Origin of the sequence: Pseudomonas sp. SDI (assembly GCF_003105155.1) — a bacterium.
Lineage (GTDB): Bacteria > Pseudomonadota > Gammaproteobacteria > Pseudomonadales > Pseudomonadaceae > Aquipseudomonas.
The window spans coordinates 1-54,830 of record NZ_QETK01000026.1 but is presented as its reverse complement, the minus strand read 5'-3'; the positions used below and the strand labels follow the sequence as shown (position 1 = coordinate 54,830).

General features: G+C 62.9%; 54 protein-coding genes, 3 tRNA genes and 4 pseudogenes (1 of these 61 running past the window's edge). 30 read left to right on the top strand and 31 right to left on the bottom strand.

What is annotated here, in order from left to right:
• Positions 1–19, top strand: partial view of a metalloregulator ArsR/SmtB family transcription factor gene (locus DCO48_RS17340; RefSeq protein ID WP_116551836.1) — the 3' portion only. The gene continues 638 nt to the left of window position 1, outside the view; 19 of the gene's 657 nt are visible here — the last part of the coding sequence; its start codon lies off the left edge, out of view; its stop codon occupies positions 17–19.
• Positions 20–107: 88 nt separating this feature from the next.
• On the opposite strand, the gene DCO48_RS17335 is transcribed toward DCO48_RS17340, so the two are convergent.
• From DCO48_RS17335 to DCO48_RS17315, 5 genes are all read right to left on the bottom strand, one after another.
• The gene (locus DCO48_RS17335) at positions 108–788 is read right to left on the bottom strand and encodes a streptomycin biosynthesis enzyme StrG (protein ID WP_133247618.1); all 681 of its coding nucleotides are present in this window, start codon (positions 786–788) and stop codon (positions 108–110) included.
• Between the two features lie 13 nt (positions 789–801).
• Positions 802–3,228 (bottom strand): SAM-dependent methyltransferase, encoded by a 2,427-nt coding sequence (locus tag DCO48_RS17330; protein WP_116551834.1) that lies wholly within the window; start codon positions 3,226–3,228, stop codon positions 802–804.
• 21 nt (positions 3,229–3,249) lie between these two features.
• Complete coding sequence (locus DCO48_RS17325) at positions 3,250–5,046, bottom strand: hypothetical protein (protein WP_116551833.1); 1,797 nt, start codon at positions 5,044–5,046, stop codon at positions 3,250–3,252.
• A 70-nt stretch (positions 5,047–5,116) separates the two neighbouring features.
• Positions 5,117–6,796, bottom strand: a complete 1,680-nt coding sequence (locus DCO48_RS17320) for a hypothetical protein (RefSeq protein WP_116551832.1) — start codon at positions 6,794–6,796, stop codon at positions 5,117–5,119.
• A 174-nt stretch (positions 6,797–6,970) separates the two neighbouring features.
• Positions 6,971–8,584, bottom strand: a complete 1,614-nt coding sequence (locus DCO48_RS17315) for an inorganic phosphate transporter (RefSeq protein WP_116551831.1) — start codon at positions 8,582–8,584, stop codon at positions 6,971–6,973.
• A gap of 88 nt (positions 8,585–8,672) precedes the next feature.
• Between DCO48_RS17315 and DCO48_RS22830 the strand changes: the two genes are divergently transcribed.
• The 7 genes from DCO48_RS22830 (at position 8,673) to DCO48_RS17280 (ending at position 13,262) form a co-directional block, all read left to right on the top strand.
• Positions 8,673–8,978, top strand: coding sequence for a DUF488 family protein (locus DCO48_RS22830; protein WP_177410622.1), 306 nt, complete (start codon positions 8,673–8,675; stop codon positions 8,976–8,978).
• Positions 8,979–9,022: 44 nt separating this feature from the next.
• Positions 9,023–9,457, top strand: a complete 435-nt coding sequence (locus tag DCO48_RS17305) for a GNAT family N-acetyltransferase (protein WP_116551830.1) — start codon at positions 9,023–9,025, stop codon at positions 9,455–9,457.
• A gap of 122 nt (positions 9,458–9,579) precedes the next feature.
• Positions 9,580–9,933 carry a helix-turn-helix domain-containing protein gene (locus DCO48_RS17300; RefSeq protein ID WP_116551829.1) on the top strand — a complete coding sequence of 118 codons (354 nt, stop codon included), beginning with the start codon at positions 9,580–9,582 and terminating at the stop codon, positions 9,931–9,933.
• Between the two features lie 128 nt (positions 9,934–10,061).
• The gene (gene uvrY / locus DCO48_RS17295; protein ID WP_116551828.1) at positions 10,062–10,703 is read left to right on the top strand and encodes a UvrY/SirA/GacA family response regulator transcription factor; all 642 of its coding nucleotides are present in this window, start codon (positions 10,062–10,064) and stop codon (positions 10,701–10,703) included.
• A 1-nt stretch (position 10,704) separates the two neighbouring features.
• A complete protein-coding gene (gene uvrC / locus DCO48_RS17290) occupies positions 10,705–12,528 on the top strand; it encodes an excinuclease ABC subunit UvrC (protein ID WP_116551827.1) in 1,824 nt (607 codons plus the stop codon).
• Between the two features lie 32 nt (positions 12,529–12,560).
• Positions 12,561–13,121 (top strand): CDP-diacylglycerol--glycerol-3-phosphate 3-phosphatidyltransferase, encoded by a 561-nt coding sequence (pgsA, locus tag DCO48_RS17285; protein WP_116551826.1) that lies wholly within the window; start codon positions 12,561–12,563, stop codon positions 13,119–13,121.
• A 65-nt stretch (positions 13,122–13,186) separates the two neighbouring features.
• Positions 13,187–13,262, top strand: a tRNA-Gly gene (locus DCO48_RS17280).
• Between the two features lie 110 nt (positions 13,263–13,372).
• Here DCO48_RS17280 and DCO48_RS17275 read toward each other — a convergent pair.
• Complete coding sequence (locus DCO48_RS17275) at positions 13,373–14,260, bottom strand: hypothetical protein (RefSeq protein ID WP_116551825.1); 888 nt, start codon at positions 14,258–14,260, stop codon at positions 13,373–13,375.
• Positions 14,261–14,530: 270 nt separating this feature from the next.
• On the bottom strand, positions 14,531–16,270 hold the full coding sequence (locus DCO48_RS17270) for a dipeptidase (protein WP_116551824.1): 1,740 nt from the start codon (positions 16,268–16,270) through the stop codon (positions 14,531–14,533).
• 292 nt (positions 16,271–16,562) lie between these two features.
• On the opposite strand from DCO48_RS17270, the gene DCO48_RS17265 reads away from it, so the two are divergent.
• The 4 genes from DCO48_RS17265 to DCO48_RS17250 all read left to right on the top strand — a co-directional run bounded on the left by DCO48_RS17265 (position 16,563) and on the right by DCO48_RS17250 (position 23,815).
• Positions 16,563–17,918: a D-serine ammonia-lyase gene (locus tag DCO48_RS17265; RefSeq protein WP_116551823.1), complete on the top strand. Its 1,356-nt coding sequence runs from the start codon at positions 16,563–16,565 to the stop codon at positions 17,916–17,918.
• Entirely contained in the window at positions 17,912–18,850 is a 939-nt protein-coding gene (gene dsdC / locus DCO48_RS17260; RefSeq protein WP_116551822.1) for a DNA-binding transcriptional regulator DsdC, read from the top strand. Before DCO48_RS17265 ends, dsdC begins: the two co-directional genes overlap by 7 nt.
• Before the next feature lie 60 nt (positions 18,851–18,910).
• The gene (locus DCO48_RS17255) at positions 18,911–23,599 is read left to right on the top strand and encodes an NEL-type E3 ubiquitin ligase domain-containing protein (protein ID WP_165840794.1); all 4,689 of its coding nucleotides are present in this window, start codon (positions 18,911–18,913) and stop codon (positions 23,597–23,599) included.
• Positions 23,600–23,741: 142 nt separating this feature from the next.
• A tRNA-Cys gene (locus tag DCO48_RS17250) sits at positions 23,742–23,815 on the top strand.
• Between the two features lie 99 nt (positions 23,816–23,914).
• Here DCO48_RS17250 and DCO48_RS17245 read toward each other — a convergent pair.
• The 3 genes and pseudogenes from DCO48_RS17245 to DCO48_RS17235 form a co-directional block, all read right to left on the bottom strand.
• Positions 23,915–24,121: pseudogene (locus DCO48_RS17245) on the bottom strand (integrase); the annotation flags it as partial.
• A complete protein-coding gene (gene tnpB / locus DCO48_RS17240; protein WP_116551861.1) occupies positions 24,106–24,324 on the bottom strand; it encodes an IS66 family insertion sequence element accessory protein TnpB in 219 nt (72 codons plus the stop codon). The gene tnpB and the pseudogene DCO48_RS17245, both read right to left, overlap by 16 nt.
• Positions 24,325–24,410: 86 nt before the next feature.
• A pseudogene (locus DCO48_RS17235) lies at positions 24,411–24,596 on the bottom strand (hypothetical protein); the annotation flags it as partial.
• Between the two features lie 177 nt (positions 24,597–24,773).
• On the opposite strand from DCO48_RS17235, the pseudogene DCO48_RS23310 reads away from it, so the two are divergent.
• Positions 24,774–25,502 (top strand): annotated as a pseudogene (locus tag DCO48_RS23310) (PAS domain-containing protein); the annotation flags it as partial.
• Positions 25,482–26,087 carry a methyl-accepting chemotaxis protein gene (locus tag DCO48_RS23305; RefSeq protein WP_371919522.1) on the top strand — a complete coding sequence of 202 codons (606 nt, stop codon included), beginning with the start codon at positions 25,482–25,484 and terminating at the stop codon, positions 26,085–26,087. The pseudogene DCO48_RS23310 and the gene DCO48_RS23305, both read left to right, overlap by 21 nt.
• A 286-nt stretch (positions 26,088–26,373) precedes the next feature.
• Here DCO48_RS23305 and DCO48_RS17225 read toward each other — a convergent pair whose 3' ends face one another.
• Positions 26,374–27,066, bottom strand: coding sequence for a YoaK family protein (locus DCO48_RS17225; RefSeq protein ID WP_116551818.1), 693 nt, complete (start codon positions 27,064–27,066; stop codon positions 26,374–26,376).
• A gap of 279 nt (positions 27,067–27,345) precedes the next feature.
• Here DCO48_RS17225 and DCO48_RS17220 point away from each other — a divergent pair, with 279 nt between their 5' ends.
• A complete protein-coding gene (locus DCO48_RS17220) occupies positions 27,346–27,594 on the top strand; it encodes a hypothetical protein (RefSeq protein ID WP_133247617.1) in 249 nt (82 codons plus the stop codon).
• Between the two features lie 64 nt (positions 27,595–27,658).
• On the opposite strand, the gene DCO48_RS17215 is transcribed toward DCO48_RS17220, so the two are convergent.
• Positions 27,659–28,297 (bottom strand): hypothetical protein, encoded by a 639-nt coding sequence (locus tag DCO48_RS17215; RefSeq protein ID WP_133247616.1) that lies wholly within the window; start codon positions 28,295–28,297, stop codon positions 27,659–27,661.
• A 220-nt stretch (positions 28,298–28,517) separates the two neighbouring features.
• Between DCO48_RS17215 and DCO48_RS17210 the strand changes: the two genes are divergently transcribed.
• On the top strand, positions 28,518–28,931 hold the full coding sequence (locus DCO48_RS17210) for a hypothetical protein (protein ID WP_116551815.1): 414 nt from the start codon (positions 28,518–28,520) through the stop codon (positions 28,929–28,931).
• 4 nt (positions 28,932–28,935) lie between these two features.
• Here the strand turns inward: DCO48_RS17210 and DCO48_RS17205 are convergent, their stop codons facing one another.
• A complete protein-coding gene (locus DCO48_RS17205) occupies positions 28,936–30,393 on the bottom strand; it encodes a transporter (RefSeq protein ID WP_116551814.1) in 1,458 nt (485 codons plus the stop codon).
• A gap of 134 nt (positions 30,394–30,527) precedes the next feature.
• On the opposite strand from DCO48_RS17205, the gene DCO48_RS17200 reads away from it, so the two are divergent.
• Complete coding sequence (locus tag DCO48_RS17200; protein WP_256584089.1) at positions 30,528–31,007, top strand: Lrp/AsnC family transcriptional regulator; 480 nt, start codon at positions 30,528–30,530, stop codon at positions 31,005–31,007.
• A 46-nt stretch (positions 31,008–31,053) separates the two neighbouring features.
• Positions 31,054–31,554 carry a GNAT family N-acetyltransferase gene (locus DCO48_RS17195; protein WP_116551812.1) on the top strand — a complete coding sequence of 167 codons (501 nt, stop codon included), beginning with the start codon at positions 31,054–31,056 and terminating at the stop codon, positions 31,552–31,554.
• 16 nt (positions 31,555–31,570) lie between these two features.
• Here the strand turns inward: DCO48_RS17195 and DCO48_RS17190 are convergent, their stop codons facing one another.
• Complete coding sequence (locus tag DCO48_RS17190) at positions 31,571–33,400, bottom strand: ATP-binding protein (RefSeq protein ID WP_256584088.1); 1,830 nt, start codon at positions 33,398–33,400, stop codon at positions 31,571–31,573.
• Between the two features lie 165 nt (positions 33,401–33,565).
• The gene (locus DCO48_RS17185; protein WP_116551810.1) at positions 33,566–34,045 is read right to left on the bottom strand and encodes an N-acetyltransferase; all 480 of its coding nucleotides are present in this window, start codon (positions 34,043–34,045) and stop codon (positions 33,566–33,568) included.
• A gap of 135 nt (positions 34,046–34,180) precedes the next feature.
• Between DCO48_RS17185 and DCO48_RS22765 the strand changes: the two genes are divergently transcribed.
• Together DCO48_RS22765 and DCO48_RS17180 are read left to right on the top strand one after the other, a co-directional pair.
• Positions 34,181–34,357, top strand: coding sequence for a hypothetical protein (locus DCO48_RS22765; protein WP_165840793.1), 177 nt, complete (start codon positions 34,181–34,183; stop codon positions 34,355–34,357).
• A gap of 303 nt (positions 34,358–34,660) precedes the next feature.
• Entirely contained in the window at positions 34,661–34,852 is a 192-nt protein-coding gene (locus tag DCO48_RS17180; protein WP_116551809.1) for a hypothetical protein, read from the top strand.
• Positions 34,853–34,918: 66 nt separating this feature from the next.
• Here the strand turns inward: DCO48_RS17180 and DCO48_RS17175 are convergent, their stop codons facing one another.
• The 9 genes from DCO48_RS17175 to DCO48_RS23010 form a co-directional block, all read right to left on the bottom strand.
• Positions 34,919–35,416: a DUF2878 domain-containing protein gene (locus DCO48_RS17175; RefSeq protein ID WP_116551808.1), complete on the bottom strand. Its 498-nt coding sequence runs from the start codon at positions 35,414–35,416 to the stop codon at positions 34,919–34,921.
• On the bottom strand, positions 35,416–36,690 hold the full coding sequence (locus DCO48_RS17170; RefSeq protein ID WP_116551807.1) for a cyclopropane-fatty-acyl-phospholipid synthase family protein: 1,275 nt from the start codon (positions 36,688–36,690) through the stop codon (positions 35,416–35,418). Before DCO48_RS17170 ends, DCO48_RS17175 begins: the two co-directional genes overlap by 1 nt.
• Positions 36,677–37,477: a DUF1365 domain-containing protein gene (locus DCO48_RS17165; protein WP_116551806.1), complete on the bottom strand. Its 801-nt coding sequence runs from the start codon at positions 37,475–37,477 to the stop codon at positions 36,677–36,679. Before DCO48_RS17165 ends, DCO48_RS17170 begins: the two co-directional genes overlap by 14 nt.
• Complete coding sequence (locus DCO48_RS17160) at positions 37,474–38,721, bottom strand: NAD(P)/FAD-dependent oxidoreductase (RefSeq protein WP_116551805.1); 1,248 nt, start codon at positions 38,719–38,721, stop codon at positions 37,474–37,476. Before DCO48_RS17160 ends, DCO48_RS17165 begins: the two co-directional genes overlap by 4 nt.
• On the bottom strand, positions 38,718–39,482 hold the full coding sequence (locus tag DCO48_RS17155; protein WP_116551804.1) for an SDR family oxidoreductase: 765 nt from the start codon (positions 39,480–39,482) through the stop codon (positions 38,718–38,720). The genes DCO48_RS17160 and DCO48_RS17155 overlap by 4 nt, the downstream gene beginning before the upstream one ends.
• On the bottom strand, positions 39,479–39,901 hold the full coding sequence (locus tag DCO48_RS17150; RefSeq protein ID WP_116551803.1) for a nuclear transport factor 2 family protein: 423 nt from the start codon (positions 39,899–39,901) through the stop codon (positions 39,479–39,481). The genes DCO48_RS17155 and DCO48_RS17150 overlap by 4 nt, the downstream gene beginning before the upstream one ends.
• Before the next feature lie 174 nt (positions 39,902–40,075).
• Positions 40,076–40,160, bottom strand: a tRNA-Leu gene (locus DCO48_RS17145).
• Positions 40,161–40,290: 130 nt separating this feature from the next.
• Positions 40,291–40,503, bottom strand: a complete 213-nt coding sequence (locus DCO48_RS17140) for a hypothetical protein (RefSeq protein WP_116551802.1) — start codon at positions 40,501–40,503, stop codon at positions 40,291–40,293.
• Positions 40,504–40,630: 127 nt separating this feature from the next.
• Positions 40,631–40,753, bottom strand: a complete 123-nt coding sequence (locus DCO48_RS23010) for a hypothetical protein (protein WP_256584087.1) — start codon at positions 40,751–40,753, stop codon at positions 40,631–40,633.
• A gap of 136 nt (positions 40,754–40,889) precedes the next feature.
• Between DCO48_RS23010 and DCO48_RS17135 the strand changes: the two genes are divergently transcribed.
• From DCO48_RS17135 to DCO48_RS17125, 3 genes and pseudogenes are all read left to right on the top strand, one after another.
• Positions 40,890–42,047: a nitrogen regulation protein NR(II) gene (locus DCO48_RS17135; protein WP_116551801.1), complete on the top strand. Its 1,158-nt coding sequence runs from the start codon at positions 40,890–40,892 to the stop codon at positions 42,045–42,047.
• Positions 42,048–42,093: 46 nt separating this feature from the next.
• Positions 42,094–42,252 (top strand): annotated as a pseudogene (locus DCO48_RS17130) (serine/threonine protein kinase); the annotation flags it as partial.
• A gap of 50 nt (positions 42,253–42,302) precedes the next feature.
• Positions 42,303–42,674, top strand: a complete 372-nt coding sequence (locus DCO48_RS17125) for a response regulator (RefSeq protein ID WP_116551800.1) — start codon at positions 42,303–42,305, stop codon at positions 42,672–42,674.
• Positions 42,675–42,740: 66 nt separating this feature from the next.
• Here DCO48_RS17125 and csrA read toward each other — a convergent pair whose 3' ends face one another.
• The 7 genes from csrA to DCO48_RS17095 all read right to left on the bottom strand — a co-directional run bounded on the left by csrA (position 42,741) and on the right by DCO48_RS17095 (position 47,583).
• Positions 42,741–42,938: a carbon storage regulator CsrA gene (gene csrA, locus DCO48_RS17120; RefSeq protein ID WP_116551799.1), complete on the bottom strand. Its 198-nt coding sequence runs from the start codon at positions 42,936–42,938 to the stop codon at positions 42,741–42,743.
• Between the two features lie 460 nt (positions 42,939–43,398).
• Positions 43,399–44,487, bottom strand: a complete 1,089-nt coding sequence (gene modC / locus DCO48_RS17115; RefSeq protein ID WP_116551798.1) for a molybdenum ABC transporter ATP-binding protein — start codon at positions 44,485–44,487, stop codon at positions 43,399–43,401.
• 4 nt (positions 44,488–44,491) lie between these two features.
• The gene (gene modB / locus DCO48_RS17110; RefSeq protein WP_116551797.1) at positions 44,492–45,172 is read right to left on the bottom strand and encodes a molybdate ABC transporter permease subunit; all 681 of its coding nucleotides are present in this window, start codon (positions 45,170–45,172) and stop codon (positions 44,492–44,494) included.
• Positions 45,172–45,930 carry a molybdate ABC transporter substrate-binding protein gene (gene modA / locus DCO48_RS17105; RefSeq protein ID WP_116551796.1) on the bottom strand — a complete coding sequence of 253 codons (759 nt, stop codon included), beginning with the start codon at positions 45,928–45,930 and terminating at the stop codon, positions 45,172–45,174. The genes modB and modA overlap by 1 nt, the downstream gene beginning before the upstream one ends.
• Before the next feature lie 81 nt (positions 45,931–46,011).
• On the bottom strand, positions 46,012–47,085 hold the full coding sequence (locus DCO48_RS17100; RefSeq protein WP_116551795.1) for a nitronate monooxygenase family protein: 1,074 nt from the start codon (positions 47,083–47,085) through the stop codon (positions 46,012–46,014).
• 19 nt (positions 47,086–47,104) lie between these two features.
• On the bottom strand, positions 47,105–47,275 hold the full coding sequence (locus tag DCO48_RS22760) for a hypothetical protein (RefSeq protein WP_165840792.1): 171 nt from the start codon (positions 47,273–47,275) through the stop codon (positions 47,105–47,107).
• Between the two features lie 5 nt (positions 47,276–47,280).
• Positions 47,281–47,583 (bottom strand): DUF1883 domain-containing protein, encoded by a 303-nt coding sequence (locus DCO48_RS17095; RefSeq protein ID WP_043861737.1) that lies wholly within the window; start codon positions 47,581–47,583, stop codon positions 47,281–47,283.
• A 156-nt stretch (positions 47,584–47,739) separates the two neighbouring features.
• Between DCO48_RS17095 and DCO48_RS17090 the strand changes: the two genes are divergently transcribed.
• The 7 genes from DCO48_RS17090 (at position 47,740) to ahpF (ending at position 54,777) form a co-directional block, all read left to right on the top strand.
• Positions 47,740–48,093 carry a hypothetical protein gene (locus DCO48_RS17090; RefSeq protein ID WP_116551794.1) on the top strand — a complete coding sequence of 118 codons (354 nt, stop codon included), beginning with the start codon at positions 47,740–47,742 and terminating at the stop codon, positions 48,091–48,093.
• A gap of 159 nt (positions 48,094–48,252) precedes the next feature.
• Positions 48,253–48,900, top strand: a complete 648-nt coding sequence (locus DCO48_RS17085; protein ID WP_116551793.1) for a cytochrome c — start codon at positions 48,253–48,255, stop codon at positions 48,898–48,900.
• Positions 48,900–49,814, top strand: a complete 915-nt coding sequence (locus DCO48_RS17080; RefSeq protein WP_116551792.1) for a c-type cytochrome — start codon at positions 48,900–48,902, stop codon at positions 49,812–49,814. The genes DCO48_RS17085 and DCO48_RS17080 overlap by 1 nt, the downstream gene beginning before the upstream one ends.
• A gap of 199 nt (positions 49,815–50,013) precedes the next feature.
• A complete protein-coding gene (gene galU, locus DCO48_RS17075) occupies positions 50,014–50,853 on the top strand; it encodes a UTP--glucose-1-phosphate uridylyltransferase GalU (protein ID WP_116551791.1) in 840 nt (279 codons plus the stop codon).
• A gap of 98 nt (positions 50,854–50,951) precedes the next feature.
• Positions 50,952–52,307: a glutathione-disulfide reductase gene (gorA, locus tag DCO48_RS17070; RefSeq protein ID WP_116551790.1), complete on the top strand. Its 1,356-nt coding sequence runs from the start codon at positions 50,952–50,954 to the stop codon at positions 52,305–52,307.
• A gap of 225 nt (positions 52,308–52,532) precedes the next feature.
• Complete coding sequence (gene ahpC, locus DCO48_RS17065; protein WP_116551789.1) at positions 52,533–53,096, top strand: alkyl hydroperoxide reductase subunit C; 564 nt, start codon at positions 52,533–52,535, stop codon at positions 53,094–53,096.
• Between the two features lie 118 nt (positions 53,097–53,214).
• A complete protein-coding gene (gene ahpF, locus DCO48_RS17060; protein ID WP_116551788.1) occupies positions 53,215–54,777 on the top strand; it encodes an alkyl hydroperoxide reductase subunit F in 1,563 nt (520 codons plus the stop codon).
• Positions 54,778–54,830 lie beyond the last annotated feature (53 nt).

Genomic DNA, 54,830 nt, shown 5'->3' with positions numbered 1-54,830 from the left:
GCGGGTCGAGGTTGACTGAGGGGCCCTATCGCGGGACCCGCCCGCTCCCGCAGGAAATGTGTCGACCCTGTAGGCGCGGGCTCGCCCCGCGATCGGCTCGGCGCATGCTAAGGCCAGGTTGGCAGAGGTGAAGGACGGGCTTCGCGCAGGCGCTCGAAGCTTGCCGTGGTGCCACGATGGCAGGCAAAACGCAGGTCCATGCTGACCCGGCTGATGTCGGTATGGTTGTACAGCGTGCCATGCGCCAGATAGCCGCCATCGAAGACCAGCGCTTGCCCATAGCGCAATGCAATCGGGCTGAAGTCCGCCCGGCCATACCCGGTTTCGACATGCATCGCGCTGCCCTCGTGCACATCGACGAAGGGCACCCACACCGTCAACTGGTCGCTGCGTCGGGTTACCTGGGCATCGCAGTGCCAGGCACTGACACTGCAGGTCTGCGCCAGATGAACGCGCCATTTCGGCTGGTTGGCGTAGGCGATCTTGCCGCCAAACGCGGCGGCAATCACGTTGCGGGCAAAGGCATGGTAGGCCTGGTACAGCGGGCAGTCATCGGCCAGCCCTTTCATCCGTTCGCGCAGGCGCAGGTTGGCCTGATAGCCGGCGCGCTCATCGCTGCGCCAGCGGTCACGTTCGGCCTGCGCCAGATGCAACTGGGCCAGTTCGCTTACCCCGTAGACGTCGCGTGCGACGATCTGCTGGAAGGGAAACGCCGCCGTGTCGTACTCCACCTTGGCCATCCACACCCCACACGGCCCGCCAGCACGCTGGTGACGAAAAAGCTCCATGGCCCGCTGCCCCCTAGCGCAGCACGGCGTGCAACTGGCGGTTCATCACCGCCGTGCTGAACGCGTACTTCTGCCACTTCTGCCACAGCATCAGCCCGGCAGCGTCCGTGCTGGCCGCCGCACAGAGCCCGTACAACCAGGCCCAGGCCTGCGCCGAAAGGCCCTGGTCGGCCCACGGATTGAGCGCTGGCAAGGCCCGTGGTGCCTGCCGGGCGCCGATGCAGTTGAGCTTGCCGTTGGCCGGAATGCCGAGGCTGCCGAACAGCACTGCGTCCAGGGTGATGGGGTCCCAGAGCAGCTCCAGCGTGCCGCTGGCCGCCAGCGCCGGGCCGCCGTTCCAGCTCAGGCGCTGCTCGCTAAAGCGGCTTTCCTTGACCGGCTGACCGTTGACGCTCAGGCCCTCTGCCGACCAGTCGAGCAGCACCGCCGGGCTGTCGCTGAGCTGATTGCTCAGCACATAGCGGCCCCAGTATTCGTCGCCGAACGACGCCAGGCGCTGGAAGCGCTGACCCAGTTGCAACGGAGCACCCAGCGCCTGCAAGTCGAAGCGCGTCTGCCCAACGCACAGCGACCAGCCGCTGATGCTCAGTTGTCCGGCCAATGGCTGGCCGTTGAGCTGGCATCGCACCTGCTGTTCATGTACGGCAATCTGCAGCGTGTCGCCGAGCGGGTTGCGATGTTCACCGACCAGATGCACCGGCATCAATCCGCCGGGCTGCAGCGCGTTGGCGATCAGTGCATGTTCGGCCGGTAGTTCGTCGTGCTCCGCCCAGATCGAGCCGATCAGCCGGCGCCTGCGCCCCGGGCCGAGGTCGCTGCGCAGGAAACCGTTATGCAGGTTGCCGCTGGCCGCCGCCCATTTGAGGATGCCTTTTTCATAACGGGCCTGGCGCACCGGCTGGCCGTCGACGTAGAGCAGGCACTGCTCGGGCTTGCCCATGTCGCCGACGATCACGATCAGCCGCTGCGCCGCCGGGCTGTGGTAAACCCCGGTCCACGGCAGGCTGTCGTGCCGGTTGAGCAGGACGATGTCCTGCGCCAGGCTCGCGGCATCGAACTGCCAGCCCTGGAAGCGCGCGACTTCCTCCAGATGCTGGCTGCCGCTGTGCGTGTCGCAGGCCAGGCAGGCCTTGCGCACCTCGCCGGCGAGGCGTTTGCTGCGCAGCATCTGCAGCAGGAACGCCTTGTTGTTCGAGTCCTTGGCAAACACGCCCTTGGCCGCAATCTGCATGGCGCCGGGGTCGCCGGTGGCCAGCAGGCGCTTCTCGCGGCCGCTCAGGCCGGGGAACACATCGCTGTCGACGGTGCCGGCCGGGTCGCCGGCAAAGCGCTCGCGCAGGCCGATATCGTCCTTGAGGGCGAGGATGAAGTGGCTGGCGGCAGTGGATTCCTGCCAGTGGTAGTCCTGCGGCACCTGGAAGTTGCCGAACTGGCGAATCGCCGCCAGCTCGCGCGGGCCATAGCGGTCGACCTCGCGCTGCGGGTTGGTCGGGGTCTTGAGGATTTCATGGTCCTTGAGCAGGCCCAGGCGAATCGCCATCTCGCGGTTGCTCGGCCGGCTGACCTTGGGCGCGATGTAGAAGGTCGAGATGCCGGTAAAGCGCACCTGGATCTGCGGGTCATGCAGGGCACTGAGCGGGAAGTGCTCGATCACCGGCGCCACCCCCGGATAACGCGAGGCGATGTAGTGGGTGATCGGGTAATCGTCGCCGTAGTGCTGTTGCAGGTACTGCACCAGGATTGAGAAGTTCTCGTTGATATAGCCTTCGCGGCGAAAGCCCATTTCGCCAATCAGTCCGACCTGCCACAGCACCACATGCAGGCTTGGGTCCGGCACCCGGTCGCGCACCAGCATGTCGGTGGCTTCGTGGGTTTGCAGACCGGGATGGCAGGGGTCGATACCAAGGTCGGCGCACAGGCAGTCGAGGGCACAGATGCCTGCGCGCATCACCGCGCGGTAACCCTCGCGGCGGGCGATGGCAATCGCCCGGTGTGTGGACAGCACGAAGATCCCCGGATGGCCGTAGAAAACCGCTACCACGTGCTCGCCCTGCCGCACCGGGTGCAGCATGGCTTCGCTCATCTGCATATAGGTGTGGTAGCGCACCTTGTTGTCGTCGTAGAGCACGTAGAGGTCGAAGGCGTCCGGGCGCAGGTGCTTGAGCCAGACGGTGGTGGCCGGGTCGGCGACGCAGTAGAAGACCTTGTCCGCCGCCTTGAGCAGGGCCTCGTCGCCGACGCTGAAGCCCATGGCTTCGATGCCCGAGCCGATGATCGTCAGCTGCCCGGCGCTCTGGCGGGGCGTCGGCGCGGCGGATGCCTCGGACGGCGGCGGCTGGCGGGCGATGTCACGGGCCAGGCTTTCCCAGGCTTGGGCATGTTCCTGTTTGCTGGCATAGACGGGGCCGGTCCCGGCCGAAGTCGCGGTTGAATGGATCATGCAGAACTCCTCGCCGAAGGCTTAGCCGGCTACGCGGTTGAGGTATTTGAGCGCAACGCTGCAACCGACCTTGATCGACAACACCTGGCCCTTGTAGCTGTAGCCACCGAGCAGGATGTAGGCCTGGTCGGCGCTGCTGCAGGCCGCCATCTGCGCGACCAGCGCGTTCTCCTCGTCGCTCGACCAGCGCCAGGCCTGCTGGGCCTTGTCGGCGTCGGCATTGGCGGTCATCAGCACCGTGGCGATGTTCATCTGCTGGCTGGTGTTGTCCGGCGCGGCTTCTTTGACGTACTGGGCGAAGGTGGTCCAGCGCGTCTGCACCGAGTTGGCTGTGTTGAGCATGCTGTTGACCAGCAGGCCGACGCCGGTCGACTGCTGCGGCGCGAGCGAGGCCAGGTATTGTTCGGAAGAGCCTTTCCAGGCGTTGAGCAATTGCCCGGCGGTCTGGAACGCGACCATGATCGTCAGGTTCTCGACCAGCGCCGGGAAACCCTTGGTCATGATCCAGTTGCCGACCTTGTTGACCAGGCCCTGGACCATCCCCGGCTCGACATTGACGTCGGTGTCGATGTCCACGTCGACATCGGTGTCGGTCACATCGACATTGTCCACCACGTTGTCGGTGTCGATGTCGATATCGATGTCCACGTCGATGTCGACCACCAGCACGTCGATGTCGATGTCGATATCAATGTCGACGTCGATGTCCACGTCCACATCGATGTCCACGTCAATGTCGATATCCACATCGACGTCGACATCCACGTCGACGTTGATCGGGTCGACCGGGTCGCCGACGTCGCCCAGCGGATTGGCGTTCTCGCCCACCGCTTGCAGGCGCTGCGAGACGTTGCGGTACAACTGCTGGGCATTCTGCCCGAGCCATTTCAGGCCGTTGGCCGCGCCTTGCAGCACGTGCACGGCCATGTCCACGGTCATTGCGATCTGCACGCCCTCGAAGGCGATGAAGGCCATGTCGTAGGCGGCGATCCACCAGGGAATCGTCGGCTGCTGATAGGGCTGGGCGATGAACACGTTGCCGTTATGGGTGCCCGACCAGCACATCGCCAGTTGATCGGGTTTACCTTCCCAACTGAGGTCGCGCAGGGTGCCGGTGGTGATCAGCCCCGAGGTCTTGTTGGCGCCGCTGGAACTGAGTTGCTGGTTGTACAGGGTCAGTACGGTTTTGCTGCCGAGGTTATCGGTGAAAGTCGCCGTGTTGCCCTGGATCAGCAGGCTGCCGACGGTGGTTTGCGGCAGCACCAGCTGGCCGCCGTTGGTGCTCGGCTCGTAGCAGTAGAAGGTGCCGTTCCAGGCATACAGCGAGTTGCCGGCCCAGAACGAGACGATGTTGAAGGCGTTGTAGTTGGCGCCCTTGTAGGGGCTGGTGGACAGCAGCGTGTCGACCTGCTGGTTGAGCGTGAGCAGGTTGTTCGGGTCGGTCACCAGTTCGCTGAACTGCAGGGCCAGCGGCGCATAGGGCTGGCTCACGTAGCTCTGGTAGAAGGCCCAGGCGGCCGTGGTCGAGGCCAGGTCGGCAGGGGTCACGGTGGTGCTGAAGTTTTCGTGGACCAGGTCCGGGACGAACAGCTGCACCGGGAAGTCGTCGCTCTGCCGGGTCATCACCAGCCGCGGGAGCAGTTCCGGGCTGGGAATCTGGGCCGTCTGGCCGGCGGCGACGGTGCCCAGTTGCTTGTACACCGGGTAGTAGTCGGCCGGGTTGCTGCTGGGCGGGTCGCCCACTGGTTGCGACATGGTGTCGTAGACCACCAGGGTGAAATCCAGCTGGTTGACCACCGTAATCAGTGTCGTGCTCATGTTGGCGCTTCCCTGTGCGCGGCCGACTACCCCGACGGGGTAGCCGGCCTGGAGAGTGGAGGGCGGGGGATCAGAGGTCGATCGGTTCGAGGTGCTCGTCGAATTCGCCGTCTTCGACACCTTGCTTCTCGGTCTCGGTTTCCTCGTTCAGGCGCTGCGAGTCCTCGACCGCAGTCTGCGATTCTTCAAGCTGCTGCCTGAGGTCTTCGTTGATCCGCGCCGACTCGGCCTGCATGGTTTCGGCGATGGTGCCGTGCGCCTCGTTCACCGCGTCGGTGGCGTCTTGCAGGGCCTTCTGGATTTCGTCCGGGGTGTTCGCGTCGGCCAGGTCGTCGCGTGCCTTGGCGAGTTTGGTGGCCGCATCGTTGAGCGCCGGGGTGTCGGAGATTTCCGCGAGGTCTTCGATCTGCCCGAGCTGGGTGTCGATGGAATCGTTGAGGCGCTCACGCTGGATTTCCGAGAGGCTGGACACCTGCTGCGCGCGCAGCGTCTCGATGCTTGGACCGAGGGCGGCAGGGTCTGGCACATTCACCGGGTTTTGCTGACCGAAACGCTCGGCCATCTGGTCGAAGAACGCCTTCTGGTTGGCTTCGAGGCGGTCGGTGAAGTCCTTGAGTTGCTGCTCCTGGGTTTTCGGTACTTCGCCGTTCCACTTGTCCTTGATGTACTTGCCCAGGGCGTAGACCTTGCTACCGACCCATTCGGCCGCCATCAGCACGCCAACGATGAACGCCGCCGATTGCAGGAACTGGTAGAAATTCTTCGGATGGAACAGCGCATACCACTCGTTGCTGTCGTCGTTGGCCGGCAGCTGGAAGTTCAGCCCCAGTACCGAGGCGCCATTGATCGTGCCGTGCAGGATCGGCAGTACCTCGGTGTCGTTGGTGTCGCCGCTGAACTGGCTCTTGACCGTGAACAGGCCTTTGAAGCACAGCGCCGGCACATCCTCGGTGAGGCTGGAGACGAACTGGCCGTTGGAATAGAACAACGGCGTGACCTTGTTATTGCTGTCGGTGTAGGTGAGGGTGTAAGCGCCGGAATGGTCGGTGGGGTCGGCAGGGACTGGCGGGTTGCTCTTCTTCACCATTTTCAGCGTGCCCAGCGTGTTCGGCGAGGCGCTGCTGCTACCGCTGCTGGCGGTGCCCGGGGAATACAGATAGTAGGTGTAACTGGCCTTGCTCTGCGCCCAGCCGAAGGCGAACGCGGTGAGGTAGGTCTGGGCCGTGGTCACCGTGATGATATCGAGGTCCTTGAACTGCTTGGTCGAGGCGAAGAAGGTGCTCATCGCCGAATCGATGTCCTGGTTCGAGGTGCCGCTGGCGGCGCTTTGCGCGGCGGCGGTATAGCCTTGCGCCAGGCTGGATGACGGGTAGGCGGAGATCGTCTGGATAAAGGTGAAGGCGTTGGTCATGGTGGCGGCTTGCTGTGCCGTCACCACCAGCGCAAGCGGTTTGCTGCTGAGCGACATCGCCGATTTGTTGAGCACCGGGTAGAGGTTGGCCGGGCGCGAATACAGCAGGTCGAAGATCACCTGGCCACTGGCGCCGACCAGCATTACATCGGCGGGCGTGTTGCTGGCAATGGTGCTGGCGCCGGTGCTGGTTTTCAGCAGGCTCAGGTCCTGGTTATAGACCTGCTGGGGATTGGCGTCGTCGCTGCTGTAGGCGCTGACCACGGCAAGGTCGGCGCCGCTCTGGTTGCTGACGTTGATGGTTGGGGTGGTGGTTCCGGGTTTTTCGGCAATCGTCATGGCAAATTTCCTTTCCTTGGAAATGCGTGGGAGGGGGATGCGGTGCAAGGAAAGGGAAGTGTAGTGTGGCGCTTTGCCTGTATCCGTCGCGTGTCAGATCAATGGGCGATTAGTTCGGCGATTCTTATCGCCAGGGCTGGGCGGGGCCAAACACCTGGCGTTTAAAGCGCCGGCTCAGAACAACTGTGTCAGCAACCAGTACAGGCAGCCCGACAGCAGGATCGCCACCGGCAGGGTCAGCACCCAGGCCAATGCCAGGTTGCCGACGGTCTTCCATTGCAGCCCGGAACCGTTGGCCAGCATGCTCCCGGCCACCCCGGACGACAGCACATGGGTAGTCGATACCGGCAGCCCGTACATGTCCGCGGCGCCGATGGTGCACATCGCCACCAGTTCGGCCGAGGCGCCTTGGGCGTAAGTGAGGTGGGTCTTGCCGATCTTCTCGCCAACCGTCACCACAATCCGTTTCCAGCCGACCATGGTGCCCAGCCCCAGGGCGATGGCCACCGCCACCTTGACCCACAGCGGAATGAAGCGTGTGGCGTCGTCGATCTGGCGTTTGAACAGGTGCAACTGGGCCACGGCAGCGGCGTCGAGCTCCAGCAACAGTTGCTTGTCCATCAGGCGAATCGTTTCGCTGGTCAGGTACATGTCGTTGCGCACGTTGGCCATGGCCTCGGCCGGCACGCGTGCCAACGAGCCATAGCCTTCGACTTCCCGGCCGATCATGCCAGCCAGTTCGGCCAGCGCGGGAAGCAGCTCGGGGCCGGCCTGTGGCGCGCGGATGAACGCGGTGAGGGTCTGTCGTGGGTCGCCGCCGCTCGGTGACGGGACATGCCGTTCCAGCGCTTGCTGGGTGGCTTCGGCCACGGCGGCAAACTGCAGCGACTGTTCGGCGGGCATGGTCCGGTTCAGGGCGTAGGCCATCGGCAGGGTGCCGACCAGGATCAGCATGATCAGGCCCATGCCTTTCTGGCCATCGTTGGAGCCGTGGGCAAACGATACCCCGGTACAGGTGAGAATCAGCAGCCCACGGATCCACCACGGTGGTGGTGTATCGCCGAGCGGCGCCTGGTACAGCGCCGGTCGTTTCACCAGCGCGCGCAGGGCCAGCAGCAGCCCTGCTGCGCAGACGAAGCCGAGCAGCGGCGAGAGCAGCAGCGCGTAGCCGACCTTGCTCGCCTGCGCCCAGTCGACCCCGGCGGTGCCGTCGCGCCCGTGCATCAGTGCGTTGGCCACGCCGACACCGATGATCGAGCCGATCAGGGTATGCGACGACGAGGCCGGCAGACCCAGCCACCAGGTGCCGAGGTTCCAGGCGATGGCCGACAGCAGCAGGGCGAAGACCATGGCGAAGCCGGCACTGGAGCCGACCTGCAGGATCAGCTCGACCGGCAGCAGGGCAACGATGCCGAAGGCCACCGCACCGCTGGAAAGCAGTACGCCGAGGAAATTCCAGCAGCCGGACCAGATCACGGCGAACTGCGGCGGCAGCGAGTGGGTATAGATGACCGTGGCCACTGCATTGGCGGTGTCGTGAAAGCCGTTGACGAACTCGAAACCGAGGGCGATCAGCAGGGCAACGCCGAGCAGCACGAACGGTGTCCAGGTGGTCAGCGCCGCGCCGCTGGCGTTGATGTCGCGAAACAGGCTCGCGGCGGTGTAGAGCAGGCCGCCGAGCAGCAACAGGCAGAACAGCGTGAGGGTCTTGCGCGAGGAACGCGAGTGCAGCCGCGGACGCGGGTCGCTGGGGGTAGCGGCGCGGGCAGCGAGGGTCGGGGTGGTCATGGTGACGGGTCCGGTAGCCTTCAGGCAGGTGCCTGGAGCGCTCAGCTTAGGAACGCTGCGTAAGCCGGACGTGACCCGGGTCAAGGGAATGGCGGATTCGCCGGCTACGCTGCAGGTAACCGACAGGAGGTGTGGCGATGATTGTCGGCAGGCGTACCGGCAGGCGCTGACAGCCCGCCTGGAGCATGGGTGGGCGTTGCTGGAGCTGGCACGCAATGACACCTTGACGCTGGTGTATGTGGCCAAGGACACTGCGCAGCACAATGCGCGGGTGCTGGCCGACTGGCTGGAGGGCGAGCTGGAGCGGCAGGGGCGTTCGCCGGATCGGTGGTGTCACCATCGCGGGACTAGCCCGCTCCCACAGAGGGCAGCGTTTTATGTAGGCGCGGGCTAGTCCCGCGATGGCCCGCATAGCCGGCCCATAAGAGAAGACCAGAAATGCCCGCCAGCCTGATCCCCGCCACCGACCAGCACCGCACCTTCGCCCGCGACCTGACCCGGCGGGCCATGCTGCCGTACTACCGCGAGTTCGACCTGCTCTGGCTGGAAGAGGCCTTCGACCAGGCCTGGGGCTGGCGCGAGCAGTGGTTGATCGTCGATGGCGACGAGCAATTGGGCTTCTGCAGCCTCAGCCAGGACAGCCAGGCCCTGTACATTCGCGAACTGCACCTGATTCCTGCTGCGCGCAACCGTGGCATCGGCAGCGTGGTGCTGGAGCAGTTGGCGCAATGGGCCCGTCAGCGCCGCCTGCCACGGCTGCGCCTCACCGTGTTCAACAGCAACCCGGCGCGCCACCTCTACGTTCGCCAGGGTTTCATTGCCGTCGGCGAAGACGAATGCTTTGTGCGCATGCAGCGTGATCTGGTGCCCTGAAAGCGCCTCGGCGCCTGCCCTGGCTTGTGCCCGCCAGCGCATCCCGTGCATAGTTCTGCCCTGGTGAAGACGCATCTGCATGCGTCGTGTCGGAATGGCTTAGTAAAGGATTACGAATTCATATGAATGGAATCGGTGCGCGTATCAGGGCAGAACGCGAGCGTCTGGGGCTGACCCAGCGAGCCTTTGGCGATATCGGTGGGGTCGAACCCAACGCCCAGGGTAAATACGAAAGCGGCGAACGTACGCCCAAGGCCGACTACCTGGCTGCGGTGGCGGCGCGCGGGGTGGATGCGTTGTACGTGCTGAGCGGCGTCGCCACCCCCAGCGGCGCCCAGGGCCTGAACCTGGAGGAGGACCAGTTGCTCGACTGTTATCGCCAGTTGCAGCCGGCCGACCAGCAGGCGGTACGGCATTTGCTCAGCAGTTTGTCGAGCAACAGCCTGCGCCCGGCATCGCGAATGGCCGCTGGCTAACGCAAACCTGACCGCATCGCCGCTGGGGAAATCAAGCGCATCCAGGCGACGCTTTCAGTTAGGTCTAACCCGGAATTTTTTGCTAAGGTGGCGGGATCCAATTTCAGACCGTAACGCGGGGTGTCTGCTTGATTAGGGTCCTGGTGGTCGATGATCACGATCTGGTGCGTACGGGAATTACCCGCATGCTGGCCGATATCGACGGCTTGCAAGTGGTGGGGGAAGCCGATTCCGGCGAAGCAGCATTGAAGGCGACACGCGAGCTCAAGCCCGACGTGGTCCTGATGGATGTGAAAATGCCCGGTATCGGTGGCCTCGAAGCCACCCGCAAACTGCTGCGTAGCCATCCCGACATCAAGGTCGTCGCGGTCACCGTGTGTGAAGAGGATCCGTTCCCGACCCGCCTGTTGCAGGCCGGTGCCGCCGGTTACCTGACCAAGGGCGCTGGGCTCGACGAAATGGTCCAGGCCATCCGTCTGGTGTTCGCCGGCCAGCGCTACATCAGCCCGCAGATTGCCCAGCAACTGGCGTTGAAATCCTTCGATCACAAGAGCGCCTCGCCGTTCGACTCGCTGTCGGAACGGGAAATCCAGATTGCCCTGATGATCGTCGGCTGCCAGAAGGTGCAGATCATTTCCGACAAGCTGTGCTTGTCACCGAAGACGGTCAATACGTACCGTTATCGCATCTTCGAGAAACTTTCGGTTACCAGTGACGTGGAACTCACGCTGCTGGCCGTGCGCCACGGTATGGTCGACGCCAACCTCTGACATGACCCCTGTGTTTGATTCCAGCGCCTTTCTGGCAACCTGCAGCGGACGTCCGGGTGTGTACCGGATGTTCGACGAGGGCGCGCGCCTGCTCTACGTCGGCAAGGCGAAGAACCTGAAGAAACGCCTGGCCAGCTACTTCCGCAAAACCGGTCTGGCGCCAAAGACCGCCGCGCTGGTGGCGCGTATCGCCCAGGTGGAAACCACCATCACCGCCAACGAGACTGAGGCGCTGCTGCTTGAGCAGACCCTGATCAAGGAATGGCGGCCGCCGTACAACATCCTGCTGCGTGACGATAAGTCCTACCCCTATGTGTTCCTCTCCGATGGGGATTTCCCACGGTTGGGTATTCATCGCGGGGCGAAGAAGGGCAAGGGCCGCTATTTTGGCCCGTACCCCAGCGCCGGGGCGATCCGCGAAAGCCTCAGCCTGTTGCAGAAGACCTTCTTTGTGCGCCAGTGCGAGGACAGCTACTACAACAACCGCACCCGACCGTGCCTGCAATACCAGATCAAGCGCTGCAAGGCGCCGTGTGTCGGGTTGGTCGAGCCGCAGGAATACGCCGAGGACGTGCGTCACTCGGTGATGTTCCTTGAAGGTCGCAGCCATCAGTTGACCAACGAACTGAATGCCGACATGGAGCGTGCGGCGATGGCCCTGGAGTTTGAACGGGCGGCCGAGTTGCGCGATCAGATCGCCTTGCTGCGCCGCGTGCAGGACCAGCAGAGCATGGAGGGTGGCAGCGGCGATGTGGATGTTATCGCCGCGTTCGTCAACCCCGGTGGCGCCTGTGTGCACCTGATCAGCGTGCGGGGCGGGCGTGTGCTTGGCAGCAAGAACTTCTTCCCGCAGGTGGGGATCGAGGAGGCGGTGGTCGAGGTCATGGCGGCCTTCCTCGCCCAGTATTACCTGGGCAATGTCGAGCGCGAATTGCCGGCGGAACTGATCGTCAACGTCGTCCATGAGGACTTCGACACCCTGTGCACTGCCGTGGAAACCCTGCGTGGCCGCGAGCTCACCATCAGCCACCGGGTGCGCGGCACGCGGGCGCGCTGGCAGCAGTTGGCGGTGACCAATGCCGAGCAGGCGCTGATGGCGCGTCTGGCCAACCGCCAGCACATGGCCGCACGGTTCGAGGCGCTGGCCCAGGTGCTGGAGCTGGACGAAACCCCGCAGCGTCTGGAGTGCTATGACATCAGCCACTCCAGCGGCGAAGCGACGGTGGCCTCGTGCGTGGTGTTCGGCCCGGAAGGGCCGATCAAGGCCGATTACCGCCGTTTCAACATTGAAGGCGTTACCCCCGGCGACGACTATGCGGCCATGCATCAGGCCCTGACCCGGCGCTTTGGGCGCATCAAGGACGGCGAGGGCAAGCTGCCCGATGTGTTGCTGGTGGACGGCGGCAAGGGCCAGTTGAACATGGCCCGCGACGTACTGCAGGAACTGGCGGTTCCCGACCTGATCCTGCTCGGGGTGGCCAAGGGCACCACGCGCAAGGCCGGTTTCGAAACCCTCTACCTCAACGAGGCGGCCAACGAGTTCACTCTGCGCGGCGACTCGCCGGCGCTGCACCTGATCCAGCAGATCCGTGATGAAGCGCACCGTTTTGCCATTACCGGGCACCGCGCGCGGCGCGGCAAGGCGCGGCGCACCTCCAGCCTGGAAGGCGTGGCGGGGGTCGGGCCGAAGCGGCGTCGCGATCTGTTGAAACATTTCGGCGGCCTGCAGGAATTGACCCGCGCCAGTGTCGAAGAGATCGCCAAGGCACCGGGAATCAGTAAAAAGCTTGCCGAGTCGATTTATGACAGCCTGCATAGCGAGTAGAATGCCTGCTCACCTTGCAGCCAGTTGTGCCGATGAATATTCCGAACCTGCTTACCGTTCTTCGCGTCCTGCTCATTCCGATCTTCATTTTGCTGTTCTATGTGCCGTATCACTGGAGCTACATGGCAGCCAGCAGCGTGTTCGCCATTGCCGCTGCCACCGACTGGCTTGACGGCTACCTGGCGCGGCGTCTGCAGCAGAGTACGCCATTCGGTGCCTTCCTCGATCCGGTGGCCGACAAGCTCATGGTCGCCGTGGCCCTGGTGCTGCTGGTGCAGGTGCATGCCAACTTCTGGTTGACCTTGCCAGCGGCGGTGATCATCGGCCGCGAGATCGTTGTTTCGGCGTTGCGTGAGTGGATGGCCGAACTGGGCGCGCGAGCGCACGTGGCGGTCTCGAACCTGGGCAAATGGAAAACCGCTGCGCAGATGCTGGCGCTGGTGATTCTGCTGGCCAACCCGGCGGTGCTGAGCTTCTGGGTGATTGTCGGTTACTCGCTGCTGATGATTGCCGCCGGTCTGACGCTATGGTCGATGGTGCATTACCTACGCGCCGCCTGGCCGCATCTGCGCGAAGGCTCGGAATCGAAATAAACTTTTTTGAATCAAGGGCTTGACGGCTATTCTGAAATCGCTAGAATGGCCAGCAGAAACACGACGCGGGAATAGCTCAGTTGGTAGAGCACGACCTTGCCAAGGTCGGGGTCGCGAGTTCGAGTCTCGTTTCCCGCTCCAGATACAGATCATCAAAATCACAATGCATTGTGATGATCACGAAAAAAGAGGCCTGAAGGCCTCTTTTTTTTCGTCCCGCGTTTTTCATTCCGGCAAATTGGCGGCCAGCCTCAGTGCTTGACCGACGTCACCGAACACAGCGAGAACGTCAGCGGCCCCTCATGCCCCAGTGCCTGGGCGGTGTGTTCCAGCAGCTGCATGGTTTCGGCGCACGGCGTCTCAAGTTGTGGGGTGTAGCTCAGGCTGCCGACGTCCAGGGAACTGCCGCGGGCCTGATCACGATGGCTGGCGAGAATACTGGCGTAGATGCGTTGGGTCGAAGGCGTCGGCTCACGGTCGATCACATTGAGGATCCCGCCAGCGCGCAGCACGGCATCGGCCAGCGCATAGACGTTGTGCTGCACCTGGACGCGGTAGTCGAGCGGGGTAGTAATCAGCGCGGCATCCAGCAGCACATTGCGTGCGCGCAGCAGGTGCGTGCCGATCAGCCAGCAGGCCACCGAGTCGAACACCGGCTGGGTCTTCAGCCAGCGCTCCAGCTGTGGGTCCTTCAGGGCGTCGCCTTCGATGATCAGGCAGTCCGCCCTGGGCGCATCGACGATGGCGGCATAGTCCAGGCGATACGAGGCTTCGTCCAGGCTGTGGGCGGTACTACGTTCGATCACCGCCACCGAAAAACCATGTTCGCTCAACAGCAGTTGGGTCGCGCTGATGCAGTGCAGGTTCTCCTCGACGCACACCACCTGGTGACCGTTCTTCAACAGGGCCAGCGTTGAATGGCCGACCCCGCAACCAATTTCCAGGGTTCTGGGGTGGCCTGCGACCTGCGCGGCCATCCAGTCGTAATGCCCTTGGGCGTGGTGCGCATTGGCGTTGTGTCGCCAACTGCGGCTGTACTGTTTGCGCTGGGCATCGAGCTGTTGGAGCAGCTTCGAGCGGCCAGCCTGGCTGCTGAAGGACGGGTATGCACGTTTGCAAGGCTTATTGTCGTTTCTCATTGGAAGTCCTTTGCCTAAAGGGCGCTCGACGGTTTCACCGAGGCGAAATTCGATCTTCCAGTAGCCAGGCGGGGGCTGCCAAGCCGGGGCCGGCGCACACAAGTAGATGGTAAAAGCGCCGCTGTAGGACGCTTTCCGAAGCGCTGCTCTGGCGCACGGCAAAACACCACGGGTCGAAACTCATGGTGTTTAATTTTGAAATATTCTGTTTCGCTTTTGCCGGGGATGAGCCGAGCGGACCCGCCAGGACGGCGAGCCCGCGAAGGGCACTCAGAGTTTCGGCAGTTGACCGATACGGCCCATCATTTCCGTGACGATCTGCAGGTCCAGGAGGAACTGCTCAACGGTCTTGAACTCGTTGTCGTTGTGCCCGGTGTATTTGACCTCTGGGCGCGCCAGGCCGAACTGCACGCCGTTCGGCAACTCATGCACCGAGGTGGCCCCGGCCGAGGTGCCGAAGGTGTGCGGCATGCCGAGGTTTTCGCTGGCCACCGCGAGCAGCGCCTTGACCCACTCACCCTCGGGGTTGCGGTACATCGGCGCGTCGAGCGAATAGTCGAAGGTTGCCGCGACCTTGCTCTGTTTGCTCCAGGCAGCGATCTTCTGCGAAATCTCGCTTTGCAGCGCCTCGGTGGTCTTGCCCACCGGTACCCGCAGGTTGACCGCCAGCTTGAACAGCTTGGCGTCCTGGCCGACGTAGGTCAGCGAAGTGGTCAGCGGGCCCATGAAGGCGTCTGAGTAACCTACCCCCAGCTTGCCGCCCAGGTAGTCCAGGCCCCAGTTGTCGGCGACGTAGCGCGCGGCGTCGGTGATCTGGTTGTGCTTGAACAGGCCTTTGCCGTCTTGCTCGTGGATGAACACGAGCAGGCGCGCCACCGGGTTGACCCCGGACTCGGGCTCGGAGGAGTGCGCCGACACGCCGGTCACGGTCAGCCTGACCTGCTTGCCGTCGGCCTTGGCTGCCACGCTGAAGTCGCCACCGTTGCGCTTGGCGAAGTCGTCGCCGGCCTTCTGCAGGGTCGCGGCCAGTTCGGCAGGCTGGTCGCTGAGCAGGGTGGCCACCGAGGTGGACGGGATCTGGTTGGTCGCCAGGCCGCCGGTCAGCGTGCTGATTTCAGCGCCTTTGCCCTGGGCGGCGCGCAGCGGGAAATTGGCCATGACGGTGCCATAGCCTTTCTCGGCAATCACCACCGGGTAGCCGCCGTCGAGCGCCAGGTTGTAGTCGGGCGTGGGGTTGCGCGCGAAGTAGTAGGGGATGGCGTCGCCGCTGGTTTCTTCGGTGGTGTCGATCAGCAGCTTGAAGTTGCGTGCCAGTGGCAGCTTTTCTTCCTTGATGATCTTCATCGCGTACATCGCCACGACGATACCGTTCTTGTCGTCCTCGGTGCCGCGGCCGTACATGCGGTCGCCGACCAGAGTGACTTTGAACGGGTCGAGCTTGGTGCCGTCCTGCAATACCCAGTTCTCCGGGGTGACCGGCACCACGTCGGCGTGGGCGTGAATGCCGACCAGTTCCTTGCCGCTGCCGTCGAGAGAGATTTCGTAGACGCGGTTATCGACGTTGCGGAAGTTCAGGTTGAACGCCTGGGCCAGGCTTTTGATTTTCTCGGCGATCTTGATGAATTCGGGGTTGTCGTGCTGCGGCACGCCGTCGACGTTGACGGTCGGAATGGCGACCAGCTCGCGCAGGGTTTCGCTGGCGGCAGCGCCGTATTTGACCCGGGCATAGATGCCCAGCAGGCGATGGATTTCGTTCTGCTGCTCGGCGTTCAGCGGCGTGTGGTCGAGGAACGATTTGATTGCCGGGGCCAACTGATCGTTGCCGGCGAGGTTGCTCTTGCTCAGCTTGCCGAGGAACTCGCGGAAGTCGCTGACCGAGGTGTCAGCGAAGATCTTGAGAATCGCCGCGCTCTGTTGCGGGGTGATATTGGCCTGGGCCAGGTGGCTGAACGATGACAGGCTGGCGAGGATCAAGGTGCTCGCAGCCAGTTGCTTGAGGGAGAAAGGCATGAGGGGTGGCATTCCTTTGCAGAGGTCAGTAGGACATTTCGGTTTGATGAAACGAAACGTTTCGAAACTAACACTGCAATGTAGGACTGTGGGAGCCCGCTTGTGGGATCTGTCGCACAGAAATGCAAAAGCGGCGCACAAACGAAAAAGCCCCGGGCGCATTCTTAGCCGTATTTCGGCGGCGGGCAATCGACCATGGATGACCTCAGCGCACCTGTCGCCCGCGCAAGCATCCTTTGTAGTGGCGTCAGCCTTGAGGCTTAATCGGTGCAGCCCCCTTCAGGAGAGACCGATGCGCCTTGATAAAACCATCGATGACTGGTGCCAGAGCCACCCGCTGATTGCCCCGCTGAGCCGTCTGGAGCCGCTCTGCTGGTTCAACCCGGCGCTGCTGCCGGCCGCGCAGGCATTGGCCGACGTGCCGCTGGGGATTGCCGAGGTGGATGACGCCAGCGCCCGTCTTGAGCGCTTTGCGCCGTTCATCGCCTCGGCCTTCGCGCAGACGCGGGCGAGCCACGGGATTATCGAGTCGCCGTTGCTGCCGCTGGTGAACCTGCACGCCGAACTGTGCGCCGAGCAGCACCTGCCGGTACAGGGATCGCTGTGGCTCAAGGCCGACAACCTGCTGCCGATCTCCGGCTCGATCAAGGCCCGTGGCGGCATTTATGAAGTGCTCAAGCATGCTGAAGATCTGGCGTTGGCGCATGGCCTGCTGAGCCCTGACGACAATTACGCCAAGCTCGACAGCGACGCCGCGCGGGCCTTCTTTGGCGGTTACAGCGTCGCTGTCGGCTCCACCGGCAACCTCGGCTTGTCGATCGGTATCATCAGCGCGCGGCTCGGTTTCAAGGCCAGCGTGCACATGTCCGCCGATGCCCGGCAGTGGAAGAAGGACCTGCTGCGCAGCCATGGGGTCGACGTCATCGAATACGCTTCCGACTACAGCGTGGCGGTGGAGCAGGGGCGTCAGCAGGCCAAAGCGGACCCGCGCTGCCATTTCGTCGATGACGAGAACTCGCGCAACCTGTTTCTCGGTTACGCCGTGGCGGCGCGCCGGCTACAGCGTCAACTGGGCGAAGCCGGCATCGTGGTGGATGCCGAGCATCCGCTATTCGTCTACCTGCCCTGTGGTGTCGGCGGCGGGCCCGGCGGGGTGGCCTTCGGTCTCAAGCAGATCTTTGCCGACGCGGTGCATTGTCTGTTCGCCGAGCCGACCCATTCGCCGTGCATGCTGCTGGGGGTCTACAGCGGCCTGCACGACGGCATCAGTGTCTATGACATCGGTATCGACAACCGCACGGCTGCCGATGGCCTGGCGGTGGGCCGTCCATCCGGCTTCGTCGGGCGTTCGCTGCAGCGCCTGCTCGACGGCTTCTACACGGTCGACGACGATACGCTGTTCCGTCATCTGGCCCAGCTGGAGGCCAGCGAGGGCTTCAAGCTTGAGCCGTCGGCTGTGGCCGGCGTGCCCGGGTTCCTCCATGTACGTCAGGAGCAGCAGGGTTATCGCCAGCGTCTGGGCCTCGACGAGCCGCGCCTGAGCCGCGCCACCCATATTGTCTGGGGCACCGGCGGCAGCATGGTCCCGGAGGTGGAAATGAATGCCTACCTGGAGCAGGGCCGGGCGCTGGCCGAACGTCCATGCTGAACCTGCCGCCACGGCTGGGCGCCAATCTGAACAGCGCGCAGTTCGCCAACCTGCATACCTTTCTGGTGGCGGCGCGGCACTTGAGCTTCGCCTTGGCCGCAGAGGAACTGTGCCTGAGCCCGAGCGCCGTCAGCCACCGTATCGCGCGCCTGGAGCAAGCGCTGGCGCTACGCCTGTTCGAGCGGCTGACCCGGCGCATCCGTCTGACCCGCGAGGGCGAACAGATCTATGCGATCCTCGGCGGCGCGCTGACCGAACTGTCGCAGGCCTTGCAGCAGGCCCCGGCCGCCGAGTTTTCCGGAAGCGTGGCGCTCTATGCGCGACCGTCGATTGCGCAGTGCTGGTTGGTGCCGCGGCTGGCCGACTTTCATCGGCGCTATCCAGATATCGCCCTGGACGTTCGTGTCGGCAACGACCCGGTCGACTTCCGCACCCAGCACGTCGATCTGGCCTTGCTTTATGCCGATGGACGCTTCCCCGGGCTGGTCAGTCAGCCACTGATGAGCGAGGCCCTGGCGCCCGTGTGCAGTCCACGCTATGCCGAGCAGCATGGCCTGCTCGCTTCCCCGGAAAACCTGCGCCAGTGCACGCTGCTGCACGATGCCCGGGCCTGGGAGAACGCTGCCTTCGATGCCGAATGGCAGCTATGGGCACGGCATTGCGGATTGCGCGAAGCACTGCCCACACAAGCACTGACGTTCGACCGCAGCGACCTCTGCGTGACCGCCGCGATCAACCACGCAGGCGTCACCATCGGCCGCCAGCGTCTGGTACAGCGCAGCCTTGACCAGGGCGAGCTGCTGCCATTCGGTGGCTTCAGCCAAACCGGGCGCTATGACTACTTCCTGGTGCACCCGCGCCGCGTGCCGATGCCTGGCCGCGTGCAGGTATTGATTGACTGGCTGCAGGAGTGCGCCAGGCAATCGGGGTAGATAAGTAGCGCCGGGCTGAACGGCCGCGGTGGTGACATCTCCCTTTTTCGGGAGATGAGCATGAGCACGTCAGCGCACACTACGCATTCGCTGGACGAACTGATTGGCCGGCAATTGCCGGCATGGATGGCCGGGGCCAGGCCGGAGCAGTTGGCCGGGTTGCGCGCAGCGATGCTGGCAGCGGCGGCCAGCCACGCCCGTGCGCAACAGATGCTGGGGGCGCTGCAGTCGCCGCTAGCGTTCGCTGAAGCCCGCTTGTCCAGGGCTTTGCAGCAGGCGACTGGCGTGCCGGTGGCGGTGCGGCGGAACCGGCTGATACGTAGCTGGCAGACTGTCGAAGGCTTGCCTACGGGCACGCTCTCCGCTCGCTGGCGTATACATCGTCTTGAACAATCCCTGCTCGAAGCTGCCTTGCACAATTTCGACCCGACGGAAGCTATCGCCGCGGGCGCCACGGGTAGCCTGGCACTGTTCGATCACACGAACCGCAGCATGGCCCTGGCGCCGGAACGCTTTGTCCAGATCTGCCGCGATCTGGATCTGGGTGGGCAGTATCAGGCCTATCTCGACAGTCGCTTCGAGCCGGCTGACACGCATGCGCGCAGCGCCTTGCACGCGTTGCTGGAGCAGGTGCAGCGTGAGGACCTGGCGGTGGCCATGCAGCGCGCACGAATTGCCGGCGATATCGGCGCGGAAGATTTCCGTCATTTGCAGCAGATCGTGGCGGCTCAGTTGCGGGGGGCGGGCGCCGACCAGCAGGTCCGTTGTCGGCAATTGAGCGTGCTGGGGCGACCGCTGATGGGAGTGGTGGTGTTCGAGGTGCGCAGTTCGGCAGCGGCGGTGGAGGCGGTTATCGCCTATTTGCCTGGCGATGCGCTGGCGCCGTTGAAGCGCTATGCGTCCTGGGCGGCGCTGTACCAGGACCTCGGTGGGCGTTTTCGCGATCCGCAGTTTGTCGCGCAGGTGCAGGGCTATATAGGTGAGCGCGGGGGCAGGGTGTTCGCCGCGAACCTGGCACGACAACTCACGGCTGCCGCGGCGAACGCGGTCATTGCTCTCGACGGTCGCGACAGCGCGCTCGATGGCCCGCTGTTCGCCACGCTCTATCGCCAGCGCATTGCCCTGCTCAAGGACAATGCGCGGCTGCTGGCAGTGCCCACCGGCGATGAGGACTTCGCCGCCCGCAGCCGTCGTTTGCAGGGCTACATGAATGCCGGCATCAACCTGCTGAACCTGGCGTCATTGTTCGTCCCCGGCCTGGGCGTGTTGATGCTGGGGGTTGCCACCCTGCAGATTGCCTGCGAGGTCTATCACGGTATCGAGGACTGGCAGCAGGGCGACCGCGAAGGGGCGATCAATCACTTGCTCGGTGTCGCCGAAAATGTGGCGGCGATGGCGCTGATTGGCGCTGGCGGCGCTGCCACGGTGAGTCTGCTGCGGCGCAGCGGCTTCGTCGACGCGCTGGTGCCGGTGCAACTTTCAACTGGGCGTGCGCGCTTGATGAGTGCTGACCTCAGCGGTTATCGCCTCGACGACAGCACCCTCACCAGTGGGCAACTGGTTCAGGGCGATACGGGCGTGCAACTGCGTTTGCACGATGGCACCTACGCGCTCAGTCGCGACGAGTCGCGCGACGCCTGGCGCATCCGTCATCCCTGGCGCACCGACGCTCATGCGCCATTGCTGCAAAGCAATGGCGCCGGTGGCTGGCAGCATCCACTGGACCCGCCACAGTTCTGGCAGGGCGCCGGTCTTCTGGTGCGCCGGCTGGGTGTCGACACAGCCGATGTGAGCGAAGAAATGGCGCAGCGCCTGCTGGCGGTGACCGGCTTCGACGAAGCCCGTTTGCGCCGCCTGCATGTCGAAGGTCGGCCGGCGCCGGGGCGGCTGCTGGAAGCGCTACAGCGGTTTGAGCTGGATGTGCAGTTCGATGAGCTGAGTCAGCTCATTGCGCAAGAGCAACCGCTGCCGGCAACCCTGCTGCGCCTGCAACTGGACATGGTGACTGCGTTGCCTGGTTGGCCACGCTCGATCGGCTTGCGTGTAACCCTACCCGATGGCGGCGAATGGGCCGTCGCAGCGCCGGATGCCGAGGTTGTACAAACAGTGCAGTTGGCCGCCGACAGTTTGCGCGCGAACGACTGGCTGGAGGTGCTCCTCGACCGCCTTGCGGACAGCGATCCGCGTGCCTGGCTGGGCCAGCCACGCGCGCTGGCCGAGGTCAACCTGCAGCAGGTGCGACGGCTGCTCGGCTGTGAGCTGCGCGAGCGCAGGGCGGCGTTGTTCGAGCACGCCTGGCGACAGCGCCAGAGCAGCGAGCTGCCGCAGGTGACGTTGCTGCGGCGCGACTTCGCCGGTTTGAGTGCGGCCGTCGCCCAGGAGATTCTTGAGCAGACGCCGAGCGCGCAGGTCGCCCGTTCACTGAGCAGCCAGCGCGTGCCGCTGGAGGTTGCCGAGCGGGCGCGTTGGGGCCTGCGCGAAAGTCGCCTGGACCGCGCCAATGCTGGGTTTTTCCGCGCGGGAATGCTCAGTGTCGACAGCGAAACGTTGGCGTTGCGTCTGCTCGACGAACTCGCCCCGTGGCCAGCCGACGTGCGTCTGGAGTTGCGCCGGGTCGGTGCCGAGGCAGGGCTGCTGTGCGCGGTGGGCAGTACCCGTGCTGTGCGCACGGTGCGCGTACTCAAGACCCCCCGAGGCTATCGCCGCGACAGCGCCGACGCGGTCGATGCGGCCGATCTGTTCGAGGTCCTGGCGCCGTTGCTGGACGACAACCAGCGTGCCCTGCTCGCCGTGAACGATAGCCGTGGCACAAGCCTTCGCCAGGTGCTGGGCAGCTTCGCGACAGCAGATCGTTCCCGCGCGGCGCGTTTGCTCGGCCAGGCGCCGAACGGGTTTCGACCGCCGCAGCGTCTGGGCGACGGACGTCTGGGTTACCCGCTCAGCGGTGGCCGCGCCAACCCGCAGCGCACGACGATCGACCGCGCCTTGCGCGAGCTTTACCCAACCTTCAGCGATGAACAGGCCAGCGACTACCTGAACGAAGTGCGGGCCTCGGGGCAGGATGTCTGGGCCCATGTCTTCGATCGCCAGCAGCAGTTGGCACACCTCGACACGGCGTTGAATGCCTGGGTTGCCGAGCCGCGCAGCAGTGCCCCACGCCTGGCTGTCGGCCGGCGACGCGCGGCATGGCTGATCCGCAACTGTTGGCGCCGTCGGGCCTTGCTGTTGAGCGGACGCGATGCGGGTTATCGGCTACGTATCGACGAAGAGCCGCTGGGCAGGCTGCCGTCGCTGCATGAGTCGGTGGACTTCAGTCATGTCAGCGACCTGACCTTGAGGGCGCTGGAACTGACTGAAGTGAATCAGGCATTTCTCGCGCGCTTCGCTGGGGTCCGCTGGCTGAGCTTGAGTGACAACCGCCTGGTTGAGGTCCCACAGGTGTTGACGCACTTGCCCCGTTTGCGGCATCTGGAGCTGGCCAACAATCAGGTTGTGATCGATGCTGCCGGCAATCGCGCCTTGGCATCGTTGCCGTTGCTCGAGGCGTTGCACCTTGAGCGCAATCCGCTCGGTCCGCTGTTGGACCTGACCCCGATGAGCCGCTTGCAGTTGCTTGGCTTACGCGCGACCCAGCTGACGAGCTTGCCGCGGGGCTTGTTGAGCCGTGGTGCGCTGATGGCGGCCGACCTGCGTGACAATCGACTGGAAACCTTGCCGGTCGAGGCTTTTGCCGATCGTCACGGCGTGCTGCTGCGGCTCGACCTGGATGGCAACCCGTTGATGCCGGCCACGCGGGCGCGGCTGGTCGAATTCGCTCATGGTGCGCGGTTGCCGTCGCAGGCCGGGCCGGCGGCTGGAGCGGCGGGGCGGGCACGGCAGGTCTGGCTGAGCCGGCCGGCGGCCGATTCCGAGGGCTGGCATGCGCGGGAAGCGCGCTGGGCGCGGCTTGAAGCGGAGCCGGCGAGCGAGGACTTTTTCCAGTTGCTCGCCGATCTGGCCGAGACTGCCGATTTTGCACTGCGCCGCAGTGAGCTGGAGCGACGCCTGTGGGCGGTGGTCGATGCCTGCGAGCAGAGTACCCAGGTGCGTCGCGAGTTGTTCGAACTGGCCTCGCGTCCGCGCACCTGTGGTGACAGTGTGGCGCTGCATTTCAGTTTCCTGGAGGTGCGCATGCTGGTACTTGGCGCCACCCGGGAGTTGCCCGACACCATGGTGGAGCCAGCCTTGTTGCGGCTGGGGCGCTCGCTGTTCCGCCTGGACGAAGTCGACCGGATTGCGGCGGAGGATATTGCCATGCGCCAGGCACAGGGGGTGTCGTATGACGAAATCGAGGTACGTCTGGCCTATCGGGTGGGGTTGGCAAAATCGCTGGGCTTGCCAGGGCAGCCGCTCGACATGCGTTTCGAACAGTTGGCCAATGTCGATTCCCGGCAATTGCTCAATGCGCGGGGCAGGGTGCTGGCGGCCGAGCAGACCCAGCGCATGCTCCAGACCCTTGGCGAGCGCGAATTCTGGGTGGAGCATCTGCTGGCTACCAGGGCTGCGGAGTTTGAACGCAGCGAGCAGGTGTTTTTCGACCGCCTCGATGCGCTGACCGCGCGCGAGCAGACGATGAGCGATGGCGAGTACTTGCATCAGGCGAATGCCATCGGTGCCGAACGGGCGATGGCGCGCCAGGGTTTGATTGATCGCTTGACCCTGGCCGCGTGGCAGCGCTTCACCGGCCAGGGAGGCCGGGCAAGTGAATAATTTTTTTGAAATCAGGGGGTTGCAAGCATCTTAGAATCCGTCCATAATTGCCTCCATCGAAAGCGACGAGAAATAAAAAGCTCAACGTTTTCAATAAGATAGAGCAAGTAGAGCATACTTGATTTATCTTCAGCTGTTTTGAGGCCGAGTAGCAAAGTGGTTATGCTCCGGATTGCAAATCCGTCTACGCCGGTTCGATTCCGACCTCGGCCTCCATATTTGAAAGCCCCGCAGATTAACGTCTGCGGGGTTTTTTCGTTGTGGGCTGGAAAGCCAAGAGTTCCGAAACTTTCGGTGTGGAGTTCCGAAACTGCACTACTTCGAAGGCTTCGCGATGGCGCCGATACGCCGGTAAACGCGCTCGGTAATTCCTTCTTTGGAGTGGCCAAGCAGCACGCTCGCATCGCTCAGGTCGTTGATTTCCGAAGCCGCCTTCGGTCGGATATCACGGAACTGGAATCGAGTGATCCGGTTGGCCAGGTCGGGGTTCTTCTCCAGCTCAGCCTTCACCCTCGCAGTTTGAGGCAAAGGCAGAAGCCATTACGCTCCCAATAGGGGATCTTCACGCGATTGCGTGGTTTGTTAAAAAACACGAAAAGTACCGGATCGAACACGGCCACCTTGATATCAAGCGCCACCAGAGCGGCCAGCCCGTCGATGGATTTTCGGAAGTCGACAGGCTTGGGATAGAAGTAAACCTTTTCGACTTTGGCGTCGGGCCGCATCATGGTGAACGGGCTCCTGAAAAATCGGAGCACAGCATCGGGCATCAACTAGCGGCTTTGAATGTGGGGTTCATGGCGCGCTTACACTGCATCTCCCAAGTGGGGGGGTAGTTGCGGATGCGCTTCTTCGGGTCGCTGTCGAGGGTGACGCCGATGTAATGCACGCGGTCGGCGATGATCACGCCGGGCTCTCTGTTGGCGATGACGCGGCGCCCAACCTCAGCCGGCACGTCGTAATGGCGGCGAACGTAGTCGCAGTTGTCGTTGCTCATGGTTATCTCCAGGTAGTCAGCGCCTAAGAGCTCCTGATCCTTTATTTGCTAGATGACTAGGACTTTCTCTGAACCTCCTGTATGAATATTCAGGCGATTTCAGAAAAATTGACTTAACGCTCAAGAAAAAATGGCCTGTGTCGATAATGGCTTACCCAACACCTCTGGAGCCTATTGATGTTCAACCGCAACCTGAAAAAAATTCTGCAAGAGCAGAGTGCGGAGCTGCATCTGCTACGTCAGCAGGCCGAGCAGATGGACAGAGGGATGCTCTCCATAAGGCTTGATGCACAGTTTCGTATCTGCGCATTTAACCAACTCTTCTCAAAAACGTTGGGGTATTCCGACGGGCGCCTGCAGGGTCGCCCGCTCTCGGAGATTGTTCCGCCTTACGTTAAAGACCTGCCTTGCTTTCACGCGTTTAATCAAGCTGTAGCGCGATTTGAACCCGTCAATGATGAATATCGCTACCTTCGTGCTGACGGTACTCTTGCATGGTTGAAAATCTATTGGTTCCCTATTCGAGACCAAGACGGAAGCCTTGCCCATGTTCAGGGTTATGGCAGTGAGATAAGCCGTAACGTGGAGCAGGCGAAGGAAAATGAGGCTCTGATTCAGGCGCTGGTTCGGTCCACAGCCGTCATTGAATTTAACCTGGATGGCACCGTAATCACGGCGAACAAACAGTTCCTCGATGCGATGGGTTACTCACTGGGTCAGATCGTCGGCAAGCATCATCGTTTGTTCTGCTCCGCGGAAGAAACGGCAACCCATGAGTACGAAAGCTTCTGGAAGACACTCAACCGAGGTGAGTATGTGGCTAATCGTTTCAAGCGGGTCGACGCGCGCGGGAACGATATTTGGTTAGAGGCAACCTACAACCCTGTGCATGACACTGAGGGTAAGCTGTCTAAAGTTGTAAAGTTTGCGAGTGTCGTTACGGACCAAGTCGCACGCGAGCAAGAGGTAAAGGATGCAGCTGGCGTTGCATACGATATATCCCAGCAAACTGATTCGAGCGCGGAGCGTGGTGCTGTGGTAGTGACGCGAACAGTGGACACTATGCGCAGTATTGCTGAACAAATGAAGTCGGCAACCGAGAGTATCGAAGCGCTTGGCAAACAGTCTGCGTTGATTAGTTCTATTGTTCAAACCATTGGCGGTATTGCTTCGCAGACGAATCTGCTAGCACTCAATGCCGCTATCGAAGCTGCGCGTGCCGGTGAGCAAGGTCGAGGCTTCGCTGTGGTTGCCGATGAGGTACGCAAACTTGCTGGTCACACTAGCTCGGCGACCGAGGAAATCGTCAGCGTTGTCCAACAAAATCAGGCGCTAGCTGATCAAGCCGTGAGTGAAATGTTTAGCAGTCGGGAAAAAGCCGAGCAGGGCTTAGCGTTGGCCAATGAAGCCGGTACCGTAATCTTGGAAATTCAAAATGGCGCTAAGCAGGTAGTGGGTGCCGTGGGCCGTTTTGCGAACGAGATTAGTTAGTACCTGTCGGCTTTTACGCTTCGGATGTCTCGAAGGTCATGGCTTTCTCCATGCATGCACCGTCCAAACGCAGAGAATTACAGCCGCAACGATAGGCCGCTGGACCCACCACTCTTGCAGTCATTTGAAGCCTCTGCAGTGCGTAGCCCTCAGGTGGCAAGCTCCTACATTTTCAGACCCGGCTAACGCCGGGTTTTTCGTCTGAGCCCGCTCATAGAGCGGGCGATTAGCTATAGGACACTCGCACCCACGAGCTGTACGCGCACGGTCGATCATTGTTTTGTCGCTACTTCGGCATATACGTTCGTTGCCAGCGGCGGGGGATCATCAGCGATGCGGCGGCAAGAGAAACCGCCACTGCACCATTGACGGCGAGTGCTGCGATTCCGCAATAGCCCTGCAGCAGAGCGCCTGCTACCGCGCCAAGCAGCATGCCAATCCAAGGGACCAACTGCACCTTCCAGCCATACTTGCGCTCGCCCATCAACCAGCGGCCCAGACCGCGCCCGAAGCGAGAAAGGGCGCCAGTCACGTACGTCAGCCCGATCGGTAGCCCATTCACTTCCTCTACCACCGCATTGATCATGCCCATGGAGATGACGGCACACACCAGCGAAATGATCGCGGCTGGAATGAGTCCTGCCAAGCAGAGCAGGGCCCCCACACAAAGAAGTAACGGCCAGGAGCGCTGGCCCACCCAGCGCGTAACCATCACACCAAGGGCATTCCCGGCGATGAAGGCCCCAATTAACGTGGTAATGGTGAGGATGGCGTGATAGTCACGGTCGCCAATTGAAACGGCAAGGCGAGTTGTATTGCCGCTCATGAAGGAGACGAAATCACCGGTGGCGGTAAAGCCGACCGCATCCGTCATACCCGCCAGGAATGAGAGCGCCGCGACGAAGCACAGCCCGACCTTTCCGCGGAGCCGAGCAATGCGTTTTCCGCGTGCCGTGTAAACCCCGGAGTCAGGAAGCATTCGAAGCCTTGGCGGCAGTAACACAGTGTGTGTGATCGAACGGGTTGAGCGGCATTTTTTATCCTCATCATTGGGCCTGCGATGGCGTAAAGCTACCTCTGTAGTCGCATGTCGTGCCACTGGCTTTCTATCATGAGGGGGCAAGGCCCGCCAGAATCCCAACCGCTAGAGTGAATCCATATTGATCTGGCGGCCTCCGCGTCTGGAGACGGCAGGGTGGAAATTTGGTAGTGGATGGGGTATCACGAGGGGCCGGCATTGGGCCGAGGAGGGATGTCCGTGGTAAGTGAATCTGACAGCTATCGTTACAACGTCTTTCGTGCAGATGACCCCACTCAGTTGGTTGGCCGGATGGAAGGTGATGGGTTCGTCAGGTCGCCAGAGAATAAGATTCTCTACCGGGTTAACCGAGAAGGGTTCTCCACCAAGCTTGGCAAAATGGTCGGCTTCACCCGCGATGCCGGACGTGACGGCGCGACGATCGTCGATGAGCATGGCAAGGCCCTTTTCAGCGTGATTCGGGTGTAAAGCGCTTCGCCGTCCAAATGCTGCTCAGCGCCATCGCAGTTGGCCGTTGGCGCTACAGCGGACCTCAGCTGCTAGCCACGGCAGCCGGGCAGCCCCATTGTTTGTAGCCGGCATCGTTCTGCCCCTGATCGATGATTTCCTGGCAGCCCTGGAAGGGTGGACGGGTGTGCGTGGCAGGGCCGATGAGGGTTACCCGTGGGCTGGGTGGGTTCTCGATCTGGGATAGGCACTCGGTGATGTTCTTGTTCAGTTCGACCAGTGCTTGATGCGGTGTTTCGTACCGAATGAAGCCAGCCATGGTATTCCACAGTGTGTGCACCGCGATGCCACTGGCATAACAGTGATGCAAGTACGACGCGTCAGGCCCGACAAAGGTGCCGAACATTTCCCCCTCCTGTTTCAGCGCACGCATTCTGCGGCTCTGGGCAGGCAGTGCAGCGCCAGTGGGCAGGGCGTCCATCGCCAGCAGTTGACGGGTCGCCACGACGATTTTTTGCACATAGTGTTCGGCGGCGCCGCGCTTTGCCTGATACCTGGCAAGTACCTCCCTGTTGCCATCGATCACGGCAAATTCAACGCCCTCGGCATTCTTTATTCGTGGGCCGCTAGCCGGTGGCGAACCAAAGGCGTGAAGACGTTCCGGCAAGAGGAATAGAACGAAGAGGGTGCCGACGGCAAGGCTAAGCAACCGTTCCTTTTTCATCGATGTACACCTGTCAAAAGGAAGTAACCCTATATCGGGGATCTTTCGACGACCATAAACAAAGCATTTACATATCGACCCAGCGTTTATGGAAATTGCTGACAAACAGTCAGCGCTGCCAAGCAGCGCGCAGGGGCAAGTTGGCAGCGCCAACGGTACCCGGCTAGTAATGCGCTACAGTGTCCTGCAGCCCGTCAACGTTCGAACAAGGAGGTTCATGATGCTTGCAAAGTTGTTGGTAACCGTTGGAATCCTGTTTTATGCCGTGATCGTGCCGATCCTCGAGATCAACGATACCCATGTCTTCAATCAGGCCTGGGCACCGCACGCGCGGCTGCACGAAACCTGGCAGTTGTTCACCAATACTGGCCTGGGGGCCTTCAGCGTCTGGCTGGTATGGGGCCGCGACGATCTCAAGCTCGCCAGCCTGCTGACGGTGTTTGTCACCGGTGGCTTCCTGCTGGCCTACTGGCTGCGCGACGGCTACGGTGGCTCGATGGTGCTCAGCGACGGCTCGGAAAAAGTCCTGTTGGGAATAAACCTCGGGCTGTTTGCCTATACGCTGGCGATCATCCTTGCGGCGCTGGCGGTGGTAATCCAGCAGCGCCGGCAGCCATTGGCGGAAGATGCCTGAGCGGTCAAAGCCAGCCACTCAACAGCACTGCCGCCAGGGCCACCAGCAATGTGTTCAGCGCAACCAGCGCAAAGCCGAACCTGACCAGCTCAGCTTCCTCTGTCGCCTGGGTTTTTGCCAAGCCCAGAATCAGCATCACGATCGACAGGGAGCCGAGCGCCGCATGGCCGGCCGCGCTGTTCTGTACGGCCGCGAGCAGCAGGCGCGAGGATTCCGGCAACAGGGCGATGGCGGGCATGAAGATCGCGTTGCCGCCCACGTTCGACCCGGTCATGTACCCGGACAGCCCGCCAAGCACCGCCACCAGCGGCGTAGCAGCGCCACTTGAAAGGCCCGCCAGCAGTTGCGTCAGGCCGCTCAGGAAACCGGCCTTGACCATCATTTGCGACATGGCCAGAAAGAAGAAGATGGTCAGCAGTGGTCGTTTCGCCCGCGCCACCAGTGCCGGCAACAGGTTGTCATCGACTCCTGCCGGTGCCTGGGCGCTGCGCAGGTGAACGGCCAGCATCGCCAGCAGCAGAAGCAGCGCCACGCCGGGTGAGGCCAGAGGCTTCCAGCTGACCACGCTGCCTTCGACGATCCAGCGGTCCTGCCAGGCAGTCAGTGCCCAGAGCAATTTGAGCAGGACGATACAAGCGATCAGCGCGAGATAGGGCCAGGCCTGGCGTGGCCACGGTGCGGCGAGGCCTGTGTTCGCGCTACGCCGTAGCTGCCATTGGCCCTTGCCCAGCACCGCCGCCGCCGTCAGCAGGCCGGCGGCCACCCCGGCCACTTCCGGCCCCAGCCAGCGGCTGGCACTGTACAGTACGCCGACGAACAGCAACCAGAACCCGCCGAGTGCCATCCACGCCTGCGGCGCGCGCGCGCCGGCCAGGTACAGTGAGAGCGCCGCCAGTGCCAGGAACACTGCCGCGCTGGTCAGCGCCGAGGTGGCCGCGAGGGCGCTGGCGTCCAGTTGGGCCAGCGCGGCGCCGATCACCGATGCCAGGCCCAGGGTGCCCCACGGCATGATGGCCATGCCGGCCAGGGCGATGCGCAGCGCAATACGCCGTTCGAACAGGCTGAGCAGCAGCGGCACCGTGGCGATCAGCGACACGCCAAAACCGGTCATCGCTTCCAGCAGCGGGGCCAGGCCCAGCACGATGAACACCAGTTGATCGCCACGTCCGAGGCCCAGCCCCTGAACCCACTGGCTCAGGGCCAGGTTGACCCTCATACGCTCGATCAGAATGACGAAGGCCAGCCCTGGGACGATGACGAAGGCGGTGCTGGCAAACAGTACGGCGGTGTCCTGGCTGGCAGCCAGCAGGCTGCGCAACTGCCACGCGTCGGCAGCCCCGGCCAACCACAGCAGGCTCACCAGCGCGGTGCCGGCCAGCGCCGCCTGGATCGGTGGGCGGCGCAGCAGCACCAGCATGGCGGCGACCAGCAGAACGGGAGAGAGATGAACCAGTGCGAGCATGGCGATAGCATCCTGAAAGAGACGTCGAACCAGACGTGAAGGCGGCCGGTGGGCAAAATAATATTTCTCGCCAGTGGATAAAGGGCCGCTGTTTTCTGCTAGTTTTCGAGAAAATTTCTCGCGGGTTGGCCATGATGAAGAAACCTGTTGCTGGCGATGCGCTGGACACCTTCGACCGCGCCATCCTCGACCTGGTGCAGCGCGACAACAGCACTCCGCTGCGGCTCTTGGCCGAGCAAGTCAACCTGTCTACGGCGGCCGTGCAACGCCGGCTCAAGCGTCTGCAAGCGCTGGGCGTGATCACCGCCAATGTCGCGGTGGTCGAGCCCACCGCCGTCGGCCGGCCGATCACCATCATTGTCGAGGTCATGACCGAGCGCACCAGCATCCGCGAGCTGGAGGCGATGAAGGCGCATTTTGCGGTGCCCGAAGTGCAGCAGTGCTACTACGTTACCGGTGAGGTGGATTTTGTTCTGGTGCTCAATGTGGCCAGCATGCAGGAATACCAGGTGCTGGCCCGTCGGCTGTTTGCCGAGAACCCCAACGTCACCTGGTTCAAGACCATTGTTGCGCTGGACCGGGTGAAGGTCGGGCTGGATGTATTACTGAGCTGAGCCGGCCGATGAATAGTGGCTGTCACCGACACAGGAGGTGTGAGCATTGAGTGCTTTCCGGGTACGCGAATTGCGATCGACGGATGCGCCAGCCTTGCTGGCGTTCGAAATTCAGAACCGCGCATGGTTCGAAGCCCATGTCGATGCGCGTCCCCCGGCCTTCTATTCGGCGCAGGGCGTTGTCGAGCATATCGACGGCTACCTGACGTATTTTGCCCGGGGGGTGTGGCACCCCTTCGTGATCGAGGACGCCAGCGGCGCAATCGTCGCTCGCGCCAACCTGAAAAGCATCGATGCCCGGCAGTGTTGCGCAGAAGTGGGTTATCGGGTCGGACAGTCCGTCTGTGGGCAAGGGCTGGCAACCCTGGCGTTGCGGCATTTGATCCGCGAGGCGCGGCAGCGTTGGCAACTGACCCAGTTGCTTGCTTATGTGTTCAAGGACAACCTCGGCTCATGCAAGGTGCTGGAACGCTGCGGGTTCTTGCTTGAGCTTGAGCAGGCTGATACTGATGCCGCGCGTGAATATCGCTTCACACGGGCACTCTGAACGACAACCTGCGCAGTTACTTGGCCAGCATGTCCTGCACCCGCTGGCCCAGCGAGTCGACCGAAAACGGCTTGCTTAGCACCTGCATGCCCGGCTGCAGTTCACCGGTAGCCCTGATCGAGTGCTCTGCGTAGCCGGTGATGAACAGTACCTTCATTGCCGGCCGCAGCCTTAGCCCGGCCTCCGCCAGTTGCCGGCCATTCATTCCGCCAGGCAGGCCGATGTCCGCTACCAGCAGGTCAATCGGCGCCGTGGAGCGTAGCAGTTCCAGCCCGACCGCACTGTCGGCGGCCTCGAGCACGGTGTAGCCGAGCTCGTCGAGTACATCCACCAGCAGCATGCGTACAGTTGGCTCGTCATCGACCACCATCACGGTTTCGCTGCGCTGCGCCGGTGCTGAGGTGGTTGCCGCCGGGCTGTGCTCCTCCCACGGCGGTGCGCCGTGATGGCGCGGCAGGAAGATACTCACCGATGTGCCTGCGCCGACGGCCGAGTCGATCCGCACCTGGCCGCCGGACTGCTGGGCGAAGCCATAGATCATCGACAGGCCGAGGCCGGTGCCCTGGCCAATTGGCTTGGTGGTGAAGAATGGCTCAAACACGCGGCTCATCACCTCGGGCGGCATGCCGATCCCGGTGTCGCTGACGTTCAGGCACAGGTAGTGCCCCTCGGGCAACGCCAGGGCCTGTGCCGCGTTGGCGTCCAGCCAGTGGTTGCTGGCCCTGAGGCTGATGCGCCCACCCTCGGGCATGGCGTCGCGGGCGTTGATGCACAGGTTGAGCAGGGCGTTTTCCAGCTGGCTGGCATCGACGAAGGCGGGCCACAGGTTGGCGCTGCCGAGGGTCTCCAGCTGAATGCCGGGCCCGGCGGTACGCTGGATCAGCTCGGTCATGCCGAACATCAGGTTGTTGACGTTGACCGCTCGCGGCGCAAGGGTCTGCCGGCGGGAGAAGGCCAGCAGGCGGTGGGTAAGGGCGGCCGCACGTTTCGCTGCCCCCTGGGCGGCCAGCGAATATTTCTGGATATCGCTGAGACTGCCTTCGGCAATCTGCTTGCTCATCAGTTCCAGCGCCCCGGAAATTCCCGAAAGCAGGTTGTTGAAGTCGTGGGCGAGGCCACCGGTCAACTGCCCGACGGCTTCCATTTTCTGTGACTGGTAGAGTTGCTCTTCGGCCTGCATCAGCTTGGCGGTGCGCTCGGCGACCCGTTGTTCCAGGGTTTCGTTGAGCTCGCGCAAGTTGGTCTGGGCCTGGCGCAGGGCTTCCTCGGCAGTGGTTCGCTCAAGCAGGTCGGCCGCTTGCCGGGCGAGGATGTCGAGTAGCCGCAGGTCGCGCTCGGACGGCTCATGCGGCTGGCTCCAGTGGGTCGAGATCATCCCCAGCAGGTTGCCGCTGCGCGACAGCAGTGGGGTGGTCTGCGCCGAGCGGATACCGGTGCGAAGGAACGCGTCCAGGTCTGCGGTGCCGGCAATCGGCGGCCACTGCTCGAAGTCGACGATAATCGCTCGCTGGCCGCGCTTGAGGGCTTCGGCACAACTGCTGAGGGCTTCGGGCTTGACCCATTGCCAGAACCCCACGGCCTCGGCTGGCAAGCCGCGCGAGCACAACAGCTCCAGTTCGCCAGCATGCCCGGAGGCATGCCCGGGCGGGCATAGCAGCTGCATCGTGCCGAACTGCGAACCGGCAATGGTGATCGCCGCGTCGAGGATCTTGCCATAGAGTGCCTGCAGGTCCTGCTCGCCGATCAACGCGATGCTGATGCTGTGCAGGAGCTCGATGTCGGACACATCGTTGGCTGCAGTGCTGGCGGTGGCAGGCGCAACATCGGCCGAATCAGCAGTCTTCACACCCGCGTACCCATGCAAGAACAATGGCTTCATTCGCAACCCTTGTCCGCTCGGCAGGGTTGCATGTTCGCTGGGAGCGGATAGTAGGTAGGCCGTTGGGCCGCGTCAACAATGCCGGCCACGAGGCTTCGGATTTGTCTTTGATTGCCTCTGGCTTGGCGGAAATCAGCGCAATATTTGGCGCATCTGTACCAGCGCGACCCGTGTGCCGTTCAGGCCTGCTCGCTCTTCAATGTCGAAGGGCACGAAACCGAGCCGCGGGTAGAGCAACAGGCCGGCGGTATTTTCGTTGAAGCAGGAAAGCTGCACTTCACGTGCGGCATGCCGTTCGGCGGCGAGCTGGGTCATGCTGTTGATGATGAACGTGGCCACACCTTTGCCACGGGCCGTCGGTGCTACCACGACATTGCCGATACAGCAGATGCCCGCGTGCTCGGCCTGGTAGAAGTTGGCGAAGCCGACCACGGCGCCGTCCAGTTCGAACACCGTGGAGTCGAAGCGTTGGGCGATGGCCGCCGCGAGTTGCGCTGCGGTCAGTGGGTACTGCGCCTTGGGAAACATGAAGAACAGCTCCCGCGCACCTTGCGGAAAGGTCAGCAGGGTATCGATATCGGCAGCCGTTACCGGCCTGTGGGTCAGGGTCATCTCCAGCCTCCGTCGTCCATGAACTGCGTACAGTAGCGCATTGGTAGCACGTCACAACACCGCCATGAAGCCGTTGTAGGCTTGGCTACCTGTCCTGGCGCATCTGCCGCCGTCGATTTTCACTGGAGTAAACGGATGTTCCCAACGTTCCTACGCTGGCCGCTATTGATCGGCCTGTTTGCCGCTGTGGTCGTTCTGGTCACTAGTCTGCTGCAATGTATCAGCGGCAGAGGCGAACTGGGTGAGCTTGTCCTGCCGCTGCTGCTGGCCATTCTGCTGATCTGGGGCCATGGGCGCTTGAACCAGGCCTAGCGCGCAGTACCGCTGCTCCCCAGGGGCGGGTTCCAGTGAGCCGTCAACGTTATTTGCGGTGCTTGTGGTGACGATTGTGCTGTTTGCCAGCGGAGTGCCGGTCGTCGTTGCCCAGGTGCTTGCCGATGGTCGAGCCGGTAGAACCACCGAGCTGGGATTTGCACATGAGTAACACCTCGAACGTCCGGGTCGATACCTATTGTGCAGGCTACCTGCAAAATCAACCGTTTATCACGGCTTGCCGAGCGCCCGCCAGCTGCGCGACTATCCGCAGCCGGCGTTCCGGTCTAGACGAGGTGAAGGATGGCGCAGAGCAAAACCGTAGCTGAACTGATCGCGACCCTGGCGCGCCTGCCACAGGACGCGAAGGTGATCGTCGAGGGCGGGCTGAGCCTGAAGGGCATCAGCCCGTTCGGTCCGGGCCAGGTCCAGCTGGAATTCGAGGAGCAGATCATCGACTCGTCGCCGTCGTGGATCGTCTTCGTCAAACGCTAGGCCTCAGCGTGCGTGACATCTGCGCTTGCGCCGGCAACTGTTGAGCGCTTCGCCATGAAACGCTGGTCAAATGAGTGCCCGGCTCAGGCGCTGCAGCAGTGGCAGGAGCAACGCCCAGAGCAGCGCGAGCACTAGCATGGAGGTGCTGGTGCCCAGCGGTAAGCCGACCCCGGCCAGTTGGCTGCCAGCCCAGTAGGACAGCGGCCCGCCCAGCGCACCGAACAGGCTGGCGCGCCACCAGGGCCTGGCGCTCCAGGCCAGGCTGTGGCGCAAGGTACTGGCGAACAACGGCCAGAGCAGAGCCAGCCAGGCCGGCAGCAGCGGGCCGGGGCGGTGGAAATCAAACAGGCCCAGTTGCAGCAGCGCGCTGTCGAGCAGCCAGCCGATCAGGCTGACCCCGAGCAGCAAGCGCCACTCTCGGGGTTCCGCGAGCCAGGCCAGATGGACACCCAGGCACACCAGCGCGAGCAACAGCAGCAGTGGCCGTTGCGCGCCGAGCACACAGGCAAACCAGCCCAGCTGGAACAGCCCGGCGTTGAGCAGCAAGCGGCCGCTGCTGGCCATCAGTGTTCAAACGCACCCAGCAGCGGCGCCGGGCGCGCTGCCGGTTTGGCCAGCAGTAACTGCGCGGTACCGATAGTGCGCTCCAGAAAGCCACCTTCGCAGTAGCACAGGTAAAATTCCCACAATCGGTAAAAGCCATCGTCATAGCCCAGTTGCATCAGCCGCTGACGGGCGTGTTGCAGGTTCTCATGCCAGCAACGCAAGGTGCGCGCGTAATGCAGGCCGAAGTCTTCCATATGGTGCAGGTTCAGATCACTGACCCGGCTCAGCACTTGCAGTAACACGCTGACCGACGGTAGCGCGCCCCCGGGAAAGATATAGCGCTGGATGAAGTCCACCGAACGTCGCGCCTGGGTGTAGCGCTGCTCGCGGATGGTGATGCTCTGCAGCAGCATCAGTCCGTGCGGTTTGAGCAGCCGCGCGCATTGCCGGAAGTAGGTGTCGAGGAAGCGGTGCCCGACCGCTTCGATCATTTCGATCGAGACCAGCTTGTCGTACTGTCCGTCGAGATCGCGGTAGTCTTCTTGCAGCAGGGTGATCTGCTCCTGCAGGCCGAGTGCGGCGATTCGCTCGCGGGCGTAGGCGAACTGCTCGGCGGACACCGTGGTAGTGGTGACCCGACAGCCATAGTGCTGCGCCGCGTAGATCGCCAGCCCGCCCCAGCCGGTGCCGATCTCCAGCAGGTGGTCGTCGGCCCGCAGGTCGAGCTTCTGGCAGATACGCCGCAGCTTGTGCTGCTGGGCCTGCTCCAGGCTGTCGTCCGGGCGCAGAAACATCGCCGCCGAATACATCATGCTCGGGTCGAGCAGGTTTTCGAACAGCGCGTTACCGAGGTCGTAGTGGGCGGCAATGTTGCGCCGCGCGCCGCGCCGGGTGTTGCGGTTGAGCCAGTGCAGACCGTGCAGTATCGGCCGACTCAGGCGCGCCAGGCCGCCTTCCATGGCGTCGAGCACATCGAGGTTGCTGACCATCACCCGGACCACGGCGGTCAGGTCAGGCGTGCTCCAGTAACCATGGATATAGGCTTCCCCGGCGCCAATCGAGCCATTGCTGGCGACCATGCCCCAGAGCGCGTCGTCATGGACCTCGATCTGCGCTGACAAGGCCGCGCCGGCGTTGCCGAAGTGACGCACCCCGGCGGGCTCGATCAGCGTCAGGTACCCTTGCTGCAGCCGGCTCAGCTGGTGCAGCACCGCGCGCCGCAGCAGCGCCGTGCCGAAGCCGTCGCCAGTGATGGCCAGGCGCTTCGCCGGCAGGGTATCAGGACTTTTCATGGGCGGACTCCTCGCGACGGGTACGGGCCAGGCGCCAGTTGCCCTGGGCAGGAAAATGGCTGTACAGCGGGTGGCGCTTGAGTAACAGGCGCAGTGCCTGCCAATAGATCGCCAGCACGGTCTTGCCGGTCATCCAAGGGAAACGCAGCAGGTAGCGGTGCAGGTTGCGGCGGTCGAGCGGTGTGCGCTTCAGTTGCAGGCTGGCGCTGAACACGCGCTGCTCGTCGCGCCAGTCTTCCATACGCACGCGAATGTGTTCCGCCGGTGCACAAAAGTGCATGCGGTACTCAAGGTCAGGTGGCAAGAACGGCGACACGTGAAAGGCCTTGGCCACGCTGAAACTCCAGGGCCCCGACTGTTTGGCCGGCAGCACGTAGTGATAGCGCTGGCGCCACGGGGTGTTGGTGACCTCGCAGAGGATCGCCAGCAGCCGCCCATCCTCAGCGTGGCAGTAGAAGAAACTCACCGGATTGAATGCCAGGCCCCAGCTGCGCGGCTGGGTCAGCAGGCAGATGGCCCCGAGCGGGCGTTGGCCCAGCGCGGTTTCGACCTGATCGCGTACCGCCTCGATCAGCCGTTGGCCATGGCCAGTGCAGGCTGGCAGGTAGTCCTGCTCGCGAAAGGCAAACGCCGCGAAGCGCCCGCGCCCGGCCAGCGGCGACAGGCCGAGTACTTCGTCCTGTTCGTCGAGGTCCAGGTACAGCAGGCCCATGCGATAGGCAAAGGCATGCCCACCGTTGACGAAGCGTCGGTGGCTGACCCAGCCTTGATACAGTGCGCTGTTCATAGCTGTTCCCCAAACGCTGCGGCCACGCGCAAGGCACTGAGCACGCCGTCCTCATGGAAGCCGTTGCCCCAATAGGCGCCGCAATAGTAGCTGTGCCGCGGCCCGCAGATTTCTGCCTGGCGCGCCTGCGCGCGCACGCCGGCGAGGCTGAACTGCGGGTGGGCGTAGGTGTAGCGGCCAAGAATTTTTGCCGGGTCGATGGCCGCATTCTGGTTCAGGCTGACGCAAAAGGTTTCTGGCGCGTCGATGCCTTGCAGGATGTTCATGTTATAGGTCACCGCTGCCGGCTGGCTGGCGTGTCCGCCTAGGCGGTAGTTCCAGCTGGCCCAGGCCAGCGGTCGTTGTGGCAACAGGCGGGTGTCGGTGTGCAACACCACATCGTTGTCGGCGTAGGGCAGGGCACCGAGAATCTGCCGCTCGGCATCGCTCGGGTCGTGCAGCATCAGCAGCGCCTCGTCGCTGTGGCAGGCAAAGATCACCTTGTCGAACAGCTCCGTCCCGTCCCGGGTGAACAGCCGCACCCCGTGCGCCTCGCGGGCGACGCCGAGCACCGGGCAGTTCAACCGGATGTGCTCGGCGAACGGTGCACACAGCGGCGCGAGATAACTGCGCGAGCCGCCTTCGATCACCCGCCACTGCGGCCGTTGATTGATCGAGAGCAAGCCGTGATTTTTGAAGAAACGCACGAAGAACCGTAGCGGAAATCCGAGCATCTGCCCCAGTGGCATCGACCAGATCGCCGCGCCCATCGGCACGATGTAGTGGTCGATGAAGCGCTGACCGTAGCGGTTCATCAGTAGGTAGTCGCCCAGCGACAGCACGTCGCTGACCTTCTGTTGATCGAGGTCGCGCAAGGCTTCGCGGTTGAACCGCAGGATGTCGTAGAGCATGCCCCAGAACGGCGGCGAGAGCAGGTTGCTACGCTGCGCGAACAGGCTGTTGAGGGTGTTGCCGTTGTACTCGTGGCGGGTCTTTGGGTCGTGCACGGAAAAGCTCATCTCGGTCGGGCGCGAGGCGACGCCGAGGTGTTCCAGCAGGCGGATGAAGTTCGGGTAGGTCCAGTCGTTGTAGACGATGAACCCAGTGTCTACCGCGTAGTGCCGCTCGCCCAGTTGCACGTCGACGGTGTGTGTATGGCCGCCGATGCGCGGGCCGGCTTCGAATACGCTGACCGCGTGCCGGCGCTGCAGCAGGTAGGCGCAGACCAGGCCGGAAATGCCGCTGCCGATGATGGCGATCTTCATTGTTTCGGCTCCTCGTGCAACGGCCGCGACAGGCGTTTGCCCAGCAGCAGTTGCAGGCGTCGTGGCAGCAACGCGAGCAGGCGCAGGCCAAGGACGAAGGGCCGCGGGAAGTTGATTTCATAGGGCCGTCGATCCAGCCGCGCGACGATGTACTGTGCGGCTTTTTCCGCCGACCAGCGCATCGGCATCGGGAAGTCGTTGCGTTGGGTCAGCGGCGTGTCGACGAAGCCGGGGCTGATCAGGGTGACGTCAATCTGCTCGCGGGCCAGGTCGATGCGTAGCGACTCGAACAGGTAGCGCACCGCAGCCTTCGACGCGCCATAGGCGCCGGCGCGGGGCAGGGCGAGAAAGGTGACCGAACTGGCCACCCCGACCAGGTGTGGATGCTGGCTGTGGCGCAGCAACGGTAAGGCCACCTGGATGCACTGGCTGGTGGCGAACAGGTTGGTGCTGACTACCCGTTCCACCACGGTGGCGTCGAATCGCGCGCTATCGATGTATTCGCAGGTGCCGGCGTTCAGGATCACCTGGTCGAGACCACCCCAGGCCTGGGCGATCTGCGCGCCGATAGCACGCACTTGCTCGGCATCCTGCAGGTCACCGGGTAACACCAGTACTTGCTGACCCCAGACGTTGGCCAGGGCCTGCAAGGCCAGGCGATTGCGTGCGCTGATGGCCACGCGATGTCCCTGGCGCAGCAGCTCGCGGGCCAGTTGCGCGCCGATGCCGCTGCTGGCACCGGTCAGCCAGATACGCTTCATGCTAACCGCCGTTTCAGCCAGCCGATGGCCCCGCCAAGCAATGGCAGGTGTTCGTAGAGCAGGGCGCCGGCGTCGAAGTAGTCGTGATGCAGGCGGACCTTGCTGTCCCACATCAGGCAGGAGCAGCCGCGCACCTCGATCAGCTCGGCATTTTTCAGTCGCGGGTGGCGGAAGCGCAGGGTCCAGCGCAGATAACCCAGACCTTCGCCGACCTGGTCGTAGGCATGGAACTCGAACTGCAGATCCTGCACATTGGCATACAGCTGGGCAAAATAATCGCGCAACGCCGGTAGGCCCTCGACACAATGCAAAGGATCGCGGAACTGGACGTCGTCGCTGTACAACTCGGCAAGCAGCTCAAGGTGCTCGGCATCCACCTCGCTGAAACGCCGGGCAAAGCGCTGGAGAAACTCTGACATGGCCTGCACCGAAAAGTAACTGAGGGGGCATTGTTGTACAGGTTTTGTACTTTGTACAATTAATCTGGAGATTAGAGCGAAATCTGTACAAGTCAAACCGAGGAGTAGGCTGAGACAGCGAGGGGGAGCGGGGGGCAGAAAGCAAAAAAGCGCCTCGAAGGCGCTTTTAAGTGATGGTGCGGGGCGCGGGACTCGAACCCGCAAGGCTTTCGCCGACAGATTTTAAGTCTGCTGTGTCTACCAATTTCACCACCCCCGCACTTGACCGGAGCGTGTTGTAAAGCCTCTGGCGGGTTACCCGTCTGAGCCTTTCCTCACGCGATCAAGTGCGCTTTATAACTCATCGTTATATTTGCGTCAACCGACGCGGGCCCTGGCTCGCGGCCCGTTCAGTCGCTGCCGGGGGGTGTTCCGGTGATCGAATCGGCAACCTGGCGCAGGTCGTCGATGGATGCCTGCAACCCGCTGATGCGGGCTTTGACGTCGAGCGCATCCTGGGTGTGGATCGAGTGAGACAGGTAGAGCGCGTGTCCGGCCAGGCCGCGGGCGATTTCTTCGAGATCGTCGGCGGTGTGCTCCAGATCGTCGTGCAGGGTTCTCATGCGTTCATCTGTTGGCAAAGTGCGGTCCTCGTGCCGTGGCGTTCATCCTGAAACTGTGTTGCCAACTATAACAAGTTGATCGCTCGGGCAGGGGGTGCGGTTGCTGTGCTCGGTTGACGCCTAGCTATCACTTGGCCGCTGTGGTGCTGTTGTTCAGCGGCTTCGCTGCCGAGCTGGCGCTGGTCGAACGGCTGTTGGCCTTTGCCAGTGCTACGCTGATGCTGTTGCTGTGCTTGCATAGGCCGTGCATGGCCGCGCCGCGCGCCTGGCCGAGTCGCCCGCGGCGCCTCTAGCCCAGGCGTTGCACCGATAGTCCGGCCGCTGCGTCGCAGGCGGCGTATGCTGTCTACTCTTCCCATGCCCCTCGTGGTATCTGTGGAGCTGCGATGGATTCACCCGACTGTTCTGCCCCGCACGCGCTACCCACCAGTACCTATGAGCAACTGGTGCAGGCCGTGGTGGATTACGGCATCTACATGCTCGACCTCAACGGTTATGTGGTGTCCTGGAATGCCGGGGCCCAGCGCATCAAGGGCTACCGTGCCGACGAGATCATCGGCCAGCATTTTTCCCGTTTTTTCACCCAGGCCGACCGCGCCGCCGGCAAGCCGGCCTGGCTGATCGCCCGTGCCCTGAGCCAGGACGGTGCACAGGACGAAGGCTGGCGGGTGCGCAAGGACGGCAGCGAGTTCTGGGCGCTGATCGCGCTGGATGTGGTGCGTTCGCCCGAGGGCGAGATCATCGGATTGGCGAAGATCACCCGCGACATCACCGACCGCCGCAACGCCGCCCTGCAACTGGAGACCATGCGTGCGCAACTGTTCCAGGCGCAGAAGCTCGACGCACTCGGCCAGTTGACTGGCGGCATGGCGCACGACTTCAACAACCTGCTGACCATCATCATCGGTTCGGCCAGGTTGGCCATGCGTAGCAGCGATGGCGCTCGGGTTACGCGGCTGCTGGAGCATATCCTCGATGCTGGCGAGCGCGGCAGCCAGATGACTCAGCAACTACTCAGCTTCGCTCGGCGCAATACACTCAAGGCCGAACGTATCGACCTGGCCAGGCTGATCGAGTCGCTGCGTGCGCTGCTCAGTCATGCCTTGCCCGACGGCATCGAGCTGGTGCTGGAAATCGAGGCGCAGTTGCCGCCGGTCGAGGTCGATGCGCCGCAGTTGCAGATGGTGCTGCTTAACCTGGTGCTCAACGCTCGCGATGCATTCGAGGATGGCGGCCTGATCCAGCTGCGCGCCAGCCGGCGTACGCTCAAGGGCGAATGGGACAACCTGCATGGCGAGTTCGTCCAGATCAGCGTCAGCGACAATGGCCGTGGCATGGATGCGCAGGTGCTGCCGCGCATCTTCGAGCCGTTCTTCACCACCAAGGGTTTTGGCAAGGGCACGGGCCTGGGGCTCAGTCAGGTGTACGGTTTTGCTCGCCAGAGCAACGGCTGCATCAATGCCGACAGCACCCCAGGCGTGGGCACCTGTATGAGCCTGTGCCTGCCGGTTTGGCAACCTCCCAGCAACGAAAGCGAATCGTGAGGGTGAGCGCATCGTGGAACAGCTTGAGCGACTGATTAGCGGTATCGACGGCCTGGGCGCGTTGGTCAAGCTGCTGCGCGGCGAAATCGTCCGCCAGGGTTCGACCCTGTTGATCGTCGACGGCCTGCTGACCGCGCGTTGGCGCGCCGAAACCACCCTCGACACCCAGAAGTTCATCTCCGAGCTGCAAGGCCATGCGGCGTTCGTTACCCGTGGCAGCGCTGGACAGGTCGTGATGGCCAGGGTCTGGTTTTGATGAAAACGATCCTGGTCGTAGACGACGAGTATCTGATTACCGAAATCCTCGGGTTTTCCCTGGAGGATGCCGGGTATCGGGTGCAGAAGGCCGGGGACGGCAAGAAGGCGCTGGAAATCCTGCGCGCAGAACCGATCGATCTGCTCATCACCGACTACATGATGCCCGCGATGAACGGGGAAGAATTGGCCCAGGCAGTACGTGCCAATCCAGCCTTGAGCAACCTGCCGATCATCCTGATGAGTGGGGCCCAGGCGAACATAGGGCGGATGGCCCCGGAGTTGTTCGCCAGTGTGCTGGACAAACCGTTCGACACCGACAAGCTGATTGCGCAGGTGCGAGAACTGATCCTGCCGTCAGAAGCATCCTAAGACCATTGCGGCCCAGGCGTTACAGACGGGACCCAGCGCATCCGTGCGGCTCGAGTCGGGCATTTATCAGTGTTGCTCGTCTCCTTTCTCCGGTGCTGGGCTGCCAGCCTGAATGCGTTTGTAGATCTCTTCGCGATGCACCTGAACATCTTTCGGTGCGTCGATGCCGATCCTCACTTGCATGCCCTTGACGCCTAGAATGGTGACCTTGATGTCATCATGGATGACGATGCTTTCGCCAACCTTGCGGGTGAGTATCAGCATGTATTTCTCCTTGGTAACTTTAAATGCCTCGCAGGCGGTGCCTGTCGAGGACGGAAAGGCTTGGCGGCGCTTCCCTCTTTCCCTTCATTAAAGACGCATTCGTTGAAAATTAATTCCCCGAGCAAAAGATTCTGCTGAGTGTCTTTAGTCGCAGGTGCCGACTGGGTTAAGTGGCCAATTCGCACGGTTGGGTGCCGCCACCCCCGCAAGCATAGGGGGGTTGAACGCATATGGGAAATTTCTCTGCGTGTTCGGCGAATAGTCTCTTGTCCAGTGCGCGACCCAGTTGCCGAAGCGACGAGGAAAATTCCGCCGCTTGTTGCTAGGTATTCTCGATTAGCGGCTGCCGAGGTTTAAAAAAGCGCCAGGCTCGTTTCATCGACGAGCGCTGGCGGTTGTCGACGATAGAGGCGAAATGCGTGCACCGCAGCCCAGCCCGCGGGTGCGAAGCGTTTCGCGCCTAGCCGAGCAACGCCACCGACTTGATCTGTGCCCACAGCTGCTGGCCGGGGTGCAGGCCCAGGTGATCGCAGGACAGCCGGGTCAGGCGTGCGAGCAGCGGGCTGCCGTCCACCTCCAGGCTGACCAGCATGTGCGCGGCGTTGTCGCCGGCATACAGCGCCAGTACCCGCGCCGGCAGGCGGTTGAGGATGCTCGATTGCAGGTCGTCGACGCGGCTGAGGCTGACGTCGCGCGCCTGGATCTTCACCCGCAGGCGCGCTCCCGGCGTCAGCGGCGCGTGGGCGATGCGCAGGCTGAGCGGGCTGTTCGGCAATTGCAGGTCGAGCAGTTGGTAGTGGCGGTCGTAGCCGGCCACGCGGCCGTCGATGATTACCCCGGCATCTTCCTCCTGGGCCAGCGACAGGTCGAGGCGAGCCAGGGTCTGGCCAATCGGGCCGCTGGCCTGGACCTTGCCCTGTTCCAGCAGCACCAGGTGATCGGCCAGCCGCGCCACTTCGTCCTGGGCGTGGCTGACGTAGATCAGCGGAATCTGCAACTGGTCATGCAGGCGTTCCAGGTAGGGCAGGATTTCGCGCTTGCGCGGCGCGTCGAGCGCCGCCAGGGGCTCGTCGAGTAACAGCAGACGTGGGCTGGTCAGCAGCGCGCGGGCAATGCCGACGCGTTGGCGCTCGCCGCCGGAGAGGGTGTCGGGTTTGCGTTCGAGCAAAGGGTCGATGCCGAGCAGTGCGCACGCCTGGTCGAGGCCAACCTTGCGCATACTGGCGGCAATCCGTCGCCAGCCGAACTCCAGGTTGCCGCGCACCGTCAGGTGCGGGAACAGGCTGGCTTCCTGAAACACATAGCCGATCGGCCGCTTGTGTGGCGGCACGAACAGGCCGCGCGCGGAGTCCTGCCAGACCTCGCCGGCCACCTCGATATAGGCCGTGTCGGCCTTTTCCAGGCCGGCCAGACAGCGCAGGCAGGTGGTCTTGCCGGAGCCGGAGTGGCCGAACAGGGCGCTGACACCACGACCGGGCAGTTGCAGGTCGACATCCAGCTGAAAGCCGGGCCAGGCCACCTGCACGCGGGCATTGATCGGGCTGCTCATCGCTTCAACTCCAGCCGGCGCGGCCGCGGCGGCTGGTGTACAGCGCTAGCAGCACAAGGAATGAGAACACCAGCATCGAGCCGGCCAGCCAGTGCGCCTGGGCGTACTCCATGGCCTCGACATGGTCGTAGATCTGCACCGACACCACGCGGGTGCGGTCGGGAATGTTGCCGCCGATCATCAGCACCACGCCGAACTCGCCGACGGTGTGGGCAAAGCCGAGGATGCTGGCGGTGATGAAACCGGGGCGTGCCAGTGGCAGAACCACGTTGAAAAAGCAGTCCCAGGGGCTGGCGCGCAACGTCGCTGCCACTTCCAGCGGGCGCTCGCCAATGGCACTGAAGGCATTTTGTAGCGGCTGAACCACGAACGGCATCGAGTAGACCACCGAACCGATCACCAGGCCGCTGAAGCTGAACACCACGCTGCCCAGGCCCAACGCTTCGGTGGTTTTGCCGATAAAGCCGTGCGGGCCGAGGGTGAGCAGCAGGTAGAACCCGATCACCGTCGGCGGCAGCACCAGGGGCAGTGCCACCACCGCGCCGACTGGTCCGCGCAGCCATGAGCGCGTGCGCGTCAGCCACCAGGCGATGGGCGTGCCGATCAGCAGCAGGATCAGGGTGGTCAGCGACGCCAGTTTGAACGTCAGCCAGATAGCACCGAAGTCGCTGGCGTCGAGGGGCATCAGCGTTCGTAACCGTAGGATTTGATCACGGCGGCGGCTTTCGGTCCTTTCAGGTAGTCGACCAGGGCTTTGGCGGCAGCACTGTCCTTGCCTTTGTTGAGGATCAGCGCGTCTTGTTTGATTGGTTCGTGCAGGTTGGCCGGTACGATCCACGCCGAGCCTTCGCTGACCTTGCCATCCTTGTAGATTTGCGACAGGGCGACGAAGCCGAGTTCGGCGTTGCCGGTGGAAACGAACTGATAGGCCTGGGTGATGTTCTGCCCTTCGACCAGCTTGGCCTGGGTGGCTTCGGTGAGTTTCAGCTTGTTCAGCACCTGGGTGGCGGCCAGGCCATAAGGTGCGGCTTTCGGGTTGGCGATCGCCAGGTGCTGGAATTGGTTTTTCTTCAGCACCTCGCCCTTGGCGTCGACGTAGCCAGGCTTGGCCGACCACAGCGCCAGGGTGCCGATGGCATAGGTGAAGCGCGAACCCTTGACACTGTCGCCTTCGCTTTCCAGCTTGGCCGGGGTCGTGTCGTCGGCGGCGAGGAACACCTCGAACGGTGCGCCGTTCTTGATCTGCGCGTAGAACTGACCGGTGGCGCCATAGGCGGCGACCAGTGTGTGCCCGGTGTCTTTCTCGAAGTCCTTGGCGATCGCCTGGATCGGCGCGGTGAAGTTGGCGGCAACCGCCACCTGGACTTCATCGGCCCAGGCGCTGTTGATACCCAGGACGCTGACCAGGGCGGTCAGGGCAAAGCGAGGTGAACGCAGACTCATGAAGCAGCTCCAGTGAACTGTGGGATAATCGCTATATACGAGAATATATAGCGTTTATCCGAGCAACGGGAAGTGCTGTTTTCAACGACCGAGGCGGGCGCGGGCGTCGGCGCCCAGCTGACGGGTTAGCTCGGCGGCCGGCAAGGCCCGGCCCAGACGCAACGCTTGCCCGGACCAGAGGTTACTGAAGTCGCTGTTGCCTTGTGGGTCGGTGATTGCGCGCAAGGGCATCAGCGCACCGCCGGCCAGCGGGAAGGCCGGTGCCAGCGCGCTCATCGGGCCCAGCTCGCGCATGATCCGGTTGTTGATGCCTCGCGCCGGACGGCCGGTGAACAGGTTGGTCAGGGCTGTGTCGCTGGCTTCGGCGCGGTCCAGCGCGTGTCGATGCGCCGGCGACACCTTGGCTTCCGGGCAGAACAGGTAAGCGGTGCCCAGTTGCACCGCGCTGGCGCCGAGTATCAGCGCCGCAGCGATGCCGCGGCCGTCACCGATCCCGCCGGCGGCAATCACCGGCACGTCGACCGCATCGGCCACCTGCGGCACCAGTGCCAGGCTGCCGATCTGGCTGCCGATGTCGTCGCTGAGAAACATGCCGCGATGGCCGCCGGCCTCGTAGCCCATGGCGATGATCGCGTCGCAGCCGTGCGCTTCGAGCCAACGCGCCTCGGCCACGGTGGTGGCGCTGGAGAGCACTTTCGCGCCGCTGGCCTTGACCCGCTGCAGCAGCGCGGCGTCCGGCAGGCCGAAGTGAAAGCTGACCACCGCCGGTCGAAACTCCTCGATCAGCGCGCAGGCGGCGGCATCGAACGGTGCTCGGTTGGACACTGGCGTCGGCGCGGCGAAGTCGGCACCGACTTCGTCGTAGTAAGGTTTCAGCGCCTGCTTCCAGCGCGCCGCACGCTCGGCATCGGGCGGCGGCGGCTGATGGCAGAAGAAATTCAGGTTGAGCGGGCCACGGCTGGCCTGGGCGAAGGTTTCCAGTTCCTGGCGCAACTGCTCGGCGTTGAGCATTGCGCAGGGCAACGCGCCAAGGCCACCGGCATTGCTGACCGCGATGGCCATTGCCGAGCCGTTGGCGCCGGCCATCGGTGCCTGCAGGATCGGCAGGTGAATGCCGAGCAAATCGAGGATGCGCGCGTCCGGCCAAGGGCTCATTGCCTGATGTCTCCTGTTGTTAAAGCGCCTTGCTCACCTTGATATCGGTGATCTTGTCGGCGTCGTCGCCGTGGATCTTCTTCAGCGCGGCTTGCGCCTGTTCCAGCGAGTTGTCCGGGAGGTTGGCGAAGTCCCAGCGGGTTTCGCCGTCGATTTTGTACTTGATGACGTACTTGATGACCTGGCTCATGGGGCTTATCTCAGTTTCGACGACGAACGACGGATGATCTTGATGGTGTGGGTAAAGGTCGGCTTGCTCACTGCCGACAATGCACGCGGGCCGACGGTGTCGATGGTGATGTTCCAGAAGCCGTCGCTCGGCACAGTGATCTTGGCCGGGAAGTCAACGAAGGCACCGCCATGATAGGTGTGCCGGCCGCCGTTTTTGAAGCTGCGGAAGTTGGCATCGTTCATCAGACGGATATTGCAGCGCTGGGAGCAGTGAATGACGACGATATCGTCTTCGTTGAGGTGCTCGCGCTGGTGTACGAATTTCATGTCGCTCTCCGCAAGGGATCTTTTGGCAAATCAAAACGATAGCATGATGTCGGGTTACACTGTCGTTCTTCGTGCCCGGCAAAGGATAAAACTGCCATCAAAGGGAGCAAAACTGCCTGGGCGTGGTCATAGTGTTTTTCGAATGGAGCGATATCGATGAAATGGGTTGTAGCGGCGCTGGCAGTAGCGCTGGGCGGATGCGCCAATGTGCAGGATATCGAGCAGTCGCCCGAGACCCTCGACGTGATCTCCGGCAAGTCGCCGCAGGAATATGCCGACTGCGTCCAGGCGCGCTTGGCCGATAGCCGTGGGCCGTTGCAGATGGTCAAGAACGATCACGATATCCGCGTTATCGTGCCGCAGAAGCTGTCCGACACGTCGCCTGCAGCAGTGCTCGACATCAGCGAGCGCGGCAGTGGCAGCAGCATCAAGCTGCATGAGCGGCTGAACAACTTCCCGCTGCGTTTCGGCGATGTGAAGAACGCTGCCTCGGCCTGTATCTCCAAGTAACTGTTTTGCCCCTGACCTCGATCAAACGTTAAACGATTCACTTGCTTGCTCTGTTTTTCCAGCGCCCGATCAGCATTGTCGTGGTGTCAGAATAGTCCTACGCTCTCTAGGCTTATATCGTGTAAGCCTAAGCTTATAACTAGAAAAACGGAGCACGAAATGAACACGTTTGATCGTGTCGTGATGGGCGGCTTGCTGCTGTTTGCTGTGTCCAGTGCCTTCGCCGCCGAGGGGCAAAAAGTGTTCAGCCAGGGCGGACAGAACCCCGCTGCCATGGCCTGCATGAGCTGCCACGGCCCTGATGGCATGGGCATGGCGGCTGCCGGATTTCCCCGCCTGGCCGGCTTGCCGGCTGCGTACCTGAGCAAGCAGCTCAATGATTTCCGTAATGGCAGCCGCAAGAATCCAATCATGGAGCCGCTGGCCAAAGCCCTCAGCGATGACGAAATTACCGCCGTGACCACGCTGCTGGCCGCGCGCCCGGCGCCGCCTGCGGGTGACCTGCGCCGGCAACAAATGGCCAGCGACCCAGTCGAAGCACTTGCCCTGTACGGCGACTGGAGTCGGCAGATCCCCGGTTGCGTGCAATGTCACGGGCCGGGTGGCGGTGGGCTTGGCCAGCACTTCCCGCCGCTGGCCCATCAGCCGGCCAGTTACCTCAGCGCGCAGCTCAATGCCTGGCGCGATGGCAGTCGACAGAACGATCCCGATCAATTGATGGCCGGAGTGGCCAAGGCCATGACCGATGCCGAGGTCAAGGCGATTGCCGCGTACTTTGCCAGCGCTGCCAGCCAGGAGGGCAAATGATGAAGCTTGTACTGCTTGCTTCGTTGAGTGTACTCATGGCCCAGGCCACTGCCGCGCCGATTGCCATGGAAGACCAGTCGCAACTGAAGGTAGCGCCGGCCAGCAGCACGCCAACGTTCGTCCCGCCGGCTGAGCACGAGTTACCCGATAATGCCTACGGCAAGATGGTGCGCGATGGCTATGCGTTGTTCGTCGACACCAAGCGCCTGGCGCCGAATTATGTCGGTAACGGCCTGAATTGCAGCAACTGCCACCTCGACCAGGGGCGTCTGGCGCATTCCGCGCCGCTGTGGGGCGCGTACCCGATGTACCCGGCCTATCGCAAGAAAAACGACAAGGTCAACACCTTCGCCGAGCGGATCCAGGGCTGCTTCCAGTTCAGTATGAACGGCAAGCCGCCAGCCGCCGACAGTCCGGAAATCACCGCCTTGTCGGTGTATGCCTACTGGCTGGCGAGCAAGGCGCCGCTGGGTGTCGAACCCGCCGGGCGCGGCTACCCGGAGGTGGCGCAACCGGCGGCTGGTTACAACATCAAGCGCGGTGGCGAGGTGTTCCAGGCGCATTGCGCGGTGTGCCATGGGCCGCAGGGCGAGGGCCAGAAGGTGGCCGCCGACTACGTCATGCCGCCGCTGTGGGGCAAGGACTCCTACAACTGGGGCGCCGGCATGCACCGGATCAACACGGCGGCGTCGTTCATCAAGCACAACATGCCGTTGGGCAAGCCCGGCAGCCTCAGCGATCAGCAGGCCTGGGATGTAGCGGCCTACATCAACAGCCATGAGCGGCCACAGGACCCGCGCCTGGTCGACGGCTCGATCGAGCAGACCCGGGTGAAGTTTCATGCCAACGACGGGGTCAACCTGTATGGGCAGAAGGTCGATGGCGTGCTGATCGGCCAAGGCACCGGCAAATAGCCGAAACAGACGCAGGGCACGGCGTTCTGGCGGGCGTGCCCTGCTGTTTTGCGCAGGTGATATTTGCGTTGGCGGGGAACTATCTACACTAGGAATTCTCTATTTGGCATCGGCCAGCCACCAAGGGGCATTGTAAGGTGACCGCCGCCTGATTAGACTGCGCCGAATTTCGTACACACAGCCCTTGTTAAGGACTTTTATGATCAAGAAATGCTTGTTCCCGGCAGCCGGTTACGGCACTCGCTTCCTGCCCGCAACGAAAGCCATGCCCAAGGAAATGCTGCCGGTGGTGAACAAGCCACTGATCCAGTACGGCGTCGAGGAAGCCCTCGAAGCTGGCCTCACCGAGATTTCCATCGTTACTGGCCGCGGCAAGCGCGCGCTGGAAGACCACTTCGACATCAGCTATGAGCTGGAAAACCAGATCAAGGGCACCGACAAGGAAAAATACCTGGTCGGTATCCGTCGTCTGCTCGACGAGTGCTCGTTCTCCTACACCCGTCAGACCGAAATGAAAGGCCTGGGCCACGCCATCCTCACTGGCCGCCCGCTGATCGGCGACGAACCGTTCGCGGTGGTGCTGGCGGACGACCTGTGCGTCAACCTCGACGGCGACGGTGTACTGCAGCAGATGGTCAAGCTGTACAACCAGTTCCGCTGCTCGATCGTGGCCATCCAGGAAGTCGACCCGCAGGAAACCAACAAGTACGGCGTGATTTCTGGCGAAATGATCCGTGATGACATCTACCGAGTAAACAGCATGGTTGAAAAACCAGCGCCGGAAGATGCCCCGTCGAACATGGCAATCATCGGCCGTTACATCCTGACCCCGGACATCTTCACGCTGATCGAAGAAACCGAGCCAGGCAAAGGCGGCGAAATCCAGATCACCGACGCCCTGATGAAACAGGCGCAGAACGGTTGCGTGATTGCCTACAAGTTCAAGGGCAAGCGTTTCGACTGCGGCGGCGCCGAAGGCTACATCGAGGCAACCAACTTCTGCTTCGAGAACTTCTACAAGACCGGCAAGGCTTACTGAGTTCAGTACGCTGGCGTGTCGAAAAGCCACCTTCGGGTGGCTTTTTTGTTTCTGGCCGGCGCTGGCGGTATGCTGGCGGCCTGCCGAGGAGAGTGTGTATGGCCTACGATTTTGATCTGTTCGTGATTGGTGCCGGTTCCGGCGGTGTGCGTGCGTCGCGGTTTGCCGCCGGGTTTGGCGCCAGGGTGGCGGTTGCCGAAAGCCGTTACCTGGGAGGCACCTGTGTCAACGTTGGCTGCGTGCCGAAGAAGTTGCTGGTGTACGGTGCGCATTTCTCCGACGACTTCGAGCAAGCCAGTGGCTTTGGCTGGTCGCTGGAAGATGCGCAGTTCGACTGGGGGCAACTGATCGCCAACAAGAACCGCGAAATCGAGCGGCTCAACGGCATCTACCGCAACCTCCTGGTAAACAGCGGTGTGACGCTGCTTGAAGGCCATGCGCGGCTGACCGGGCCGCATGAAGTGGAAGTCGAGGGCAAGCGCTACTCGGCCGAGCACATCCTGATCGCCACCGGCGGCTGGCCGCAGGTGCCGGAGATTCCGGGGCGCGAGCATGCGATCAGCTCCAACGAGGCGTTCTTCCTCAAAGAGCTGCCCAAGCGCGTACTGGTGGTCGGCGGCGGCTACATTGCCGTGGAGTTCGCCGGGATCTTCCAGGGCCTGGGCGCAAAGACTTCGCTGCTGTATCGCGGCGATCTGTTCCTGCGCGGCTTCGACGGCTCGGTGCGTACGCACCTCAAGGAAGAGCTGGAAAAGCGCGGCATGGACCTGCAGTTCAACAGCGATATCCAGCGCATCGACAAGCAGCCCGACGGCAGCCTCAAGGCGACCCTCAAGGATGGCCGCGAGCTGCTCGCCGACTGCGTGTTCTACGCCACCGGGCGCCGGCCGATGCTCGACAACCTCGGCCTGGAAAACACCGAAGTGCAGCTTGACGAGCGCGGTTTCGTCCGGGTTAACGAGCAGTACCAGACCGACGAACCGTCGGTTCTGGCGATTGGCGATGTGATCGGCCGCGTCCAGCTGACCCCGGTGGCGCTGGCCGAAGGCATGGCCGTGGCGCGTCGGCTGTTCAAGCCCGAACAGTATCGCCCGGTGGATTACCAGCACATCCCGACGGCCGTGTTCAGCCAGCCGCCAATCGGTACGGTGGGCCTGAGCGAAGAGCAGGCGCGTGAGGCCGGGCATCAGGTGCAGGTCTTCGAAAGCCGCTTCCGGCCGATGAAGCTGACTCTCACCGAGGTGCAGGAGAAGACCCTGATGAAGCTGGTGGTCGATGCCGAAACCGACCGCGTGCTCGGTTGCCACATGGTTGGCCCGGATGCCGGCGAGATTGTTCAGGGCCTGGCGATTGCGCTGAAGGCCGGGGCGACCAAGCAGCTGTTCGACGAGACCATCGGCGTGCACCCGACGGCAGCGGAAGAGTTCGTGACCCTGCGTACTGCGACCCGCTAAGTGTTGCGCCCATCGCGGGCCGAGCCCGCTCCCACAGAAGCACACTGTGTGCCCTTGTGGGAGCGGGCTCGTCCCGCGATGCTGTAACACACAATCCTTCTATTAATGCTCCCGCCTTATAGCCAAAACCAATCAGCAGCATGAGCTTTGCCAATGAGCGCTTTTGGCGATCGGTGGTTAGGATTCTCCCATCAGATTTTTCAAACCCCTGAAGGAGCGTCACTAATGCCTATCATCAACAGCCAGGTAAAACCGTTCAACGCTACTGCCTACCACAACGGCAACTTCGTCCAGGTTTCGGAAGCCGACCTCAAGGGCAAATGGTCCGTCGTGTTCTTCTACCCAGCCGACTTCACTTTCGTCTGCCCAACCGAACTGGGCGACCTGGCCGACAACTACGCCGAATTCCAGAAACTGGGCGTGGAAATCTACGGCGTGTCGACCGACACCCACTTCACCCACAAAGCCTGGCACGACACCTCGGACACCATCGGCAAGATCCAGTACCCGCTGATCGGCGACCCGACCCACGTCATCTCGCGCAACTTCGACGTGCTGATCGAAGAAGCCGGCCTGGCCGACCGCGGCACCTTCGTGATCAACCCTGAAGGTCAGATCAAGATCGTCGAACTGAACGACGGCGGTGTTGGCCGTGACGCCAGCGAGCTGCTGCGCAAGGTCAAGGCTGCCCAGTACGTTGCTGCCCACCCAGGCGAAGTCTGCCCGGCCAAGTGGAAAGAAGGCGAAGCGACCCTGGCGCCATCGCTGGACCTGGTCGGCAAGATCTAAGTCCGTGAACCCGCCGAGGGCGGTTGCCCGTTCCTGACGTTGTTACCGCCCCGCAAAACGCCCGGGCGCTTTCGCCCGGGCGTTGTTATGTCTACCGTTTGAAAAAGGAATCGCCCGTATGTTGGACGCCACGCTTAAAACTCAGTTGAAAGCCTACCTGGAGCGGGTCACTCAGCCGATCGAGATCGTTGCCTCCCTCGACGACGGCGCGAAGTCCCAGGAACTGCACGACCTGCTGCGCGAGATCGCCAGCCTGTCGAACCTGATTACCCTGCGCGAGGACGGTAGCGACGCCCGTCGTCCATCGTTCTCGCTCAATCGCCCGGGGGGCGATATCAGCCTGCGCTTTGCTGGCATCCCCATGGGCCACGAATTCACCTCCCTGGTGCTGGCGCTGCTGCAAGTTGGCGGCCACCCATCCAAGGCCAGTGCCGAGCTGATCGAGCAGATCGGCGCACTGCAAGGCGAATTCAATTTCGAGACCTACTTCTCGCTGTCCTGCCAGAACTGCCCGGACGTGGTCCAGGCGCTGAACCTGATGGCCGTGCTCAACCCGAATGTGCGCCACGTGGCCATCGACGGTGCGCTGTTCCAGGCTGAGGTCGAGGCGCGCCAGGTAATGGCGGTGCCGAGCGTGTACCTTAATGGCGAAGTGTTCGGCCAGGGCCGCATGGGCCTGGAAGAGATCGTCGCCAAGCTCGACAGCGGCGCCAGCGAGCGTCAGGCCGAGAAGCTCAACGCCAAGGACGAATTCGATGTGCTGGTGGTCGGCGGTGGCCCGGCGGGCGCGGCAGCAGCGATCTATGCGGCGCGCAAAGGCATCCGTACCGGTGTCGCCGCCGAACGCTTTGGCGGTCAGGTGCTCGACACCATGGCCATCGAGAACTTCATCTCCGTGCAGGAAACCGAAGGGCCGAAGCTGGCCATGGCGCTGGAAGAGCACGTCAAGCAGTACGACGTCGACATCATGAACCTGCAACGGGCCGAGGCGCTGATTCCGGCCAGCGATGGCGGCCTGCACCAGGTGCGCATGGCCAGTGGTGCCACGCTCAAGGCCAAGACCGTGATCCTGGCCACCGGTGCGCGCTGGCGCGAAATGAACGTACCCGGCGAGCAGGAATACCGTAGCCGTGGCGTGGCCTACTGCCCGCACTGCGACGGCCCGCTGTTCAAGGGCAAGCGTGTGGCGGTGATCGGCGGGGGCAACTCCGGTGTGGAAGCGGCCATCGACCTGGCCGGTATCGTCGCCCATGTGACGCTGATCGAGTTCGACAGCCAGTTGCGCGCCGACGCGGTGCTGCAACGCAAGTTGCACAGCCTGGCGAATGTCACGGTGATTACCAGCGCACTCACCACCGCAGTGCTCGGCGACGGGCAGAAGGTCAACGGCCTGCGCTACAAGGATCGCCACAGCGATGCGCTGCATGACCTGGCGCTGGAAGGGATCTTTGTGCAGATCGGTTTGCTGCCGAACACCGACTGGCTGAAGGGCACCCTGGAACTGAGCCCGCGTGGCGAGATCATCGTCGATGCCAGTGGCAAGACCAACCTGCCGGGTGTGTTTGCCGCCGGGGATGTGACCACGGTGCCGTACAAGCAGATCGTGATCGCGGTAGGTGAGGGGGCCAAGGCGTCGCTGGCGGCGTTCGACCACCTGATCCGTACGTCCGCGCCGGCCTGACCGCGCGCCTCGCGGGACAAGCCCGCTCCCTCAAGGATCAGCGCGATCCCTGT

Coding starts and splice junctions, on each gene's coding strand:
- DCO48_RS17275 (WP_116551825.1), bottom strand. CDS start 14,260: ATGAGAAACGACAATAAGCCTTGCAAACGTGCATACCCGTCCTTCAGC.
- gorA (WP_116551790.1), top strand. CDS start 50,952: ATGGCCTACGATTTTGATCTGTTCGTGATTGGTGCCGGTTCCGGCGGT.
- DCO48_RS17185 (WP_116551810.1), bottom strand. CDS start 34,045: ATGACCCTGACCCACAGGCCGGTAACGGCTGCCGATATCGATACCCTG.
- modA (WP_116551796.1), bottom strand. CDS start 45,930: ATGAGTCTGCGTTCACCTCGCTTTGCCCTGACCGCCCTGGTCAGCGTC.
- DCO48_RS17180 (WP_116551809.1), top strand. CDS start 34,661: ATGGCGCAGAGCAAAACCGTAGCTGAACTGATCGCGACCCTGGCGCGC.
- ahpF (WP_116551788.1), top strand. CDS start 53,215: ATGTTGGACGCCACGCTTAAAACTCAGTTGAAAGCCTACCTGGAGCGG.
- DCO48_RS17135 (WP_116551801.1), top strand. CDS start 40,890: ATGGATTCACCCGACTGTTCTGCCCCGCACGCGCTACCCACCAGTACC.
- DCO48_RS17255 (WP_165840794.1), top strand. CDS start 18,911: ATGAGCACGTCAGCGCACACTACGCATTCGCTGGACGAACTGATTGGC.
- DCO48_RS17225 (WP_116551818.1), bottom strand. CDS start 27,066: ATGCTTCCTGACTCCGGGGTTTACACGGCACGCGGAAAACGCATTGCT.
- DCO48_RS17305 (WP_116551830.1), top strand. CDS start 9,023: ATGCCCGCCAGCCTGATCCCCGCCACCGACCAGCACCGCACCTTCGCC.
- DCO48_RS17330 (WP_116551834.1), bottom strand. CDS start 3,228: ATGATCCATTCAACCGCGACTTCGGCCGGGACCGGCCCCGTCTATGCC.
- DCO48_RS17155 (WP_116551804.1), bottom strand. CDS start 39,482: ATGAAGCGTATCTGGCTGACCGGTGCCAGCAGCGGCATCGGCGCGCAA.
- DCO48_RS17200 (WP_256584089.1), top strand. CDS start 30,528: ATGAAGAAACCTGTTGCTGGCGATGCGCTGGACACCTTCGACCGCGCC.
- DCO48_RS17270 (WP_116551824.1), bottom strand. CDS start 16,270: ATGCCTTTCTCCCTCAAGCAACTGGCTGCGAGCACCTTGATCCTCGCC.
- DCO48_RS22765 (WP_165840793.1), top strand. CDS start 34,181: ATGTTCCCAACGTTCCTACGCTGGCCGCTATTGATCGGCCTGTTTGCC.
- DCO48_RS17320 (WP_116551832.1), bottom strand. CDS start 6,796: ATGACGATTGCCGAAAAACCCGGAACCACCACCCCAACCATCAACGTC.
- DCO48_RS17125 (WP_116551800.1), top strand. CDS start 42,303: ATGAAAACGATCCTGGTCGTAGACGACGAGTATCTGATTACCGAAATC.
- DCO48_RS17080 (WP_116551792.1), top strand. CDS start 48,900: ATGAAGCTTGTACTGCTTGCTTCGTTGAGTGTACTCATGGCCCAGGCC.
- DCO48_RS17205 (WP_116551814.1), bottom strand. CDS start 30,393: ATGCTCGCACTGGTTCATCTCTCTCCCGTTCTGCTGGTCGCCGCCATG.
- DCO48_RS17160 (WP_116551805.1), bottom strand. CDS start 38,721: ATGAAGATCGCCATCATCGGCAGCGGCATTTCCGGCCTGGTCTGCGCC.
- pgsA (WP_116551826.1), top strand. CDS start 12,561: ATGAATATTCCGAACCTGCTTACCGTTCTTCGCGTCCTGCTCATTCCG.
- DCO48_RS17100 (WP_116551795.1), bottom strand. CDS start 47,085: ATGAGCCCTTGGCCGGACGCGCGCATCCTCGATTTGCTCGGCATTCAC.
- DCO48_RS22760 (WP_165840792.1), bottom strand. CDS start 47,275: ATGAGCCAGGTCATCAAGTACGTCATCAAGTACAAAATCGACGGCGAA.
- DCO48_RS17175 (WP_116551808.1), bottom strand. CDS start 35,416: ATGGCCAGCAGCGGCCGCTTGCTGCTCAACGCCGGGCTGTTCCAGCTG.
- modB (WP_116551797.1), bottom strand. CDS start 45,172: ATGCCCCTCGACGCCAGCGACTTCGGTGCTATCTGGCTGACGTTCAAA.
- DCO48_RS17090 (WP_116551794.1), top strand. CDS start 47,740: ATGAAATGGGTTGTAGCGGCGCTGGCAGTAGCGCTGGGCGGATGCGCC.
- galU (WP_116551791.1), top strand. CDS start 50,014: ATGATCAAGAAATGCTTGTTCCCGGCAGCCGGTTACGGCACTCGCTTC.
- DCO48_RS17215 (WP_133247616.1), bottom strand. CDS start 28,297: ATGAAAAAGGAACGGTTGCTTAGCCTTGCCGTCGGCACCCTCTTCGTT.
- DCO48_RS22830 (WP_177410622.1), top strand. CDS start 8,673: ATGGCGGATTCGCCGGCTACGCTGCAGGTAACCGACAGGAGGTGTGGC.
- dsdC (WP_116551822.1), top strand. CDS start 17,912: ATGCTGAACCTGCCGCCACGGCTGGGCGCCAATCTGAACAGCGCGCAG.
- DCO48_RS17085 (WP_116551793.1), top strand. CDS start 48,253: ATGAACACGTTTGATCGTGTCGTGATGGGCGGCTTGCTGCTGTTTGCT.
- tnpB (WP_116551861.1), bottom strand. CDS start 24,324: ATGCGGCCCGACGCCAAAGTCGAAAAGGTTTACTTCTATCCCAAGCCT.
- DCO48_RS17335 (WP_133247618.1), bottom strand. CDS start 788: ATGGAGCTTTTTCGTCACCAGCGTGCTGGCGGGCCGTGTGGGGTGTGG.
- DCO48_RS17325 (WP_116551833.1), bottom strand. CDS start 5,046: ATGAGCACGACACTGATTACGGTGGTCAACCAGCTGGATTTCACCCTG.
- csrA (WP_116551799.1), bottom strand. CDS start 42,938: ATGCTGATACTCACCCGCAAGGTTGGCGAAAGCATCGTCATCCATGAT.
- DCO48_RS17300 (WP_116551829.1), top strand. CDS start 9,580: ATGAATGGAATCGGTGCGCGTATCAGGGCAGAACGCGAGCGTCTGGGG.
- uvrC (WP_116551827.1), top strand. CDS start 10,705: ATGACCCCTGTGTTTGATTCCAGCGCCTTTCTGGCAACCTGCAGCGGA.
- DCO48_RS17095 (WP_043861737.1), bottom strand. CDS start 47,583: ATGAAATTCGTACACCAGCGCGAGCACCTCAACGAAGACGATATCGTC.
- DCO48_RS23010 (WP_256584087.1), bottom strand. CDS start 40,753: ATGCACGGCCTATGCAAGCACAGCAACAGCATCAGCGTAGCACTGGCA.
- DCO48_RS17165 (WP_116551806.1), bottom strand. CDS start 37,477: ATGAACAGCGCACTGTATCAAGGCTGGGTCAGCCACCGACGCTTCGTC.
- DCO48_RS17150 (WP_116551803.1), bottom strand. CDS start 39,901: ATGTCAGAGTTTCTCCAGCGCTTTGCCCGGCGTTTCAGCGAGGTGGAT.
- modC (WP_116551798.1), bottom strand. CDS start 44,487: ATGAGCAGCCCGATCAATGCCCGCGTGCAGGTGGCCTGGCCCGGCTTT.
- ahpC (WP_116551789.1), top strand. CDS start 52,533: ATGCCTATCATCAACAGCCAGGTAAAACCGTTCAACGCTACTGCCTAC.
- DCO48_RS17140 (WP_116551802.1), bottom strand. CDS start 40,503: ATGAGAACCCTGCACGACGATCTGGAGCACACCGCCGACGATCTCGAA.
- DCO48_RS17315 (WP_116551831.1), bottom strand. CDS start 8,584: ATGACCACCCCGACCCTCGCTGCCCGCGCCGCTACCCCCAGCGACCCG.
- DCO48_RS17265 (WP_116551823.1), top strand. CDS start 16,563: ATGCGCCTTGATAAAACCATCGATGACTGGTGCCAGAGCCACCCGCTG.
- DCO48_RS17170 (WP_116551807.1), bottom strand. CDS start 36,690: ATGAAAAGTCCTGATACCCTGCCGGCGAAGCGCCTGGCCATCACTGGC.
- DCO48_RS17210 (WP_116551815.1), top strand. CDS start 28,518: ATGCTTGCAAAGTTGTTGGTAACCGTTGGAATCCTGTTTTATGCCGTG.